The following is a 56977-nucleotide window of genomic DNA, read 5'->3' as shown; positions in this document are numbered from 1 at the left end:
TCTCGAGGATCGGGAAATAGCGGTCGACGACCTGATCCATCAGCGCATAGAACACGAACGCCGACCCTTCCTGCAGCAGATGCGGCTCGCGCTCGCAGCGCTTGCGCACGTCGCGGAAGTCCTGCTCGGTATGGTTGCGGATCGACAGCACGTAGTTCGGGCCGACGAACACGTTCAGCTCGCCGACCTTGAATTCGCCGTCGTCGTCGAGCTCGACCATATGCAGCACCGCGAACAGCGAATCGCCGTACTCCTCGATCTTCGGCCGCTGATGCCCCTTGCGGGCATCCTCGAGCGCGAGCTCGTGCAGCCCGAATTCCTCGCCCATCAGGTCGATCTCGTCCGGCGTCGGATCCTTCAGCGCGACCCACACGAAACACTCGGGCTTCGACACGTAGTCGCTGATGGCGTCGATATCGATTTCCGCCAGCTTGCGGCCGTCCTGGTATGCAGCACAGTTGATCAGCATGTTGTCCGTCATGTTGCAGTTTTCGCATCAGTTTACCGGTTTGACGCGCGGGCGGCCCGGCTTGCGCGACACGCCGATATTGGTCATGATCGGACTGCGTGCGACGCGGCACGCGCACGACATCGCTTCGACAGACGCGCGGCACGGCCGTGCGGCCCAACCGTCAAGGAGACAAACCCATGTGGTATTTCTCGTGGATACTCGGCATCGGCGTGGCGCTCGGCTTCGGCATCATCAACGCGATGTGGCTGGAGGCGGAAGTCTTCCCGCGCGGCGACAAGCGCAGCGACGCGTCGCGCGGTGATCCGGGGGGCCGGTATTCGTGACGCACCTGGTTTTCTTCTGCGGTCATGCCGGCACCGGCAAGACCACGCTCGCGAAGCGGCTGATCGGGCCGCTGATGCGCGCGACCGGCGAAGCCTTCTGCCTGCTCGACAAGGACACGCTCTACGGCCGCTACAGTTCGGCCGCGATGGGCGCCCTCACCTCCGATCCGAACGATCGCGACAGCCCGCTCTACCTGAAGCACCTGCGCGATCCCGAATACCAGGGCCTGCTCGACACGGCCCGCGAGAACCTCGCGCTCGGCATCGGCGTGCTCGTGGTCGGCCCGCTGTCGCGCGAAGTGCGTGATCGGCGCATCCTCGACCGCACGTGGCTCGGCATCGGGCCGGACGTCGTGCTGACGGTCGTGTGGGTCCATACCGCGGAAGACGTCGCGCACCAGCGGATCGTCGCGCGCGGCAATCCGAACGACGCATACAAGCTCGCGCATTGGGACGAATACCGGCAACGCCGCTTCGTGCCGACCGGCCACGAATGCGACGGCATCGTGATGTTCGACAACACCGCGCCGTCCGACGCGGACATCGATGCGCTGCTGTACCGCATCGCGCCGCCGGCGCCGCAGGCAACGATCGTCCCGCCGCTGCCCGCCTGAACGGCGCGCACCGCCCTGCTCTTCCCCGCCGCGACGCGCTAAAAAAACAACGCCGGAAGCGCTGTTGCGCTCCCGGCGTCGCACGGTCCTCGTGCCGGAGACCGATCGTCAGGCGACTTCGTGCACGCGCTCCATCGTGCCGCCTTCGTACAGTTTGCCGAAGCGGTTCGCGAGGAACGCCTTCAGCGACACCTTTTCCTGCGGGATGAAACCGCTCTGCGGCAGCTTCTTTTCGCGGAACAGATCCAGCACCGCGCACATCGCGCCGGCCGTCGTGATCTGGATCGCGCTCATGTGCATCCCGCACACGTCCTTCGCGAAAATCTTGCGCGTGAATACGTCCTGCACGAGCTGGCCGTCCTTCACGCCCGTCACCGTGACGAACACGAGCACGACGTCCTGCTTCGTCGACGGCACCGCGCGGCGCATGATCGACTTCAGCGTGTCGCGGTCGCTCGACAGGCGCAGGTCCTCGAGCAGGAACTGCACGAGTTCGCGGTGGCCCGGATAGCGCACCGACTTGTAGTCGAGCGTCTCGACCTTGCCCGACAGCGTTTCGCACAGCGTGCCCAGGCCGCCCGACGTGTTGAACGCTTCGTATTCGGTGCCGTCGAGCGAGAAGTGCTCGAGGCCTTCGAGCGGCTGCACCCACTGCTTGCGGCCGTCGCGGATCGCTTCGCACGGCTGGCAGTATTCGTTGATCAGGCCGTCGACGCTCCACGTCAGGTTGTACTTCAGCGCGTTGGTCGGATACTCGGGCAGCGCGCCGACGCGCATCTTCACGTCGCGCACTTCGCTGAAGCCGTTCACGAGCTCGTGTGCGGCGATGCCGATGAAGCCCGGCGCGAGGCCGCACTGCGGCATGAACGCGCGGTCCGAACCGTCCGCCAGTTCGCGGATCGCGTGGGTCGCACGCACGTCTTCGGTCAGATCGAAGTAATGGACGCCGGCAGCCTTGGCCGCCGCGGCGACGTTGACCGCGAGGTAATACGGCAGCGCGTTGACGAGCGCATCGAAGCCCTTCACGGCTTCACGGATCGCATTGGCGTCGGCCGAATCGACACGTTGCGTCGCGATGCCTTCACGCGACAGCTTGGCGAGCGCATCCGCGTCGCGGTCGAACGCGACCACTTCGTAGTCGCCCGTTTCACGCAGCATGTGAGCAATGGTGTGGCCGATCAGACCTGCGCCGACGATGGCGATTTTCATGCGCTTATCTCCTGAGGATGAGTTTGGTGTTGGTGTACGGCGTCGAGCCATGAACACAGTTTAGGGACGCGCAAAATCAGTTCCAAGACGAAGAATGATGCGAAACGACCGTTTAATTCGACGATATGACGACGCATTTCGTCACAACGACCAAATCGTCTAAAAATCGCGTATATGACGCGCCGCAAACGGGCCGCGATGGCGCGTTTGGACGGGCACGAAGGAACATGCAAGGTGGAAGATGCGCGAGGCAACGCCCTGCCCCGCGGCGCGCGCCGTCGGCGGGTATCAGGAGAAGGGAAAGGAGGAAAAACCGGCGCGACGAATCAAATCGCGCCGCGATGTCACACGCGATACGTCATCCGCCAATCGTGCCGCGATCGATCTTGCGCGACAGGATGATCGACGTCGTCGTGCGCTCGACGCCTTCGAGCGTGCCGATCTGGTCGAGCAGATCGTTGAGCCGCTCCGGCGAATCCGCACGCAGCCATGCGACATAGTCGTATTCGCCGCTCACCGCGCACAACAGCTGCACCTCGGGCATCCGGTCGAGCTTGCGCAGCACGTCCTTGCCGAACTTCGGCGTGAGGATGATGCCGACGTACGCATAAATGCTCGCATCGAGCACGTCCTGACCGAGCCGCACGCTGTATCCGGCGATCACGTTGGTGCGCTCGAGCCGCGCGATGCGCGCGACGACCGTCGTGCGTGCGACGTCGAGCTGTCGCGCGAGATCGGCGACGCTTGCGCGCGCATCCGCTTGCAGCAGCGCGACGAGTTGCCGGTCGAGGTCGTCGAGTTGGTCGAGGCGAGGTGGACGCATGAGGCTGGGCCGGCGTGCAACGCGCCGGCGAAATGGAACGTGACGCGATGATAGCGCCGAACGCCGGTGCGCCCAAACGGCATCGCACGCGGTCACGGGCTCGCGCGTTTGCATCGCCCGCCTCGTTCGCGTGCGGCGTCCGACGTGTCGATCGAACGCCGTTGATCGTCGCCCGCCCGCTATGTCCCTTTCAATTTCGATTCGTATCGGATGTAAGCAAGTGTCGCTTTCGCTGTCGCGTTTCAGGCGACGTGCTACTAATAACGGGTGACAAGAGTTCGGTGCTCGCGGCATCGGCCGCCGCGCCCGCTCGCACGACACCACCCCGGAGAGCCAACCATGAAGAAAATCTCGCTCACCCTCGCCACGCTCGCCGTTGCGGCCAGCGCATTCGCGCAAACGCCGCCGCAACCGCAAACGCCGGCTCCGTCGACGGCGACGGCCGCATCGGCCCCGAGCGCCGAACAGCGCGCGGCGCGCCACGAAGCGCGCATCGAGCAGCGCATCAAGTACCTGCACGATCAGCTGAAGATCACGTCGGCGCAGGAGCCGCAATGGAAGACGTTCGCCGAGACGATGCGTGAAAACGGCGACACGATGGGCCGCCTCTATCGCACGCGGATGGAAAGCCAGAACGTGTCCGCGGTCGACGACATGAAGCAGTACGCGGAACTCGCGCAGGCGAACGCGGACGGCGCGAAGAAGCTCGCCGACGCATTTGCGCCGCTCTACGAGAGCTTCCCGGCCGACCAGAAGGCCCTCGCCGACACGACGTTCCGCAGCTGGCTGCATCACGGCGGCGAACATCGCGGCAAGGGCAAGGCGGGGAACAAGGAAGGCAAGGCGGCCGCCGCGCCGGCCGCAAGCGCGCCCGCACAACCCTGACGTCCGCCCGCCGGCGTCGCGCTGCCCGCCCGGGCCGAACGGCGTCGCGCATCCCGCAGGAATCCGGTGCGTCACACGGCGCGCCGGATTCGGGATAAGCTGCCGGCTTTTCCCGCACTTCCCCCCGCCATGCTCGAACTCAAGCACATCGATCTGCGTACCGACCCGCAGGCCCGTCGCGTCGTGAAGGACGAAACCGTCACGGTCGCATTCGCGGAGGCCGACGGCGAACTGATGAGCCTCGAAGGCCCGAACCGCTATGTCGCCGGCGACGCGCTGATCACCGGCTCGACCGGCGACCGCTGGGTCGTGTCGCGCGCACGCTTCGACGCGAAATACCTGCCCGCCGATCCGGCACTCGCGCACGGTGCGCCGGGCGCCTATCGGAACCGGCCAGCCGTCGTGCTTGCCCGCCGGATGGACGAGCCGTTCACGATCGCCCGCTCGGAAAACGGCGACACGCTGCGCGGCGTCGCCGGCGACTGGGTGATGCAGTATGCGCCCGGCGACTACGGCGTCGTCCAGGCGCAGCGTTTCGCGCAGGTCTACCGCGACGCGTAATGCGTCGCGCGCGACGCCGGCATCGCGCCGGCGCGCGCGTTCACGTCAACGTTCAGGCAAAGTCTTCGTCGAGTTCGAGTTCCGCGTCGCGCTCGACGGCCTCGCCGGCCGCGTGCCGCTCCTCGAGCGAGCCCAGCATCGCTTCCGTGTACGCATGCAGCACCGCATGGCTGCGGGCGCGCTGCATCGGCCTGAGCGCCAGATAGCGCGCCAGCGCGGCCGGCACGATGCGGATGTCGAGCGTCATCCGTTTCGGCGTCGAACCGAAACGCATCGCGAGCCACTGCACGGACAGGAAACGCCCGCGCGCGTCGCTGCTTTCGGCAAAGCGCGTCTGCTCCGGAAAGAGATCGCAGATCACGCGCGCGAGCGCGTCGAATTCGGCGCTCTGGCATTCGATCAGATAGTCGTCCATTCCGCCTCTCCCGTCAGGCCGCCGCACGCGGCGACCGGCACGTCTTCACCAGCACGGCGACCAGGATCGCGGCCAGCACGAAATACACGGCCTCGAGCGATCCGGCCGGCAGCACGCGCACCTGATACAGCAGCGCCGGCGCGACCGCCAGCGCATGCAGCACGATCGCGAGCGGCAGCACGCCCGCGCGGCCGGCGCGCACGCCGCGCCAGACCAGCACCGACAGCGCGAGTTGCACCACGAACGCCGAGCAGCGCTCGAGCAGCAACAGCAGCATCGACTGTGCCGACAAGGTCGCCAGCATCACGTGCAGCCGCACGACGGTATCGCCCGGGAGGTCCGCGAGCTGCGTCTCGAGCTGGCCGCGGCTCGCGAGCCACGCGAGATACGACCACTGGCCCCATACGAGCACGCCGACGAACCACGTTTCGGCGCCGGCATGGCCGATCCCGTAGCCGATGCCGCGCCCGTCGCCGGCCGACGCGCCGTAGCGCCGGCTGAGGAACCGGATCCCGAGATAGCGGCCGACCTCTTCGAACACAGCGGTCGCGAGCGCGCTGTACGCGACGAATGCGAGCGGCTGCGTGAGCCAGCCTCCGGCGGGCGTCTGGCTCAGCACGAGGCCATGGAATGCGCGTTCGACGATCATCGCGAACAGCGTGAAGACGGCGACACCGACGATCGTGTCGCGGCGGTCGAGCGAAAGCGGCTTGCGCAGGAGACGGAAGAGAACGAACGGCAGTAGCGCGATGATCAGCGTGGCGGCGATCAGCACCGCCAGCGTGACGGGAGCGACAGTCATGAATTTCCTTGTTCGGGGCAGCGCACCTGACGCGCCGCGTGCCCCGAATGATACTCAGCTTGCGGTCGACGCGCGCGCAATCAACTCGCCCGGCAGCAACGCGACGCGCACGTCGCCGGCCGCGCCGTCGATGCGCTCGTGCACGAATTCGACGGCCTTGTAGCCGATCTCGTAGGTCGGCTGACGAATGGTCGTGATGCCGATCAGTTCGGCCCACTCCGGATCGTCGATCGACAGCAGCGCGGCCTTTTCCTGCCACGCCGCGCCGAAACGCGCGCGCAGATGGCGCGCGATCGCGAGCGCGACCGGCGCGTTGGCGGCGAACAGCGCCGCACGCACGCCGCGCCGCGCCGCGTCGTCGATGCGCGCGTCGACGTCGGCAAGCGCCGCCGCGGCCGCGGCGGGCTCGTTCAGGTCGAGCACGATCGTCGGCGGCACCGGCAGTCCGCGCGCGTCGAGCGCCGCGCGAAACGCGGCCTCGCGCAGGCGCCGCGAGCTGACGCGCTCGAACGGCTGCACGACGAAATGGATCGCATCGAAGCCGCGCGCGACCAGGTGCGCGATCGCCGTCTCGATCGCCTCGGTATTGTCGAGCCCGATCAGGTCGGCCTCGAAGCCCTCGACCGTCCGGTCGACGAGCACGGCCGGAATGCCGGCGCCGCGCAGCGGGCGCAGCACGTCTTCCTCGGCGCCGAGCGCGTTGACGATCAGCCCTTCGACCCGGTAGGTCGTGAGCAGCTGCAGGAAGCGCCGCTCCATCTCGACCTCGTTGGCCGCGTGACAGATGAGCGGCATGTAGCCGAGCGCGTGGCACGCGGCCTCGACGCCCTGCAGCACTTCGACGGTATACGGATTGGTCAGGTCGGCCGCGAGCATGCCGAGCAGCCGGTTGCGGCCGCGCTTCAGCCCGCGCGCCATCTGGTTCGGCCGGTAGTTGAGGCGCGCGATCGCCGCCTCGATCCGCTGGCGCAGATCGGCGGACAGCACGTGCGTCTCGCCGTTCAGATAGCGCGAAACGCTGGTCTTGCCCGTGCCGGCTTCGCGTGCGACGTCGCTGATCGTCGCCGGACGCTGCGTGGAAGGTTGCGAATCGCTCAAGTCGTGCCTCGCGACGTACGATCCGCGCCGCTTCGTGTGCGAACGGACCTTTGTTGTTGGATACGAAAGCCACCCGGCGGACGCCGCCGTCCCCCTGCTTCGCGGTCGATCGAAGCCGGCGCGTTCGCGCCCGCTCCGGTCGCCTGAAACGCACGGCGATCGGCCGCACCGGACCTGGCACGGATGCCCGTCGCCGAACGCCGCCGGCCGCCTGGCCGGGTCGTCGATGCGACGAGCGGGCGATCATAACGCAGCCTGCCCTCCCGTACCAAGACCATCGCCTCTAACCCCGCCGGCTGACCGCCCCCGCTCAGACGCGCGCGAGCGCGTCGGGATTGACGAGGTTCGTGCGCAGCGTGCCGGCCAGCGCACCGACCAGGTTTTCCGCGGCGCAGCGCGCCATCGCATGGCGCGTCTCGTGCGTCGCCGAGCCGATATGCGGCAGCGCGACGACATTGCTCATCCGCAGCAGCGGCGAATCCGCCGGCAACGGCTCCTTCTCGAACACGTCGAGCCCCGCGCCGCGAATCGTGCCCGCGCGCAGCGCGTCGACCAGCGCGGCCTCGTCGACCACCGGCCCGCGCGACGCGTTGATCAGGATCGCGCCGCGCTTCATCTTCGCGAATTCGGCCGCGCCGATCAGGTGACGCGTTTCCGGCGACAGCGGCACCTGCAGGCACACGAAGTCCGACTGCGCGAGCAATTCGTCGAGCGTCACGCGACGGGCGCCGTACTGCGTCTCGGCTTCGGCATGCGCGGAACGATTCGTGTACAGCACCGGCATCCGGAAGCCGAGGGCCGCGCGGCGCGCGACCGCGCCGCCGATCCGCCCGAGCCCGACGATGCCGAGCGTCTTGCCCTGCACGTCGGTGCCGTACAGATCGGGACCGATGCTGCGATGCCAGTGGCCGGCCTTCACCCACTCCGCCATTTCGACCACACGCCGCGCGGACGCAAGGATCAGCGAGAACACGGTATCGGCGGTCGATTCCGTCAGCACGTCGGGCGTATGCGCGAGCACGATGCCGCGCCGCGTGAGATCCGCGACGTCGAAGTTGTCGTAGCCGACCGAGATCGTCGACCAGGCCTTCAGCCGCGGGGCGCGATCGAGCATCTGCGGCGTGACCTTCAGGCTCGCGCCGATCGCGCCGTCCGCGTCGCCGAGGGCATCGGCGAGCGCATCGGCGCCGTCGGCCTGCACGACTTCCGCATGCTCGCGCAGATACGCGAGCACGTCATCGGGCAGCGGCTTGTACGCGACGATACGAGGCTTCATTGTTTTCATTTTCCTTGCAGCGGCGTCGCGAGCGGGTGCGCATCGCGCGCCTGGGGTTTGACGGACAGCGTGAGGATCACCGCGGCCACGAGCGCGGCGCTCATGAACGCATACGATGCGACGGGCGACCCGGTCGCCCCGTTCAGATAGCCGACGAAGTACGAGCCGACGAACGAGCCGAGCGCGCCCATGCTGTTGATCAGCGCCATCGCGCCGCCGGCGACGTTCTTCGGCAGCAGTTCCGGAACGATCGCGAAGAACGGGCCGTACGGCGCGTACATCGCGGCGCCCGCGACGACCAGCAGCGCGTACGAGATCCAGAAATGCGACGAGCCGAGCGCATACGATGCGGCGAACGCAGCCGCGCCGACGAGCAGGAACGGCCACACGAAGCCGCGGCGCGACCCGACCTTGTCGGACGCCCACGACGCGACCAGCATCGCGATCGTCGCCGCGAGGTACGGCAGCGCCGACAGCCAGCCCGTCGCGACCATGCCGAGCTCGGAGCCGTTCTTGACGATCGACGGCAGCCACAGCACGAAGCCGTACACGCCGATGCTCCAGCAGAAGTATTGCGCGCACAGCTTGATCACCGCCGGCGACCGGAACGCCTCGCCGTAGTTGCGCACGGGCTTGATCGCCGCCTGTTCGGCCGCGAGCGCGGCATCGAGGTCGCTCTTTTCCTGCGCGGTGAGCCACGGCGAATCGGCCGGCTTGTCCTGTACGAGGAACCACCAGCACACGGCCCAGATGATGGCCGGCACGCCTTCGGCGATGAACATGTGGCGCCAGCCGAATTCGTGCACGAGATAGCCCGACACGATCGACATCCACAGCACGGTGACCGGGTTGCCGAGGATCAGGAACGTGTTCGCGCGCGAGCGCTCGTTCTTCGTGAACCAGTTGCTGATGTAGATGAGCATCGCCGGCATCACGGCCGCTTCGACCACGCCGAGCATGAAGCGGATCGCCATCAGCGACGGGATGTTGGTGACGACGCCCGTGAGCGCCGCGCAAGCGCCCCACAGCACGAGGCTGGCGAACACGAGCTTCTTGACGCTGCGGCGCTCCGCATAGATCGCGCCCGGAATCTGGAAGAAGAAGTAGCCGAGGAAGAACAGCGCGCCGATCAGCGACGACAGGCCCTTGCTGATCCCGAGGTCCTGGTTGATGCCGGCCGCTGCCGCGAACCCGTAGTTCGCGCGGTCGAGGTAAGCGAGGCTGTACGTGATGAAGACGATCGGCATGATCGTCCACCAGCGTCGTGCTGCGAGATTGGCTGCCATCAGAGTGTCTCCTGGGTGGACCGGAGCGGGCGCTCGAGCGCTTGCTCCCGTCCCGTCCTTTCGGGAATCGACCGGCGTCGGCGCATCGGCGCCTGCTCCGGCCTCATGCAAAACCGTGCACGAAGCACGAAATGGGTCCGCGGATTGTGCCGTGTCCGGCCTCTCATTGCGCGGTGACGCTTTCCTCTAAGCGATCGGCTCGATTGCTGACGTTTTCGAGCCGATCGAGTGCCTCGCGGGTCGGCAGGCCTTCCGAATCGCCGATCACCTGGATCGCGAGCGCCCCGATGCGGTTGCCGCGCGCGACCGCCTGCTCGACGGACCGGCCTTCCAGCAGCGCGCTGACCACGCCGACCGCGAAGCCGTCGCCGGCGCCGACCGTGTCGACCACGTTCGCGACGCGCTCGCCCGCGACCGTGCCCTCGCGGCCGTCGGCCGTGCGGAAGTACGCGCCCTCGGCGCCGAGCTTGATCACCACGCCGCGCGCGCCCTGTGCCAGATAGAAACCCGCGATGTCGGCGGGCGTGTCGTGCCCGGTGAGCTGCTGCCCTTCGGCGAGGCCCGGCAGCACCCAGTCGGCGAGCGTCGCGAGCGCGTTCAGCGTCTTCGCCATCACGTCGGCGGACGGCCACAGCGTCGGGCGCAGGTTCGGGTCGAACGAGATCGTCTTGCCCGCCGCGCGCATCTCGCGCGCCAGCTGGAACGCGAGTTCGCACGACGTCGCCGAGATCGCCGGCGCGACGCCCGTCAAGTGCAGGTGACGCGCGCCGAGCACGTAGTCGGCCACGTAGTCGTCGCACGACAGGTGGCTCGCGGCCGAGCCCTTGCGGAAATATTCGACGGTCGGGTCGCTGCCGTCGTCGTTACGCGACTTCAGCTGGAACCCGGTCGGATAGCGCGGGTCGACGGTCACGCACGACGCGTCGATGCCTTCGCGCGCGAGCGTGTCGAGCACGTAACCGCCGAACGAATCGCGGCCCACCCGGCTCATCCAGCCGACCCGGAAGCCGAGCCGCGACAGGCCGATCGCGACGTTCAGGTCCGCGCCCGCGATCCGTTTCGTGAATTGCGACGCGTGCGCGAGGTGGCCGGGCTCGGCGGCGACGAACATCGCCATCGCTTCGCCGTAGGTCACGACATCGAGTGCTGCCTTCATCAGTGAATTCCTCCGTATCCTTCCTGCGTCACGCTGCGGCGAGCCACGCCACGCGCCGGCCGGCATCGCCCGCCAGGTCTGCGGCATCGAACGGGAATTCGATGCCGCGCGGCGCTGCTTTCGGCAGGGCCGCGAGCACGCCTGTGACGAGCGTGTCGCCCGGCGCCGGCGCCACCGCGAAACGGCGGGCGCCCTCACCCTCGACTGCCTTGCAATGAATGTATTCCACATGCGGCGCGAGCGCGTGCGCGCACGCGAGCGGCGCTTCGCCCGGCCACTGCCAGTTGCCGATGTCGAACGTCATGCCGAGCGCATCGGGCACGCCCGCGTCGGTCAACGCGGCGAACAGCCCGCTGAATTGAGCGAGTGCGCCACCCACCGGCAGTTGGCCGTTCTCGACCACCACGCGGGCACGCGCGCCGCGCGACAGCGCGACGATCCCGGACGCATGCGCGTCGCCGGCGAAGCCGCCGAGCTGAAACTTGACGAAGCGCGCGCCGAGCGCGTCGGCTTCCACGAGCGTGTCGCGCAACGCGTCGGCATCGAGCGCGCCGGTTTCCGTGTACAACGTGGCCGGCGTCGAATAGACCGACCACAGGCCGTGCGCGGTGAGTGCCGCGCCAAGCTCGGCCAGCGCGCCGGGCGTCGCGTCGTCGTCCGATGGGAACAGCTCGCGCCGCACCTCGAAACCGGTCGCGCCGGATGCGGCCGCGGTCGCGATGAATGCACGGTGGCCCTCCTGACGCACGCGGTCCATCCCGAATGCGCTCGCCACGATCACGATGTCTGCCATTTCTGCCCTTTTTTCACCGGAATGGAACCGGTTCCATTTGCTTGAGACGGATGGTGCGCTTCGCATCCGGTGCACGCCATAGAGGAAATCCCTAGGCCGGGCCGCCGCGCGCCCGCGCACGTGCGTCCGGCATTCCACCACCCGGGTCGGCGCCTATTCGTCGTCGTGCGTGATGCACATGTCGAGGAACTGGGCCGCCACGCGCGACGGCGCGGCGCCGTGCGGCACGAGGATCGAGAAATGGCGCGTGAGCGGCGCCGGGGCCAGCGAGCGCGGCACGAGCGCCGCATCCTCGTGCCGCAGCGACATCGCGGACACGAAACCGACGCCCATCCCCGCGCGCACGGCCTCCTTCACGGCCTCGACGCCCGCGATCTCGAACGCGACGCGCATCGGCGCGCCGCCATGCGCGAACGCGCGTTCGACGAGCTGGCGCACGCCGGAACCCTCCTCGCGCAGCACGAGCGGATGCGCGGCGAGTGCGTCGAGCGTGACGCCGGTTTCGTATTCCGGCGCGGCGAGAGGATGTCCGGCCGGCACGACCGCGACGATCTCGTCCTCGTGCCACGCATGCACGGCAGTGCCGGGCGGCAGCGCCTCGCCGGGCGGCCCTTCGATCATCGCGATGTCGAGCGACGCCAGCGCGGCAACCACGTCGGCCGTATTGCCGCTCATCGTGTGGATCGCCACCCGCGGCACGCGCGGCTGAAATGCGGCGATCAGGTACGGCAGCAGGTAGCTGGCGGGCGTCGTGCTCGCGCCGATCCGCAGCGTGCCGGCGTCGAGCCCACGCACGGCGTCGCGAAACGCGCGCGCCTGCGCGAACGTGTCGCGCTGCGCCTTCGCGTACTGCGCGAGCTGCTCGCCGACCGGCGTCAGGCGGATGCCGCGGCCCTCGCGCTGGTACAGCGGCTCGCCGAACTCGTCCTGCAGCAGGCGCAGCTGGCCCGACACGGCCGGCTGCGACAGATGCAGCGCGACGGCAGCGCGGCTGATGTTCAGATGTTCGGCGACGGCCGCGAACGTTATCAGTTGATCCGGGGTCATGAGCGTGAATTATCGGATTTCCGGATAGTTTACGTCACAAATCACAATTTTTCATATCGATATAACCAAACTAGGATTAAGCCATCGCAACCCGTTTCATCACGGTGCTCCATGTCCACTGCTCCGACTCCCCATCTCAATCACGCCGCCCCGTCAATGCGCGGCCAGTTGAACGGCGTGCTGTTCGTCGCGCTGTTCGCCGCCGCCGTCACCAGTCTGTCGCAACTTCCGGCGATCGCCGGGCTCGGCCTGTCGCCGCTGATCGTCGGCATCGTCGCGGGCGCGCTGTACGGCAACGCGCTGCGCGACGGCATGCCCGCGAGTTGGGCCGCCGGCGTCAACTTTTCCGCGCGCAAGCTGCTGCGCATCGCGGTCGCGTTCTTCGGCCTGCGCGTGAGCCTGCAGGAAATCGCGCAGGTCGGCCTGCCGGGCCTGACGGTGTCGGTGCTGGTCGTCGTCAGCACGCTCGCGATCGGCACCTGGGTCGGCATGAAGGTGATGAAGCTCGATCGCGACGCGGCGCTCTTGACCGCCGCCGGCAGCGCGATCTGCGGCGCGGCCGCCGTGCTCGCGTTCGAATCGACGCTGCAGTCGAAGCCGCATCAGAGCGCGATGGCCGTGGGCAGCGTGGTGCTGTTCGGCACGCTGTCGATGTTCCTCTACCCGCTCGCGTATCACGCCGGCCTGCTCAATCTCGACCCGGCCGGCCTCGGCCTGTTCTTCGGCGGCACGATCCACGAGGTCGCGCAGGTGGTCGGCGCGGCGAGCGACATCAGCCCGCAGGTCGCGCACGTCGCGACGATCGTGAAGATGACCCGCGTGATGCTGCTGGTGCCGGTGCTGCTCACGCTCGGCTGGTGGCTCGCCCGCTCCGCACGCCCGGCCGGTGCGAGCGCCGACGGCGCGCACGGCAAGCGCAAGGTGGCGGTGCCGTGGTTCGCGCTCGGCTTCCTCGGCTTCGTGATCGTCAATTCGCTGAACGTGCTGCCCGCCGACGTCACGCACACACTGAATGTGCTCGACACCTTCGCGCTGACGATGGCAATGACCGCGCTCGGCATCGAGACCCGCGTGTCGCAGATCCGCGAGGCCGGCCCGCGGGCCCTGACCACCGGCCTGATCCTGTACGTCTGGCTGATCGCCGGCGGCTACGGGATCACCTGGGCCGTGCAGCGCTGGCTTGGCTGAGCCGCGCACCACGCCGCGACACGCGCCGCGCCCGACGGGAAGGTCCCGCGGGCGCGGCGCAGTGCTATGCTTCGCGTCGTTTTCCTTCGCCCACTTCACCATCCTCTTTCAGCCGTGCTCTCGTTCCTGCTGAAACTGCGCACTCGCGCCCAGACGCTGTTCCGCCTGTCGGACGCTCATACGATGCTGATCTGGTCGGCCATCGTCGGCGTCGGCGGCGCCTTCGCCACCATGGCGTTTCGCGAAGGCATCGACCTGATGCAGCGCCTGATCTCCGGACACAGCGGGAGCTTCGTGCAGATGGCGCGAAGCCTGCCGTGGTACGTGCGGTTCTGGATGCCGGCCGCGGGCGGTTTCCTCGCCGGCTGCGTGCTGCTGCTCGCGACGCGCGGCGTCCGGAAATCCGGCAACACCGACTACATGGAAGCCGTCGCGCTCGGCGACGGCGTCGTGCCGGTACGGCAGAGCCTGTGGCGCAGCGTGTCGTCGCTGCTGACGATCGGCAGCGGCGGCTCGATCGGCCGCGAAGGCCCGATGGTGCAGCTCGCCGCGCTCGCCGCATCGCTGGTCGGCCGCTTCGTGCACTTCGACCCGCCGCGCCTGCGCCTGCTCGTCGCGTGCGGCGCGGCGGCCGGCATCACGTCCGCCTACAATGCGCCGATCGCCGGCGCGTTCTTCGTGTCCGAAATCGTGCTCGGCACGATCGCGATGGAGAGCTTCGGGCCGATGGTCGTCGCGTCCGTCGTCGCGAACATCGTGATGCGGGAATTCGCCGGCTACCGGCCGCCATACGAGATGCCGGTGTTCCCGGCCGTGACGGGCCCCGAGGTGCTGCTGTTCGTCGTACTCGGCGCGCTGTGCGGCGTGCTCGCGCCGCAGTTCCTGCACCTGCTCGATGCGTCGAAGAACCAGTTCAAGCGGCTGCCCGTGCCGCTGCCGGTGCGGCTCGCGCTCGGCGGCCTCGTGGTCGGCGTGATCTCGGTGTGGATTCCGGACGTGTGGGGCAACGGCTACAGCGTCGTGAACCACATCCTGCATTCGCCGTGGACCTGGCAGGCGCTCGTCGCGGTGCTGGTGTTCAAGGTGATCGCGACCGCCGCGACCGCCGGCTCGGGCGCGGTCGGCGGCGTGTTTACGCCGACACTGTTCGTCGGGGCCGTGTTCGGCTCGCTGTTCGGGCTCGCGATGAACGCGCTGTGGCCCGGCCACACGTCCGCGTATTTCGCGTATGCGATGGTCGGGATGGGTGCGTTCATGGCCGGCGCCACGCAGGCGCCGCTGATGGCCATCCTGATGATCTTCGAGATGACGCTCAGTTACCAGGTCGTGCTGCCGCTGCTGGTGTCGTGCGTGTTCGCGTATTTCGTCGCGCGCGCGACGGGCACGACGTCGATGTACGAGATCACGCTGCGCCACCACCAGGACGCGCAGGAACGGCTGCGGCTGCGCACCACCCAGATGCGCGAGCTGATCCAGCCCGCGCAGACGGTCGTGCCGCTCACCGCGAGCGTCGCCGACATGACGCGCGTGTTTCTCGAATATCCGGTGAAGTATCTGTACGTGACCGACGACGCCGGGCGCTTCCGCGGCGCGGTCGCGTTGAAGGACATCACGTCCGACCTGCTCGACAAGCGCGACACCACCGACAAGACGGCAGCGCACTACGCGCATACGCCGTTTCCGCTGCTCACGCCCGACATGCCGCTCGCGACCGCGCTCGAGCGCTTCATGGCGTTCCAGGGCGAACGGCTGCCGGTGATCGAAAGCGAGGCCGAGCCGACGCTCGCGGGCGTCGTCTACAAGACGTCGCTGCTCGACGCGTACCGGCGGATGACCGGCGAGCGCTGACCTGTACGGGGCGCGGCGCGCGATACGGCGCCGCCGCATCCTCGCTCGCGGCGCCGTCCGCGCCGACCGACCGCCGGCGCGCTCAGTCCGGCGCGCGCCCCAGCACGACCCGCGCGAAGAACCCCGCCAGCACCGATTCGGCCACGTCGGCCGAAACATGCTGCGGATCGGCCGTGTAGTACGACTGAACGCCGTCGCACAGGCACATCAGCCCGAACGCGAGCGTCTCGGCCGGCAGCAACAGCGGCGTGCCCGCGCGCTCGGCGAAGCGCTGGATGAATTCGGCCATCTGCAGCCGCTTGCCGTGCAGGAACTGGTTGAAGCGCACGCGAAACTTCGCGTCGCGCGCCGCCTGCAGCTTCGCCTCGCCCCACAGCAGCGAATATTCGTCGTCGCGAAACAGCGTCCGGTAGTACGCGAGCGCCATCGACTCCATCTGCTCGCGCGGCCCACCCACCTCGAAGATCGCCTCGAAATCGGCCCGCACCGAATCATGGTCGCGCTCGAGCAGTTCGAGCAGCAGTTCCGACTTGCTGCGGAAATTCGAATAAAACGCGCCGCGCGTATAGCCGGCCGCCGCCGCGATGTCCTCGACGCTCGCGGCGACATAGCCTTTCTTCAGAAAAATCCGGTGCGCGGCATTCAGCAGACGTTCGCGCGTCTGGTCCCTGCTCTGCTCGCGAGTTAAGCGCTGTGGTTTCATGGCGCGCAGTCTAGCACCAACTCCCTTTCGGATTCATCTTTGCATTCAGATACAGGTGTGTATTAGAATCCGCCACAGTTTTCGAACGACCTCGTTCGACTGTGTTCGTGCGCGCCGGGCCGGCGCCACTCGGGGCAAGCGCCCGCCGCGCTTGCCGGCTTCGCTCCGTTCTCACCTCATCTGGGGGTTTCGTGAATCGCTCCGGTTCCCGCGCCGTGCTGCTGATCGGCACCGCGCTCGTCCTCGCCGCCTGCCACCCGAAGGAAGCCGCGCCGCCCGCGCCGCGCCCGGTCGTCGCGCTGCCCGCGCACGCCGACGGCGCCGCGGCGGCCGCCACGCTGCCCGGCGAGATCCAGCCGCGTTACGCGACGCCGCTGTCGTTCCGCATTGCTGGCAAGATCGTCGAACGCAAGGTGCGGCTCGGCGACACCGTCAAGGCCGGCCAGGTCGTCGCGCTGCTCGATCCGTCCGACGTCGAGAAGAACGCCGCGAGCGCGCAGGCGCAGCTCGATGCCGCATCGCACGGCCTCGCGTTCGCGAAGCAGCAGCTCGACCGCGATCGCGCGCAGGCGCGCGAGAACCTGATCGCGACCGCGCAGCTCGAACAGACCGAGAACAGCTACACGTCCGCGCTCGCGCAGCGCGACCAGGCGCAGCAGCAGCTCGCGCTCGCGAAGAACCAGCTCCGCTATGCGACGCTCGTCGCGGACCACGCGGGCACCATCACCGCCGAACAGGCCGACACCGGCCAGAACGTATCGGCCGGCCAGGCCGTCTACCAGCTTGCGTGGTCGGGCGACGTCGATGTCGTCAGCGACGTGCCTGAGGCAGCGCTCGCGTCGCTCGCGCCCGGGCACACGGCGAGCGTCACGTTGCCGTCGCTGCCGGGCCGCCGGTTCGACGCGAAGGTGCGCGAAATCGCGCCGGCCGCCGATCCGCAAAGCCGCACCTACCGCGTGAAGCTCACGCTCGCCGCGCCCGATCCGGCCGTGCGCCTCGGGATGACCGCGACCGTCGCGTTCGACGGCGCGCCGATTGCCGGCAACGCGCCGAGCATCACGCTGCCCGCGACCGCGCTGTTCCACGACGGCCCGCATCCGGCCGTGTGGGTCGTGCGCACGAAGGACGACACGCTCGAACTGCGCCGCGTCGACGTCGCGCGCTTCAACGAACGCACCGTCACCGTGTCGAGCGGGCTGCAGCCTGGCGAGCGCGTCGTGCTGCAAGGCGTGCACACGGTCAGCGCGGGCGAGAAGGTGCGGCCGATCGCACCGCTGCATGCGGAGGACTTCGCGTCATGAGCGGCCCCCGCGAAGAAGGCCGGTTCAATCTGTCCGCATGGGCGCTGCGCCATCAGGCGCTCGTCGTCTACCTGATCGCGCTCGCGACGCTCGCGGGCATCCTCGCGTACACGCGGCTCGCGCAATCCGAAGACCCGCCGTTCACGTTCCGCGTGATGGTGATCCGCACGTTCTGGCCCGGCGCGAGCGCGCGGCAGGTGCAGGAGCAGGTGACCGACCGGATCGGCCGCAAGCTGCAGGAAACGCCGGCCATCGACTTCCTGCGCAGCTATTCGCGGCCCGGCGAATCGTTGATCTTCTTCACGATGAAGGATTCGGCGCCCGTGAAGGACGTGCCCGAGACCTGGTACCAGATCCGCAAGAAGGTCGGCGACATCGGCTACACGCTGCCGCCCGGCGTACAGGGCCCGTTCTTCAACGACGAGTTCGGCGACGTCTACACCAACATCTGGACGCTCGAAGGCGACGGCTTCACGCCCGCGCAACTCCACGACTACGCGGACCAGCTGCGTACGGTGCTGCTGCGCGTGCCCGGCGTCGGCAAGGTCGACTACTTCGGCGACCCCGACCAGCGGATCTTCATCGAGGCCGACAACACGCAGCTCACGCGTCTCGGCATCTCGCCGCAGCAGCTCGGGCAGGCGATCAACGCGCAGAACGACATCTCGTCGGCCGGCGTGCTCACGACCGCCGACGATCGCGTATTCGTGCGACCGAGCGGCCAGTTCGACAACGTCGCCGCGATCGCCGACACGCTGATCCGCATCAACGGCCGCACGTTCCGGCTCGGCGATCTCGCCACCGTGAAGCGCGGTTACGACGATCCGCCCGTCACGCAAATGCGCACTCAAGGCCATGCCGTGCTCGGCATCGGCGTGACGATGCAGCCGGGCGGTGACGTGATCCGGCTTGGCAAGGCGCTCGACGCCGAATCGAAGGACCTGCAGGCGCAGTTGCCGGCCGGCCTCAAGCTGACGCTGGTGTCGAGCATGCCGCATGCGGTATCGCATTCGGTCGACGACTTCCTCGAAGCCGTCGCCGAAGCGGTCGCGATCGTGCTGGTCGTGAGCCTCGTGTCGCTCGGCCTGCGCACCGGGATGGTCGTCGTGATCTCGATTCCGGTCGTGCTCGCCGTCACGGCCCTGTTCATGTACCTGTTCGACATCGGGCTGCACAAGGTGTCGCTCGGCACGCTGGTGCTCGCGCTCGGGCTGCTCGTCGACGACGCGATCATCGCGGTCGAGATGATGGCCGTGAAGCTCGAACAGGGCTACAGCCGCGCACGCGCCGCCGCGTTCGCGTACACGAGCACCGCGTTCCCGATGCTGACGGGCACGCTCGTCACGGTGTCGGGTTTCCTGCCGATCGCGCTCGCGAAATCGAGCACCGGCGAGTACACGCGCTCGATCTTCGAGGTGTCGGCGATCGCGCTGATCGCGTCGTGGTTCGCGGCCGTCGTGCTGATTCCGCTGCTCGGCTACCACCTGCTGCCCGAGCGCAAGAAGCACGCGCACGAAGCGCACCTGCCGGACGATCACGAGCACGACATCTACGACACGCGCTTCTACACGCGCCTGCGCGGCTGGATCGACTGGTGCATCGAGCGCCGCTTCGTCGTGCTGCTGATCACCGGCGCCCTCTTCGTCGTCGCGCTGATGGGTTTCTCGCTCGTGCCGCAGCAGTTCTTCCCGAGCTCCGATCGCCCCGAGCTGCTGGTCGACCTGCGGCTGCCCGAAGGTGCGTCGTTCGCGGCGACGCTGCGCGAGACCGAACGCCTCGAGAAGGTGCTCGACAAGCGGCCCGAGATCGACCATTCGGTGAATTTCGTCGGCAGCGGCGCGCCGCGCTTCTACCTGCCGCTCGACCAGCAACTGCAATTGCCGAACTTCGCGCAGTTCGTCGTCACCGCGAAATCCGTCGAGGATCGCGAGAAGCTCGCGACGTGGCTCGAGACCACGCTGCGCGACCGCTTCCCGGCCGTGCGCTGGCGCCTGTCGCGGCTCGAGAACGGGCCGCCCGTCGGCTACCCCGTGCAGTTCCGCGTGAGCGGCGACGACATCGCGACGGTGCGCTCGATCGCCGAGAAGGTCGCGGCGACGATGCGCGGCGACGCACGCACGATGAACGTGCAGTTCGACTGGGATGAGCCGGCCGAGCGCTCGGTGCGCTTCGAGCTCGATCAGAAGAAGGCGCGCGCGCTGAACGTCACGTCGCAGGACGTGTCGAGCTTCCTCGCGATGACGCTGTCCGGCACGACCGTCACGCAGTATCGCGAACGCGACAAGCTGATCGCGGTCGACCTGCGTGCGCCGCGCCCCGATCGCGTCGATCCCGCGAAGCTCGCGGGCCTGGCGATGCCGACGCCGAACGGCCCCGTGCCGCTCGGCTCGCTCGGCCGCTTCACGCCGGCGCTCGAATACGGCGTGGTGTGGGAGCGCGATCGCCAGCCGACCATCACCGTGCAGTCCGACGTGCGCGCCGGCGCGCAGGGCATCGATGTCACGCATGCGATCGACGGCAAGCTGAATGCGTTGCGCGCGCAACTGCCGGTCGGCTACCAGATCAACATCGGCGGGTCGGTCGAGGAAAGCGCGAAGGCGCAGACGTCGATCAACGCGCAGATGCCGCTGATGGCGATCGCCGTGTTCACGCTGCTGATGATCCAGCTGCAGAGCTTCTCGCGCGTGCTGATGGTCGTGCTGACCGCACCGCTCGGGCTGATCGGCGTGGTCGGCACGCTGCTGCTGTTCGGGCAGCCGTTCGGCTTCGTCGCGATGCTCGGCGTGATCGCGATGTTCGGGATCATCATGCGCAACTCGGTGATCCTCGTCGACCAGATCGAGCAGGACATCGCGGCCGGCCACGGCCGCTTCGACGCGATCGTCGGCGCGACCGTGCGGCGCTTCCGCCCGATCACGCTGACGGCCGCGGCCGCCGTGCTCGCGCTGATCCCGCTGTTGCGCTCGAACTTCTTCGGGCCGATGGCGACCGCGCTGATGGGCGGGATCACGAGCGCGACCGTGCTGACGCTGTTCTACCTGCCCGCGCTGTACGCCGCGTGGTTCCGCGTGAAGCGCGACGAACGCGACCCGCGCGACGGCCCGCCTGCCGCCCCGTCGGGAGCCTGATCATGGAACTGTCGATGAACCTGAAAACGAAGGCCGCGCGGGCGCTCGCGGCCGCGAGCCTCGCCGGCCCGCTCGCCGGCTGCGCATGGTTCGCGCCGAGCGGCGAGCCGCCCGCGATGCCGTCGCCCGCGCATTACGGCGCCGCCCCGCAAGTGCAGCAGACCGTCGCCGCGCAAGGCGTCGCGCAGCAGTTCGAGGTCGGCGCGCAGCCCGTGCCCGACTGGTGGACGCAGTACCGCTCCGATGCGCTGAACGCGCTCGTCGACGAAGGGCTGCGCAACAGCCCGACGCTCAGCGCGGCTTCGCATTCGCTTGATGCCGCGCGCGAACAGTTGCGCGGGCAGATCGGCAGCTCGATGCTGCCGTCGATCGGCGCTGGCGCCCAGGCCACGCGCCAGCGCGCACTCGGCGTGCCGATCCCCGCGCTCGGCGCGCCGACGCTGCTGTACGACACGTTCGTCGGGCAACTGCAGGCGAGCTACACGATCGACCTGTTCGGCGTGTCGCGTTTCGCGAACCGCGCGCTCGCGAAACGCGTCGACGTCAGCGCGTTCCAGCTCGAATCGGCGCGTCGGGCACTCGCCGCGAACATCGTCACCGCGTCGATCACGGTGTCGGTGCTCAACGCGCAGATCGAGACGACCGAACGGCTCGTCGCGCTCGCGAACGACCAGGCGCACGACGCGCAACGCCGCTACGCGCTCGGCTCGGCGTCGCACAGCGACGCGCTGAGCGCACGGCAAAGCGCCGACACCTTCGCCGCGAGCCTGCCCGCGCTGCGCCAGCAGCGCGACTCGGCGCGCCATGCGCTGGCGGTGCTGGTCGGCCGCACGCCCGACCGGCCGCCCGCCGACCTCACGCTCGCCGACCTGCACCTGCCCACGCAGGTGCCCGTGGTCGTGCCGTCCGACCTGCTGCAAAGCCGCCCCGACATCCAGGCCGCCGACGCGGGGCTGAAGGCGGCCGCCGCCGAAGTCGGCGTCGCGACCGCGCAGTTGTTCCCGCAGCTGTCGCTGTCGGCAGCCATGGGCAAAGGCGGCTTCAGCTGGCCGACGATGCTGTCGGGCGCCGGCGCGATCTGGAACGTCGGGGCGTCGCTGAGCCAGCCGCTGTTCCACGGCGGCGCGCTGCTCGCGCAGCGGCGTGCGGCGAAGGCCACGTACGAAGCCGCGGTCGACCAGTACAGGCAGACCGTGCTGAGCGCGTTCCAGAACGTCGCCGATTCGCTCGCCGCGCTCGAGCACGACGCGGAGGCGCTCGATGCGTCGTCGCGGGCCGCGCTGTCCGCGCGCGGCGCGTACGACGACGCGGCCGCCCGCGTGCGGCTCGGCGCGTTGCCGCCGTCGGCGGCGCGCGCGAGCGAGCTGCAGTACCGCAACGCACGGCTCGACGAGATTCGCGCGACCGGCGCACGCTTCGCGGATACCGCGCGGCTCTATCAGGCGATGGGCACGCCGCCGGTCGAGCCGATCGGCAACGCAGCGACGGCCGGGAACGGCGGCACGGCAGGCCACGCCGGCAACGCGGATCAAGGCGCTCCCGCCGCCCAGGCACGCGCGGCCACGCCCGACGCGCCGCCGTCACCGCAATAACGCGCCCTTGCCCCGGACGCATGGCGCGCGGAACCACCCCGCGCGCCGATCCGCGATCTTCCACTTGACCCTCACGTAGCGTAACGTTCGAGACTCCAGTGTGCGCACCGAACGGAGGACACCATGCGGCTGAAAGTGGGAGAACTGGCGAAACGCAGCGGCCTGACCGTCCGCACGCTTCATCACTATCACGCGATCGGCCTCCTGACGCCTTCGGCGCGCGCCGACAATGGCTACCGGCTGTACGACCGCGACGACATCGCCCGGCTCCACCAGATCCAGGCCCTGCGTCGCTTCGGACTGTCGCTTGCCGAAATCGGCGACTACCTGAACCAGCCCGGCACCCCGCTCGTCGAGCTCGTCGCGAAGCAGATCGCGTCGCTCGATCACCAGCTCGCGCAGGCCGCGCAGCTGCGCGAGCGGCTCGTGCACCTGCACGCGCAACTCGCCGCGGGCACCGAGCCGGAACTGGCCGATTGGCTCACCACACTGGAGTTGATGACCGTGTACGACAAATATTTTTCCGAGGAAGAACTCGCGCGTCTGCCGATGTACCGCAAGAGCCAGGCGGGCGACGCCGAATGGATCGCGCTCGTCGCCGACGTGCGTGCGCTGCACGACGCGGGCGTGCCGCCCGAGGACGAGCGCGTGCGTGCGCTCGCCGGCCGCTGGATGGCGCTGCTCGTGCGCGACACGAACAACGATCCGCGGCTGCTCGCCAAGCTGAACCTGATGCACGAGCGCGAACCGGCGATGCAGTCGAAACTCGGCATCTCGACCGTGCTGCGCGACTATGTGCTGCGCGCGTCCTCGGAAACGAAGATGCGGATCTTCGAGAAGTATCTCGACCCGGACGAGATCCGCTTCATGCGCGCGCACTTCGGCGAACACGCGATGGAATGGCCGCAACTGATGGGCGACGTGCGCGATGCGATCGATACGGGCGCACGGCCCGATTCGCCGGAAGGCCGCGCCCTCGCGCAACGCTGGCTCGACCTGTTCCGCAGCTATGCGGGCAACGACCCGGCCACGCACGCGAAATTCCGGCATGCGATGATGACCGAGCCGGCGCTGACGAAGGATTCGTGGGTCGACGACACGCTGCTCGGTTTCATCCGCGAGGCGATGGCGCAGCTTGCGCCGGCGCGTTGACGGCGTAGCCCCCGCGGGCTGTGCGTGGTGGTTTCACGCGCCGCCCGCGCGAGCGCTCCGGCTTCCGCTCACCGCTCGCGCACGCCGAGCCCGAGCGCCTTCATCCGCCGGTACAGCGTGCGCTCGCTCAACCCGACGTGCCCGGCCAGCTGCTTGCGCGTACCGTCGAAGGTGCCGGCAATCCGCACGAGTTCCGCGTCCGACACGCCACGCGTGTCCGCCGCATGCGCGTGCGACGCGGCCGACGCCGCGACCAGCTCGGCCGGCAGATGCTCGACGCGGATCGTCCCGTCGTCCGCGAACAGGCACGCACGTTCGAGCACGTTGCGCAGCTCGCGGATGTTGCCCGGCCATGCATATGCGTCGAGGCACGCACGCGCATGCTCGGTCAGCACGAACGGTCGCGCGCTCGCATCGCCCGCGCCGGCACGCGCGTTCGCGATGCGCCGCAGGATCGATTCGGCCAGCAGCGCGACGTCGCCGCGCCGCTCGCGCAGCGGCGGCAGCGGAATCGGAAACGCGTTGATCCGGTAGTAGAGATCCTGCCGGAACCGGCCGTCGTCGATCATCTCGCGCAGCGGCTTGTGCGTCGCCGCGACGAGCCGGAAATCCGCGCGCAGCGCCTCGACGCCGCCGACGCGCCGGAACGTCCCCGACTCGATCAGCCGCAGCAGCTTCACCTGCATCGGCAGCGGCACGTCGCCGATCTCGTCGAGAAACAGCGTGCCGCCCTGCGCGGTCTCGACGAGGCCCGGCTTGCGCTGGTTCGCGCCGGTAAACGCCCCCTTCTCGTAGCCGAACAGTTCGCTCTCGAACAGCGTCTCGGCGATGCCCGAACAGTCGACGACCACGAACGGCCCCATCGCGCGCGCGCTCGCCTCGTGCAGCGCCCGCGCAAACAGTTCCTTGCCGGTGCCCGATTCGCCGAGCAGCAGCACCGGCAGCATCGACGGCGCGACGCGCTGCAGCGCGCCGAGCGCCGCATTGAACGCGTCGGCGCCGCCGACGAGCCCTTCCGCGCTCGGCTGCGCGGACGCGCTGCGCACGGTCGTCAGCCGCTCGACGTACGCGATCACGTCGCCGCGCGCATCGAAGATGGGCCGCAACTCCACATCGACGTGCTCGGGGCCGCGCGGCGTATGGTGGATGTGCAGCACGCGGTTCAGGCCGCGCGACTCGAGCGCCTGCTTCATCGGGCAATGCTCGCCGGCCTGATCGCACGGCACGTCGTAGTGATGCGAGACCTGGAAGCAGCGCCGGCCGACGTGCTCGACACCCGCCACGCCGAACTGGCGCCGGTACGCATCGTTCGCCGCGAGGATGCGGTAGTCGGGATCGACGACGATCATCGGCTGCGGATCCTGCTCCAGATACGCGACAAGCGCGCGCACGTCGGGCATGACGTCGCGCGCCGGCGCGGGAACGATCGGAATGGTGTCGTGCGGATTCATGAGGCGGCTCGGGAATGGATGGACAGTCGGACTGCCAGACCGACTGCCAATTCTGCCACAGCACTGCCATACATGGCAGTCGACTTCGACGATGCCCCATCGGCCGCGCCCGCGGCGCACCGCGATCGGGCCAGAAATCCGAGCCGAATCAAGTACCTGCCACATCGCCCGGCGTCGCGACGCGGATTGGCATGCTTCTTGAACATGGAATCGCCGATTGCAGATGCAGAACCCGATCGAGGACAACCCGTGAGCCATGCCCCCATGCTGTCGGTCGAAGGCTTTTTCGACCCGGCGACCCATACCGTCAGCTACCTGTTGCTCGACACCGCGAGCCGCGCGTGCGCGCTGATCGACAGCGTGCTCGACTACGACCCGAAATCGGGCCGCACGCGCACCGCCAGCGCCGACCGGTTGATCGCGCGCGTCGCCGAACTCGGTGCGACCGTGCACTGGCTGCTGGAAACGCACGTGCACGCCGACCATCTGTCGGCCGCGCCGTACCTGAAGGCGCGTGTCGGCGGGCAGATCGCGATCGGCTCGCACGTGCGCCGCGTGCAGCACGTATTCGGCACGCTGTTCAACGCCGGCCCGGGCTTCGCGCAGGACGGCAGCCAGTTCGATCGGCTGCTCGACGACGGCGACACGCTTGCGCTCGGCGCGCTCACGATTCGCGCGCTGCACACGCCGGGCCATACGCCCGCGTGCCTGACCTACTGCGTCGACGACGCGACGCAGCGTGCCGCATTCGTCGGCGACACACTGTTCATGCCCGACTACGGCACCGCCCGCTGCGACTTCCCGGGCGGCGACGCACGCACGCTGTACCGCTCGATCGCGCGCGTGCTCGCCCTGCCGCCCGACACGCGCCTGTACCTGTGCCACGACTACCAGCCGGGCGGCCGCGACGTGCAGTTCGTGACGACCGTGGCGGAGCAGCGCCGCGCGAACGTGCATGTGAAGGACGGTGTGACCGAGGACGATTTCGTCGCCATGCGCACCGCGCGCGACGCGACGCTCGACATGCCCGTGCTGATGCTGCCGTCCGTGCAGGTCAACATGCGTGCCGGCCACCTGCCCGAGCCCGAAAACAATGGCGTGCGTTACCTGAAGATCCCGCTCGACGCGATCTGAGCCGCCGCCCCGACCGGAGAACCCCCGACATGACCATCCGCCCGCTGACCGACCTGCTGTCGGTCTCGCCCCAGATCGCCGCGACCGACCTGCCCGCGCTCCACGCGGCCGGCATCCGCACGATCGTCTGCAACCGCCCGGACGGCGAAGGCGCCGACCAGCCGACCGTCGCCGAAATTCGCGCCGCCGCCGCGCCGCTCGGCATCGCCGTCCATTACCTGCCCGTCGACACCGGCAAGGTCACCGACGATCAGGCCCGGCAGTTCGACGCGCTCGTCGCGTCGCTCGCGGGCCCGGTACTCGCATACTGCCGCAGCGGCACGCGCTCGGCGACGCTGTGGGCGCTGTCTCAGGCCGACAGGCGTCCGGCCGGCGACATCGTCGCGATCGCCGCCGCGGCCGGCTATGATCTCGCCGCGCTCGCGCCGCGTCTCGCACGAGGCTCCGCGCAAGGACTCGCGCAGGACGGCCGCCAGGCCGCGCCGGCCGTCGACGCGCGGCACGACATCGTGATCGTCGGCGCGGGCGCGGCCGGCGTCGCGGTCGCGTCGAGCCTGCTTGCGCGCGACGCATCGCTCGATATCGCGGTGATCGACCCGGCCGAGACGCACTACTACCAGCCCGGCTGGACGATGGTCGGCGCGGGCGTGTTCCGGCCCGACACGACCGCGCGCCGGATCGTCGACCTGCTTCCGCGCGGCGTGAAATGGATCCAGGCCGCCGTCGCCGGCTTCGAGCCCGACGCGCACACGGTGGTGCTCGACGGCTGCCGGCGCATCGGCTACCGCAAGCTGATCGTGTGTCCGGGGCTCAAGCTCGACTGGCACGCGATCGACGGCCTCGCGGAAACGCTCGGCCGCAACGGCGTCACGTCGAACTATCGCTACGACCTCGCGCCGTACACGTGGGAACTGGTGCAGGCGTTCCGCGGCGGCAACGCGCTGTTCACGCAGCCGCCGATGCCGATCAAGTGCGCGGGCGCACCGCAGAAGGCGATGTACCTGTCGTGCGACCACTGGCGGCGCACGGGCCGCCTCGGCGCCGCGAACGTCGAGTTCCTGAATGCGGGCGCCGCGCTGTTCGGGGTCGCCGACTACGTGCCCGCGCTGATGGAGTACGTGAAACGCTACGACATCGCGCTGTCGTTCGGCCACAACCTCGTCGCGATCGACGGGCCCGCCCGGCGCGCGACGTTCCGGCGCGCGTTGCTCGACGGCGGCACGGAAACCGTCGAGCGCACGTTCGACATGATCCACGTCGTGCCGCCGCAGAAGGCGCCCGATTTCGTGCGCGCGAGCCCGCTCGCCGATGCGGCCGGCTGGATCGACGTCGATCCGGCGACGCTGCGGCACAAGCAGTTCGCGGACATCTTCGCGCTCGGCGACGTCACCAACACGACCAACGCGAAAACCGCCGCGGCCGCGCGCAAGCAGGCGCCCGTCGTCGCGCACAACGTGCTCGCGTCGCTGGGCCGCGCGCACGGCGACGCCGCGTACGACGGCTACGGGTCGTGCCCGCTCACCGTCGAGCGCGGCAAGATCGTGCTCGCCGAATTCCTCTACGGCGGCAAGGTCGCGCCGACCTTCCCCGCGTGGCTGATCGACGGCCGGCGTCCGTCCCGGCTCGCGTGGCTGCTCAAGGAGCGCCTGCTGCCGCCGCTCTACTGGAAGGCAATGCTCAAGGGCCGCGAATGGCTCGCGAAGCCCGCGATCGCACGTTGACCGGAACCCGATGACACCATGCTGATTTCCCTCGTACTCGGCAGCCTCGTCGGCGCCGTACTCGGCCTCACCGGCGCGGGCGGCGGCATTCTCGCGGTACCCGCGCTCGTCGTCGGGATGGGCTGGCCGATGCAGCAGGCCACGCCCGTCGCGCTCGTCGCGGTCGCGGGCAGCGCCGCGCTCGGCGCGCTCGAAGGGTTTCGTCGCGGGCTCGTGCGCTATCGCGCGGCACTGTTGATGGCCGTGGCGGGCGTGCCGCTCACGACGCTCGGCGTGAAGCTCGCGCACGTGCTGCCGCAACGCGTGCTGCTGGCGCTGTTCGCGCTGACGATGCTGGTCGTCGCGAGCCGCCTGCTGCGGCAGGCACTGCGCCACGCCTCCGGCGACGCGGACGAATCGCGGTTGTGCGTCGGCCGCGTGAATCCCGATACGGGCCGCCTCGTGTGGTCCTGGCCGGTCGGGCTCGCGCTCGCGTCGACCGGCGCGGTGACGGGGCTGATGACGGGCTTGCTCGGCGTCGGCGGCGGCTTCGTGATCGTGCCGATGCTGCGCAAGTTCACGAACGTGTCGATGCACGGCGTGGTCGCGACGTCGCTGATGGTGATCGCGCTGGTCGGCACCGGCGGCGTGCTCGCGACGCTCGTGTCGGGCACGCGCGCGCCGCTCGACATGACGCTGTGGTTCACGGTCGCGACCGCAATTGGCATGGCGATCGGACGCAATGCGTCCCGGCACCTGTCCGCGCGGCACGTGCAGGCCGGCTTCGCTGCCGTGCTCGTCTGCGTCGCGCTCGGGTTGCTGGCGAAGGCGGCGTTCGGCGCGTGAACCGGGACGCGGGGATCGCCCCGCGTCCTGCGCCGGAGCCGCCCCCGCCGTCGCAAAACCGCCGCAAGCCGCATGCTAGACTCCCCGCGCGCCGTTGCCCGGCGCGTCGACACCAACAAGAACCCTGGAGTCCGGTCATGCACATCGGTAAACGAGGAAGCGCGGCACTTGCCGCACTGCTGTTGACGCCACTCACCGCGCTAGCCGCATCCGCCTATACGGCGACGCTGACGCTCGCCAGTCTCTCCCCGTCGGTCGGCGGAACCGACAAGGCAACGCTCAAGCTCGCCAACACCGGCACCGCGCCTGCTGCCGCCGGGCTCTTCATCGGCATGCCATCCGGTTTCAGCGCGAGCGGCCTCACCAGCACGTGTGGCGGCACGCTCACCGACGACGGCACGTCGCGCATCGCGTTGTCGGGCATGACGGTGCCGGCGGGCGGCACCTGCACGCTCGGCTTCACGCTCGGTGTGCCGCCGGTCGCGGCGCTGCCGCCGGCAGGCGCGCGCAGCTTCACGATCACGGCCGATACGGCCGCAGGGCTCGCGACGCTGACGGCCGCCACCGCGCCGACGCTGTCCGGTTTCCTCGGCTCGACGCCGGGGCTTTACAGCGACACGTGGTTCCCGTCGACGGTACGCAGCGTCGGCACGCTCGACCTGTTCATCACGCCGGCAACGGACCCGGGCCCGAACTCGAATGTCTTCTGGTCGAACCAGATCGGTTCGCTCAATGGCTACACCGGCCTGCAGTCGACCGAGCTGGTGTCGGCCAGCGAAGGCGTCGGCAAGCAGTTCCTGTTCAGCCTGTGGGGCGCGACCGCCGCCAAACCCGGCACGCCCGCGAGCGCGGGCATCGGCGCGGGAAGCTATTGCACGGTCAGCGGCTCGGCGACGGATGGCAGCGCGGGCGCGCAATGCCGCTATCGCTACGAGTGGCACGCGGGCCACACGTACCGGTTCCGCATCACGCCGGACACGAGCCAGGGCCCCGGCTGGTTCAAGAGCAACGTGACCGACGTGACGAACGGTACAACCGGCGACAGCTTCGATATCGGCAGCATCTACGTCGGCACCACGCAGACGCAGGTGCCCGTCGGCTGGATCAGCCAGTGGGTCGAATATTTCGACTGGAACTCGAGCCGCACGAGCTGCGCGTCGATCGCGCACACGGACGCGCAGTTCAGCATTCGCGCGTATGACGCGATCGGCAACGCGGTGTCGGTCCCGGCACCCTCGGTCACGGTCAACAAGTCGTGTCCGGCGAGCTATGCGAACGCGTCGCAAGCGAATGGCGTCGCCACGCTGATCGGCGGGCCGCAGCAATCGGCCGCCGGCCTCGTGAAAAGCGGCGGCGCGTGCCTGACGGCGTCGGGCGGCCTGACCGACGGCAGCGTCGCAACGCTCGGCGCATGCCCGACGCTCGCGTCGGTGCGCGCATCCGGCGGCACGCACTTCAATCCGCAACTGTGGGTCGTGGCCGGCGACGGCACGCTGCAGACCAAGTACAGCTACTGCCTCACCGCGCAGGCGCCCGGCTCGGCCAACGGCGCGCTGCTGCGCACCTGCGTGCCCGGCACGGCGAGCCAGCAGTGGCAGGTGAAGGCCGGCACGCTGCCGGGCACAGCGCAACTCGTGTCGCAGGCTACCGGCCGCTGCCTCGCGCCGGCCGGCAGCGCCGTGACGCTGCAGGCTTGCACTATGGCCACGGCAGTGTGGAAGACGCCCGGCAAGAGCTTCGCATACTGAGCGCCTCGGCGCGGCACATAAGGAAAACGCCCGGTCCGACTCGACGTCGGCACCGGGCGTTTTTCATGACGACGGCCGTGCGCGCGTCAGGTCGCGAACGACATCATCCGCTTGCGCTCCTGACGCAGCATCACGAAGTTCGCGATCACCACGCCCGCCGTCACCGCGACGATGAACAGCGTCGCGAGCGCGTTCATCTCCGGGTTCAGGCCGAGGCGCACGCGCGAGAACACGACGAGCGGCAACGTCGTCGAGCCGGGGCCCGACAGGAACGCCGACAGCACGAGGTCGTCGATCGACAGCGTAAACGACAGCAGCCAGCCCGCGATCAGCGCCTGCGAGATCAGCGGCAGCGTGATCGTGAAGAACACCTTCAACGGCGTCGCGCCCAGATCGAGCGCGGCTTCCTCGAGCGACGGGTTCAGTTCGCGCACGCGCGACTGCACGATGATCGCGACGTAGGAGATGCACAGCATCACGTGGCCCAGCCAGATCGTGAACACGCCGCGCTCGGCCGGCCAGCCGATCCACTTCGCCAGCTCGATGAACAGCAGCAGCAGCGAGATCCCCTGGATTACCTCGGGAATCACCAGCGGTGCGTTGATCATCCCGCTGAACAGCGCGAAGCCGCGAAAGCGGCCCATCCGCGCGAGCACGAAGCCGGCCCACGTGCCGATGAACACCGACGCGAACGCGGTCAGCACGCCGATCTTCAGCGACAGCCATGCGGCCGTCAGCAGTTCGTCGTCCTCCACGAGCGCCGAGTACCAGCGGAACGAGAAGCCCGACCACACGGTGACGAGCTTCGACTCGTTGAACGAATAGACGATCAGGCTGATGATCGGGATGTACAGGAACGCGAAACCGGCGAACAGCGCCGCGAACTGCAGGTAACGATTCGGCTTCATCGACGGCGGCCCTCCTGCTCCTTCGCCTGGAAGTGCTGGAACATCGCCATCGGCACGAGCAGCAGCAGCACCATCGCGCAGGTCACGGCCGACGCCATCGGCCAGTCTGCGTTGTTGAAGAACTCATTCCACATCACGCGGCCGATCATCAGCGTGTTCGCGCCGCCGAGCAGTTCCGGAATCACGTACTCGCCGACCGCCGGAATGAACACCAGCAGGCAGCCCGCGATGATCCCGTTCTTCGACAGCGGCAGCGTGATCTGCACGAACGCCCTCCACGGCCTGGCTCCCAGGTCGTACGCGGCTTCGAGCAGGCGCAGGTCCATCTTCACGAGGTGCGCGTACAGCGGCATCACGAGGAACGGCAGGTACGAATACACCATCCCGATGTACACCGCGTAGTTCGTGCGGTACAGCTCGATCGGCGTGTGGGTCAGGCCGATCCACATCAGGAAGTTGTTCAGGAGACCGTTGTTCTTCAGGATCCCGATCCACGCATACACGCGGATCAGGAACGACGTCCAGAACGGCAGCATCACGCCCATCATCAGCAGGTTGCGGGTCGCCGGGTTCGAACGCGCGATGTAATACGCCATCGGATAGCCGATCAGCAGGCACAGCAGCGTCGTGATCGCCGCGACCACCACCGAATTCACGTAGGTCGCGAAATACAGGCTGTCGGTGAGCAGGAACGCATAGTGCGACAGGTTCAGCGCGATGTGCACCACGCCGTCCGCGTATGACGCGAGTTCCGTATACGGCGGAATGCCGAGCTGCAGCTCCGCGAAGCTGATCTTCACGACCAGCACGAACGGCACGAGGAAGAACAGCACGAGCCACGTATACGGCCCCGCGACGACCGCCGAGCCGCCGGTCAGGTTGAAGCGCCGCACGGGCCATGCGAGCAGGGACTTGAGCGTGCTCATGACGTCAGCACCACGCCCGCGGTCGCGCTCCAGCGCACGTAGATCTCGTCGCCGAGCGACGGGGTGTCGAGCTCGGAGATCGCGAGGCTCGACACGTTCGCGATCACCGTCTTGCCCGCATCGAGCTTCACGTGATACAGCGAATAGCCGCCCATGTACGCGACGTTGGTGATCTTGCCGCGCGCCCAGTTGAACGCGCCTTCGGGCGGCTTGCGCGTGAGCGCGATCCGCTCGGGGCGCACCGACACCGTGACCGGCATTCCGAGCGGGCCCGTGATCCCGTGGCTCACGTACAGGCGGCTCGGCAGCTCCGGCGATTCAATGTACACGTGATCGGGTTCGTCCTCGACGGTGACGCCTTCGAACAGGTTGGTCGAGCCGATGAACTCGGCCGAGAAGCGGCTGTTCGGATATTCGTAGACTTCGTTCGGCGAGCCGATCTGCACGATCTGCCCTTCGCTCATCACGGCGAGCCGGTTCGCCATCGTCATCGCCTCTTCCTGGTCGTGCGTGACCATGATGCAGGTGACGCCGACCTTGTTCAGGATGTTGACGAGCTCGATCTGCGTGCGCTGGCGGATCTGCTTGTCGAGCGCCGACATCGGCTCGTCGAGCAGCAGCACCTTCGGGCGCTTGACGAGCGAACGCGCGAGCGCGACGCGCTGCTGCTGGCCGCCCGACAGCTGGTGCGGCTTGCGCTTCGCGTACTTGCTCATCTGCACGAGCTCGAGCGCCGCCGCGACGCGCTCCTTCAGCTCCGCCTTCGGCGTGCCTTCCTGTTTGAGGCCGTATGCGACGTTCGATTCGACCGACATGTGCGGGAACAGCGCATACGACTGGAACATCATGTTCACGGGCCGCTTGTACGGCGGCGTCTGCGCGAGGTCCTCGCCGTCGATCAGGATCTTGCCCGACGTGACCGTCTCGAGACCCGCGAGCATGCGCAGCAGCGTCGACTTGCCGGAACCCGAGCTGCCGAGCAGCGCGAACAGCTCGCCCTGGCGCACCGTCAGGTTCACGTTGCGTACCACTTCGGTCTCGCCGAATTTCTTGACGACGTCGACAATCTGGACAAAGTTCTCGGCGCGCGCATCGGCGCCGGACGAAGGAACGAAGGACGGCGCGCCCGCGACCGGCGCCCCCGACTGGCTATTCATGATGTGCTGCTTCTCTCCTGCGTTTGACGAACAAAGCCCCCGGGGACACCAGGGGCTTCATGACTGCTGGCCTGCTCCGGCTCGCTTCAGCGGCCCGATTTCAGCTCGGTCCACAGACGCGTCTGCAGACGCTGGATTTCAGGCGGCAGCGGCTTGAGCAGGAACAGCGTCTTCACGACGTCGGCCGGCGGGTAGACGGCCGGGTCGTTCGCGACGTCCGGCCGCACGTACTTGCGTGCCTCGGCGTTCGCGCTCGGGTAGTACACGGCGTTCGTGATCGCCGCGTGCACCTTCGGATCCTCGATGTAGTTGATCCACTGCAGCGCGGCGTCCTTGTTCTTCGCGTCCTTCGGGATCGCCATCACGTCGAACCAGACCGGCGCGCCGCCCTTCGGAATGTAGTACTCGACCTTGTACGGCTTCTTCGCCTCGATCGCGCGATGCTTCGCGATCACGACGTCGCCCGACCAGCCGAACGCGAAGCAGATGTCGCCGCCGACCAGGTCGTTGATGTAGCCCGACGAGTTGAACTGCGTGATGTACGGGCGGATCTTCTTCAGCACTTCCATCGCGGCCTTGTAGTCGGCCGGGTTCGTGCTCATCGGATCCTTGCCGATGTAGTGCAGCGCCGCCGCGAACATCTGGTCAGGCGCGTCTAGCACCGACACGCCGCAGGTCTTCAGCTTCGAGATGTTTTCCGGCTTGAACAGGATGTCCCAGTTGTCGAGCGGAACCTTGCCGAGCGCCTGCTGCGCCTTCGTCAGGTTGTACGCGAGACCGGTCGTGCCGTACGCCCAGGGCACCGAATACTTGTTGCCCGGGTCCGCGCCGGCGACGAGCGCCATCAGTTGCGGATCGAGGTACTTGAGGTTCGGCAGCTTCGACTTGTCGAGCGGCGTGAAGATGCCGGCCGCGATCTGCTTGCCCGCGTAGTTGCTGGTCGGCACGACGATGTCGTAGCCCGAGCTGCCGGTCAGCAGCTTCGCCTGCAGCGTGTCGTCGCTGTCGTAGTTGTCGTAGCGAACCTTGACGCCCGCCTGCTTCTCGAAGTTCGGGATCGTGTCCTTCGCAATGTAATCGGACCAGTTATAGACATTGAGCTGCGTATCCTTCGCCGCCGCCGCCGATGCACCCACGCACAGCGCAAGCGCTGCGAACCGGCCCACTACCTTTGCTTTCATCCCGTTCTCCCTCCGGCCGAACCCGTGTCCGGCTGCCGTCTGCCTCGTCATGGCGGCGCATCCCGGCACGCCGCCCCTCGAAAACCCCGAACGCTACCACCATTCGCGCTCCGTCACAAAAAAATCATGCCGGTGTCGCGCAAACGGAACAGATTGCCGCGGCCGGCCGCTCGGGCGGCCCGCGCAGCGGGGCGTTCCGGAGGAATTCTATCGGGTAATCGGCGTCTGTCCATCAGGAAAAGAAGGCGGCCGCGACACCGTCCGGACGGGTGGCCGTCGCGCCGCCGGGATCGCGGCCGGGGCGCGTCGTCGCGATGCATTAAAATGACGCCCTGACGATTCAACGCGCGAACCCTTCCGATGGCCTCCAACCTCCACGACCTGCCCGACAGCCCCTGCATCGGCGTGTGCTCGACCCTCTTCGACGAAGTCTGCAAGGGCTGCGGCCGCACGGCCGGCGAAGTGTCGAACTGGGTTTTCCTGAGCGACGACGAGAAACGCGCGGTGTGGGAGCGCATCACGCGCGAAGGCACCGCGATGCGCTTTCAGTACGACAAGCTGTAAATCCGCCGCACAAAAAAAGAGCGGCATGCCGACTGCCATGCCGCCAACCCCAACTCTGTTCTTTTTCGCTCGCGTCTAGAACTTCATCCCGACGCCCACGCCGACGATCAACGGATCGATGTGCAGCGTGCCGATGCCCTTGTCGCCGAGCGTCGCATCGGTGCTCATCCAGATCTTCTTCACGTCGACGTTCATGAACACCTTCTTCGTCAACTGCACGTCGACGCCGAACTGCAGCGCGGGACCGAAGCTGCTCTTGTTGATCGACACGCCTTCCCCGCCGACGTTGAGCCCGTTGTTGTAGAAGTACGTGTAGTTCAGGCCCGCGCCGACGTACGGACGCACCTTGCCGGCATGGTTGAAGTGGTACTGCAGCAGCAGCGTCGGCGGCAGCACGCCCACGCCGCCGAGATTGCCGAGGCTCGACGTCATCTGGTGCCGCGACGTGCCCAGAATCAGCTCCACGCCCAGGTAGTCGCGGATCATGTACGTGAAGTCGAGTTCCGGCACGATCGCGTTGTTCACGCCGGTATTGATCGCGCCGAGCGTGTCGCTCGCGCGCTCGTTCGGCTGGATGCTGATCGCGCGCAGCCGGACCAGGACGTCACCCTGGTTGATCCCGTCTCCCGCCGACGCCGCGTGCGACAGCGAGGGCATCGTGACGAGGCTCGCCGCCACGGCGGCAGCGGTGATGCATGTTCGAATCGTTTTGTGCATGGTACGGACCCCTTGTAGAATTTATTCCATTCTCCACGTAGGGTCTTTGCGTCGTCTTGATATCCGTCAAGCCAGCGTAAACATTGGACGGTTTGTCGCAGGCTCCGTCGCACGGCCCGTCAGCAGCAGGTCAAGCAGATCGCGCACGCTGCGGATCGCGTTGCCGAACGGCAGCGCTTCGCGGCCGCGGAAGAACAGGCCGTTCGCGACGTCGCCGCGCAACGCGGCCGAGAGCCGCGTGTCGATGCAGAAATGGCCGAACTTTTCGATACCGTCGCGCAGTCCGCAGACGCTCAGGCACTCGAGCGCGGTCGGGCAGCGCTGCTTGAACGCGCCGAGCTTGTCGCGAATGCGCGTTTCGTTGCGCAGGTAGCGATCGAGCCACGGGGTCTTCACCGCGCGCGCCGGCAGCCCCGTCACGCTGACGAATTCGACGATGTCCTCGGGCAGCGCATCGGCCAGCACGCGCTTGAAGTTCGGATGCGCATCGCCCTCTTCCGTCACCGCGAACGGCGTTCCTACCTGGACGCCGTTCGCGCCGGCCGCGAGCGCCGCACGCACCGTGTCGTGACTGTTGATCCCGCCCGCGACGATCAGCGGGATCGCGTCGCGTGCGAGACCGAGCGACGCCATCACCTGCGCGGTCTCGTCGAGCACGCGCGCGAAATCGAAGCGCGCATCGTGCATGTCGTCGATCTGCGTGACGCCGAGGTGGCCGCCCGCATGCGCGGGATGCTCGATCACGATCGCGTCGGGCAGCCGCCCCTTCTTCATCCACTTCTTCAGCACCAGCGCGATCCCGCGGCTGTCCGACAGGATCGGAATCAGCGCGATGTCATGACCCTGCGTGAGATCGGGCAGATCGAGCGGCAGGCCTGCGCCCATCACGATCGCGTCCGCGCCTTCGTCGCATGCGACGCGCACGTAGTCCGCATGCGCGCTCACCGCCTTCATCACGTTGACCGCGATCATCCCGCGTCCTTCGCTGTAGGTCTTCGCGAGGCGAATCTCGCGCGCGAGCGCCTCGAGGTTCGCGGCCTCCAGCGTCGCGCGATCGGGATTCGCGCGACAGCGTGCGAGCAAGTCCGCATGGTGGTGACGCAGGTCGATGCTCGCGATCGTGCCGAGCGCGCCTTCGCGCGCGACGCTGCCCGCGAGGCGGTGCGCGGAGATGCCGACGCCCATGCCGCCCTGCACCACGGGCAGCAAGGTGCGGCCGCGAATCGTGAGCGGCGGGAAGGAAGTGCGTGCGGTCATCTGAACCTCGTCGAAACATCGGAAATCGGAAACGCGATGATCGACGGATCCACCGGCGCGCACCTTGACGGCGGTCAATAAAAAAACGGCACGCGAGCGTGCCGTTCCGGGTCATGCGGCGTGAAACGCTCAGGCCGGATTCACCGGCTTGAGCTGCATCGACTTGTATTCGAGATACTCTTCGAGCCCGTACACACCGTTTTCGCGGCCGTGTCCCGACTGCTTGTAGCCGCCGAACGGCGCGGCGCCGTTCCACGTGCCGCCGTTGATGTCGACCTGCCCCGTGCGGATGCGGCGCGCGACGCGCATCGCGCGTTCGTCGCTGCCCGCCCATACCGCGCCGCCGAGCCCGTACGGCGAATCGTTCGCGATGCGCACGGCTTCGTCTTCGTCGCGATACGTGATGATCGACAGCACCGGCCCGAAGATCTCTTCCTGCGCGATCGTCGATTTCGGATCGACGCGGCCGAACACCGTCGGCTTCACGAAGAAGCCCTTCGCGAGCCCTTCCGGCAGGCCCGTGCCGCCGGTCACGAGTTCCGCGCCGTCGTCGATTCCGCGCTGGATGTACGCCTGCACGCGCTGCTGCTGCACGGCCGATGCGAGTGCGCCGAGGCGCGTCGTTTCCTGACGCGGGTCGCCCGCGACATACGCTTCGGCTGCCGCCTTCGCGATCGCGCGCGCCTCGTCGTAGCGCGCCTCCGGCACCAGCATCCGCGTGTGCGCCGAACAGGTCTGGCCCGCGTTCAGGTAGCACGCGTTGACCGTGCCCTTCACCGCCGCCGCGAAATCGGCGTCATCGAGAATCACCGACGCCGATTTGCCGCCCAGTTCGAGCGCGACGCGCTTCACGCCCGCCGCCGCGAGTTCGGCCACGCGCTTGCCGGCGCGCGTCGAACCCGTGAACGACACCATGTCGACGTCCGGATCGGTCGCCAGCACCTCGCCGACGACCGGGCCATAACCGCACACGAGGTTGAACACCCCCGCCGGCAGGCCCGCTTCGTGAATCGCCTCGGCGAGCATGAACGCGTTGAGCGGCGCGACTTCGGACGGCTTCAGGACGACCGTGCAGCCGGCCGCCAGCGCCGGCGCGACCTTCAGCGTGATCTGGTTGAGCGGGTAGTTCCACGGCGTGATCGCCGCGACGACGCCGACCGGCTCGCGCACCACCAACGAGTTGCCGACCTTCGCCTCGAATTCGAACGATTCGGCGAGCTTCGCGTATGCCTTCCAGTTGTAGATCGGACCGCCGACCTGGATCGCGCGCGACAGCTTGATCGGCATCCCGACTTCGCCGGTGATCGACTGCGCGAGTTCCTCGCTGCGCGCCTGCAGACGCTCGACGATCTTGCGCAGATAGGCCGCGCGCGTCGCGGCCGGCGTCGCGGCCCATGCGTCGAATGCCGCGCGCGCCGCGCGGATCGCGTCCTGCGCGTCCGACGCCACGCCCTCGGGAATCCGGCCGATCACGGCCTCGGTGCCCGAGTCGATCACGTCGATCGTGCCCGTTCCGGCCGGTTTGCGCCATGCGCCGTCGATATAGAACTGATCGTAGATTTTCATCGCTTCCTGTCTCCCGGAAAACGGCCATTCTAATGAGTGCGGCGCGGCTCCGCGACGACGCCGAGCGTGACTTCGAGCGTCGTCGAACGGCCCGCGCGGACGCCTGGGACCGGGCGCCGGACGCCCGCTTCCCGCCACCGCGGCATCCGCGCCGCGCCGGCGCGTCACGAGGTCGCACCTCGGGCCCCGCATCGTGCTATGTTTTTAGTATCGGCGCCGGCTGCTGCAGGCCGCGCCACCCGGAATCGATGCTTTCGTGAGCGCTGCCATGACCGACGCACCCCATATCCTCGGCTCGCAAGATCGCCTGGAGCTGCTGTGCTGGCTCACCTGCGGCAATCTCGGCGCGTTTTACCTGAATGAATCCTGGCCGGACGCGTCGTTCCAGGTGCAGGCCGCACACCGCTGGCTCGACCGCCACCACCGGCAGTCCGACTGGCTCGCGATCGCGAAGCTGGCCGCGCTGGCGCAGGACATCGCAAAGCGGCACGCCGATTTCGTCGACGCGTCGTGGGCGCGCGACGCGGTCGAGGAAATCGTCGATACCGACGATCTCGACTACCGGGCGAAACTCGTGCAATGGGTGTACGAAGACTGCTGCAAGGCGCTCGCCGACAAGCGGCTCGCGGATTGACGCGCCGGGCGGCGCGCGAGGTGGTGCAAGCGGCTGCCTTCGGGAAACGGCGCCGCCGCGTCGAATCGCGATCGCGGGCGCAACGCCCGACCTGACATTTTCCCTTCATCGGGACGCCGGGCTGGCGCGGCACGCGCTCACCTGGTCGGCCTGGATACGAAAAAACCCGCCAGGCTTCCACCTGGCGGGCTTCCGGTACATCAGATCGGGCATGGCTGCCCGAGCAATTACTCCTGCCCCTGGCTCGTGAGGAACTCCTCGTAATTCCCGCCGAAGTCGAACAGCGTGCCGTCCGTGCGCACTTCGATGATCCGGTTCGCCAGCCCGCTCACGAATTCGCGGTCGTGGGACACGAAGATCAGCGTGCCTTCGAACTGCTCGAGCGCGATCTGCAGCGACTCGATCGACTCCATGTCCATGTGATTGGTCGGCTCGTCCATCAGCAGCACATTGTGGCGGCCGAGCATCAGCTTGCCCCAGATCATGCGGCCCTTCTCGCCGCCCGACAGCACCTTCACCGACTTCTTGATGTCGTCCGACGAGAACAGCAGGCGGCCCAGCGTGCCGCGCACCATGGTTTCGTCGTCGCCGTCCTTGCGGTACTGGTCGATCCAGTCCATCAGCGTGATGTCGTTCGGGAACTCCTCGTACGTGTCCTGCGGCATGTAGCCGACATTCGCGTTCTCGGACCACTTCACCGTGCCGTGATCGAGTTGCAGCGCGCCCAGCAGCGAACGCAGCAGCGTCGTCTTGCCCGCGCCGTTCTCGCCGATGATCGCGATGCGCTCGCCCGGCTGCACCGACAGGTTGAAGTTCTGGAAGATCGTGCGCTCGTACTTCTTCGTGATGTCTTCGGCGACCACCGCGACGTTGTGCAGCTTCTTCTCGAACTCAAAGCGAATGAACGGGTTCTGACGCGACGACGGCTTGAATTCCTCGATCTTGATCTTGTCAATCTGCTTCGCGCGGCTCGTTGCCTGGCGGGCCTTCGACTTGTTCGCCGAGAAGCGGCGCACGAAGTCCTGCAGCTCGGCCACGCGCTCCTTCGCGCGCGCGTTCGCCGCGGCCTGGCGCTCGCGCGCCTGTGCCGATGCGAGCATGTAGTCGTCGTAGTTGCCCGGCCAGACCTTCAGCGTGCCGAAGTCCATGTCGGCCATGTGCGTGCACACCGAGTTCAGGAAGTGACGATCGTGCGAGATGATGATCATCGTCGAGTTGTACTCGTTGAGCGTGTGCTCGAGCCAACGGATCGAGTTGATGTCCAGGTTGTTGGTCGGTTCGTCGAGCAGCAGCACGTCCGGCTTCGAGAACAGCGCCTGCGCGAGCAGCACGCGCAGCTTCCAGCCCGGCGCGACGTCGGCCATCGTGCCGTTGTGGAACTTCTCCTCGATGCCGATGCCGAGCAGCAGCGCGCCCGCGCGCGCCTCGGCGTCGTAGCCACCGTATTCGGCGAACTTGCCCTCGAGCTCGGCCGCGTGCATGTAGTCGTCGTCGGTGGCATCCGGGTTCGCGTAGATCGCGTCGCGCTCGGTCATCGCGGCCCACATCTCGGTGTGGCCCATCATCACGACGTCGAGCACGCGCACGTCTTCATACGCGAACTGGTCCTGGCGCAGCTTGCCCAGGCGCACGTTCGGCTCCAGCGCGACGTTGCCGGCGCTCGGCTCGAGGTCGCCGCCGAGGATCTTCATGAAGGTCGACTTGCCGCAGCCGTTCGCGCCGATCAGACCATAGCGGTTGCCCTCGCCGAATTTGACCGAGATATTCTCGAACAAGGGCTTCGGCCCGAATTGCATCGTGATGTTGGCAGTAGAAAGCACGGCAGGTCCCGTAAGAGAGAAATCGACGGAAAACCGTGTATTTTAGCAGGTGTCGGAGAAACTGCCGACCGCCCTGTTCCGGCCCCGCCAGCAGGGCCGCCGCGCGCGGCGCCGGCCCTGCCCCGGACATCCTCACTTGCCGGCCTTCAGCGCCTCCTTCTGCGCCGCCTTCGCCTTCATCTGCCCGAACAGCTCCGAGCACGGCACGTCGCGGTTATTGCTCGGCGCGATTAGCGGAATCAGCGCCGCGAACGGGTTGATCAGGCCCAGCCCGACCATTGCGCCCGCGCGCAGCGCGAGCGCGCCGGCGTCGACGCCGACCTTCGGGTTCTTGAACGTACCCTTCGCGTACAACGGCGAACGCAACGAGAAGACCCGGAAACCCTTCGTATGCGGATGGATCTTCAGGTCGATCGATTCATCGCGCAGGTTGACCGGCCCGTCGACGTTGATCAGCGCGTCGTCCGTATCGAGCGCGAACACCTTCGGGTCGAGCATGCCGTCGTTCGCGACGAAGTCGATCGCCGCGCAATTGATGTTCACGTCGCGGGTGCCGAACAGCTTCTCGTAGACGACGTTCGCGACGTTCAGCCCCGCCGCCTCCATCAGCAGCAGGCTGATGCGGCCATCCGTGATGAGCGCCTTCACTTCGCCGGTCGACGTCGCCGCGAGCGCGGCCGGCGAGTTGCCGGTCGCCGACAGCGACGCGTCGCCGTTGATTTCGCCGAGCGCGGTCTGCATCACCTTCTGTGTCGGGAACAGTTGCTTCAGCCTCAAGTGACGCGCGGCCAGCGTAAAGCGGCCCTTGAGCGGCGTGCGGCTGCCGTCGAGATGCGCGTTGGTCGCGAGCGTGCCGCCCGCGACGCCGAACTGCAGCGGTTCGAGCGACAGCACGCCGTCCTGCAGCAGGATGTGCGTGTAGAGGTCGGTGATCGGCAGTTGCGGGCTCTTGATCAGCTTGCGCCCGGTGAACTTCACGTCCGCGTCGATCGCGCTCCAGCGCTCGGTGCGGAACGTCGCGACCGGCAGCACGCGGTCCGGCGGCTGGCGCGTCGTGTCGCCGCGCTTCGCCTTGCTCGCGGCGGAGTCGGCGCCGATCACCGGCGCGAGGTCGGAGAACTGCAGCAGGTTCGACACGAGCTCGCCCGACAGCTTCGGCCGCGGCTCGCGCTGCGCCCAGGTGAGCGTGCCACGGAGATCGCTGCCGCCGACGCGGCCGTTGAAATTCTCGTAACGGAACGTGCTCGCGTGCTGCTTGATGTTGCCGATCAGGCGCCCCTCGGTCGCATACGGCGGCGTGTCCGGCAGCGTGATGCCGGTGATCTGGTAGAGGTGCGACATCGAAGTGCCTTGCAGCCACAGACGCAGGTCGAGTGCCGCGAGATGCATCGGGTCGGTCAGCGTGCCGACGATCGCCAGCCGCGTGTCGCCGGCCTTCACGTCGGCCTGCAGCGGGAACGGCTGCGTCGCGTTCTCGATCGCCAGCACGCCGCCCACCTTGCCGGTGCCGCTGATCGGCACGTTCTTGTAGCGGCCGTCGACCTTGAGCCCGAACGCATACGTCGGGCCGGCCGGCTTCGCGGGCGCAGCGGCACCCGACGCAGCGGACGCACCGCTCGCGCCGGATGCCGGCACGGCCGTGGATGCGGAGGAAACCGAAGTAGCCGGCGCGGCAGCGGAGGCACCCGACGCCGTTGCGGCGGGCACCCCGCTCGCGCCTTGCGCCGCCGACGTACCCGACGCGGCCTCGGCACTCGCCTTCGCGCTCAGTCGGGCGGCTCCGCTCTTGCCGACACGCTGCGCCGACGCCGCGCGCGACGTTTGCTCCTGCTCCTTCAGCACGTCGCCGAGCGGAATCGGCTGGCCGAGCGTATCGATCGCGACCGTGAGATCGGCCTTCGTGATCGCATCGCGATACGTGACGATGCCCTTCGCGAAACCGAAGCTGTCGAGCCGCACCTTCCACGGCGACGGCTGCGACGATTGCTTGAACTGGAAGGTCCACGTATTGCGGCCGTCGGCGAGCCGCTCGAGGTCGACCGCGGGATTGACGACATCGATCGACGGAATGACGATTTCGTGCGCGAGGAGCGGAAGAATCGCGAGATCGAAATGCGCGGCATCGAGCGTGACGAACTTGGGCCCCTTCGCCCAGTCCGGGTTGCCGATCTCGAGTTGCGTGGCGGAGAAGCTCGGCCAAGGCACCCATGCGCGCCAGCCGGTCTCGCCGTCTGGGCGGCGCCAGCCGACCTTGAGATCGCCGTTGATCGCGAACGGGCGGCCAAGTGCGGTACTCACATGTTCGTTGACCCACGGTTTCGCGTGGTTCCAGTCGAACGTGAAAATGAAGATGCCGGCCGCCGCGAGGATCAGTGCGACGATACCGACGATCCATGCAGCCGATTTGCCGATGGCTCGTGCTAGCGTCATGGCGGTTCCGTTGTTGTTCTGCAGAGTTTGCGCGCCATGTCGGGCCACTTGCGTGAGTGAACGGAGCACGACACCGGCGGCTTTTCAATAGGTATTATGGCGCACGCTGCAGTAACGCTTCGGCGCCATTAACGCTTTTTTTCATTTGTGACATGACAGCCCCCTCCGGTCTCATCGATGCGCAGCACATCACGCGCCGCGACGCCAGCAGCGGCAAGACGCTGCTGGCGCCGACCGATTTCAGCCTCGCCGCGGGATCGCGAATTGCTATCACGGGACCGTCGGGCTCCGGCAAGAGCGTGCTGCTGCGCGCGCTCGCGTTGCTCGACCCGCTCGACGGCGGGCATATCCTCTGGCGCGGCAAGCGGATCAGGCGCGGCGCGATTCCGCGCTACCGGCGCAGCGTCGCCTACGTGCGCCAGCGGCCCGCGCAAATGGACGGGACCGTCGAAGCGCAGTTGCGCTATCCGTATTCACTCGCGATCTATCGCGACGTGACGTTCGACCGTGCCCGCGCCGAAGCGCTCGCCGCACGCGCCGGTCGCGGCGCCGATTTTCTCGACAAGCGGGCGAGCGAACTGTCGGGCGGCGAAGCGCAGATCGCCGCGCTCCTGCGCGTGCTGCAGCTCGACCCCGACGTGCTGTTGCTCGACGAACCGACGTCCGCGCTCGACCCCGACTCGACGCGCGCGATCGAAGCGCTCGTCGGCGCCTGGTTCGACGCGGCCCCCGGTGCACGCGCCTACATGTGGATCTCGCACGATCCGGCCCAAGCCGCCCGCATCGGCACGATGCGGCTCGTGATGCAGGCCGGCGTGCTGCACGCCGCGAACGCGATGGAGGCGCAGCCATGAGCCCCGCTCTGCAGGATCTGAGTCTCGTCGACGTCGGCATCGCCGCCGCGCTCGTCGCGATCAACGGTGCGATCTCGGCCGCGCTGTCGCTCGGCCTCGGGCGCAAGCTCGCGCTCGCCGCCGTGCGCACCGTCGTGCAGCTGCTGGCGATCGGCTACGTGCTCGGCTGGGTGTTCGGTCATCCGCACTGGACCGTCGTGCTGCCGCTCACCGCGTTGATGACGCTGATTGCAGGCTTCGCGGGCGCCGGCCGCGGCAAGCGTACGTATCGCGGACAGCGCGTCGACAGCATTGCGTCGATCTGGTTCAGCAGCTGGTTCGTCGCGGCCGTCGGCCTGTTCGTCGTGATCCGCATTCATCCGTGGTACACGCCGCAATATGCGATCCCGATCCTCGGGATGATCCTCGGCAATACGCTCACGGGCGTGTCGCTCGGCGTCGAACGGATGATGGAGGAACTGACCGCGCGACGCGACCGCGTCGAGACGGCACTGGCGCTCGGTGCGACGCGCTGGGAAGCCGCGCAGGACGCCGCGCGCCAGGCCGTGCGCGCCGGCATGCTGCCGACGCTCAACCAGATGGCGGTCGTCGGCGTCGTGAGCCTGCCGGGGATGATGACGGGCCAGGTGCTGGCCGGACAGTCGCCGCTGCAGGCCGTGCGCTACCAGATCGTGATCATGTTCCTGATCGCCGCGGCGTCCGCGCTCGGCACCGTTGGCGCAGTGCTGATGACGTATCGCCGGTTGTTCTCGGCCGATCACCGCTTTCTTGCAACTCGGCTCGAGGAACGCGCGCATTGACCCGCGGCGCCGCAGCGCACGCGGCATCCGCGTGGCGTGCGGTCAGCGGGCGGCGCGGCGTTTGCCGATGGCCTGGCGCAACGCGGCCGCGACGTCGGCGTCGGGCGCGAGCCCGTCGACCGACGCGACGAGCCGCACCGCGCGCGGCGTCGTCACATAGGCCTGCGCACCGACGTAACCGCCGCTGCCGGCCGAGCGCGTCGTGACGACGAGCGCCTGCGGCGCACGCGCGCCGAGGTCGGCCGTGAAGGCATCGGCGACGGTGCCGTCACGTGCATGCAGCACGCCAGTCACGTAGTCGTCCGTATCGAAGCCGGGGGCGGCATGCGCGGTCGAATACACGCGCACCGCGTAGCTGCCGGTCGAGCACGGTTCGAGCGCGCCGCTCGACACGACGGCGATCTGCTGTCGCGTCGGCAGCTCGACCTTCTTCACGAAGCTGCAATCGTCGGCCGCCTGCGCATGGGCAGCAACGAACGCAGCAGCCGACAGCAGCACGCGCATGTAATGTTTCATCGGAATGTCGTTCGGGGAAGATGGAGGATGCCGCAAGGATAGCGTGACATCCGCAGGACGTCACGCAGGCCGCCTGCGCAAATGACCGCGCCACCGTCGTGCGCCGGGCGTGACGAAGTCAAACATCGCTCAATGGAAAGGCCCGAAGCCGCGCGCCACGAAACCGTCACGCGCGACCCTGCCCGAATCGCCCTGATGCGCATCGCGATGGTTGCGCGCGCACCGGACGCCTTGCCGGCCCGCGCGCCCCGCTCAGCGCTTGATCGACACCGTCACCTTCGTGCCGTCGCTCATCGTGACGGACTTCGACCCGCCATTGGTCGAAATCGACACCCACTTGACCTGGCTCACTGACACGACGTCCGGGCACTGCAGCGACTTGCCGCCCGCGCTCACGTTGCGCGTGCCTTTCGGCGCGGCGGCCTGGAAGCTCATCTGCACGTTCGCGATCCCCTTCGCGTCGACCGACGGCGCGAGCCGCACCTGGGTCTGGCGCACCATCGCGCCGTTCGCGTCGCGCGGCAGGTTGTCGGCGTTCGGGCAACCGTCGGGCATCGCGACCGCGCCGCCCGGCGGCACGGACTTCCAGTTGAAGTCGTCCGTTTCGCCCGAGCGGATCTTGCGCGTCTCCTGCGTATTGCCGAAGGTCTTCGAGTCGACCTTGACGGTGTATTCGAGCTGCCCCGTCCCGCCGCCCTTCAGGCTGCCCTTGACCGGCGGCGCCGCGAATACGCTCGCGCTGACGCACGCCGCCGCGAACACGGCAGACCACGATGCGGCGACTGACAAGCTGCGTTGGCTCATGCTGACCTCCTTGTAATGCGGCGGCACGCGCGTGCCGCGCGGTTTTCGATGCATGATGCGTTGCCAGTCTACCGCCAAGCGGCATGCAATGCGCCGCAAACGCATCGGGTGTTACCCCGCTTGCGTTCGCGACGCCGTATCCCGTACGGGCGATGCCGCCTCTCGAGAAAACGCCGGGCCACCTCGGGTTTTTCGCCCCGACCTCGAGGTCAGAATCCGCTCAGCACCAGCTTGCCGATCGCGCGCCCGGCCTCGAGCAGTTGGTGCGCGCGCCGCAGGTTCGCGGCGTTGATGGTGCCGAGCTGCTCGCCGAGCGTCGTGCGCAGCGTGCCGCCGTCGACGAGCCTCGCCACCTCGCTCAGGATCTTGTGCTGTTCGACCATGTCCGGCGTCTCGAACATCGCGCGCGTGAACATGAACTCCCAGTGAAACGCCGCGCTTTTCGCCTTCAGCAGCTCGACCGGAATCGGCTTCTCGTTCTCGACGATCGTGCAAATGCCGCCCTGTGGCCGGATGACTTCCGCCGCGGCAGGGAAATGACGATCCGTGTCGTTGAAGATCAGTACATAGTCGACGTTCGCATGACCGATCTCGCGCAGTTGCGCGGGCAAGTCGCCAAAATGGTCGACCACGTCGTCCGCGCCGAGCGAGCGCACCCATTCGGCCGACGCCGGCCGCGACGCGGTCGCGATCACGTGCAGCTTGCCGAGCGTCTTCGCCAGCTGGATCGCGATCGAACCCACCCCGCCCGCGCCGCCGACGATCAGCACCGACTTGCCCGCGTCCGCACCCTGCGGCGACACGCGCAGCCGGTCGAACAGCGCCTCCCACGCGGTCAGCGCGGTGAGCGGCAACGCAGCCGACGCCGCGAAATCGAGCGAGCGCGGCTTGATCGCCGCGATCCGCTCGTCGACCGTGTGAAATTCGCTGTTCGCGCCGGGGCGCGTGATGCTGCCCGCGTAGAACACCTCGTCGCCCGGCCGGAACATCGTCACCTCGGCGCCGACCGCGACGACCGTGCCGGCCGCATCCCAGCCGAGCACGCGCGGGGTCTCCTCGACCTGCGGCTTCGGCGCGCGCACCTTGGTGTCGACCGGGTTCACGGAGATCGCCTCGACCTTCACGAGCAGGTCGCGCGGGCCCGGCACCGGTTGCGGCAGCTCCACGTCGACGAGCGACTGCGGGTCGTCGATCGGCAGATAACGGGTCAGTCCAACGGCTTTCATCACGAAACTCCTTCAGGGAAATCGGGCGGGCCGCGGCGCAGCCCCATGCCTGCCATCGTAGGCGGCCCGATCCTTCGAGAAAACCGCTATATTTCCTGAAACATTTTCAGGAATTTCAGAATAATGGCATCCGATCCGATTCCGGCCCCCGACAAGCCGCTCGACCTGCTCGACGTCGGCCTGTTCGTGCGCGCGGCGCTGCTCGCGAACGTGAGCGCGGCCGGACGCGAGTTCGGCGTGTCGGCCGCGGTCGCAAGCGCGCGCATCGCGCAGTTGGAACGCCAGCTCGGTGCGCGCTTGCTGCATCGCACCACGCGCCGCATCAGCCTCACGCAGGACGGTGAAATCTTCATGGCCCGCGCTGAGGCGCTGCTGTCGGCCGCCGACGCCGCGCGCGCGTCGGTCGGCCACGGCCGCAGCGAGCCGTATGGCCGGCTGAAGGTGTCGATGTCGTCGTCGTTCGGCCGCCAGCACGTCGCGCCCGTGATCCCCGCATTCCTGCGCCGCTACCCGTCCGTGTCGCTCGACCTGCGGCTATCCGACGAGATCGTCGACCTCGTCGACGACGGCTACGACGTCGCGATCCGCCTCGGCGCGCTGAAGGACTCGACGCTGGTCGCGCGCAAGCTCGCCGCCAACCGGCGCGTGCTGTGCTGCTCGCCCGCGTATCTCGCCGAACACGGGACGCCGCGCCATCCCGCCGATCTCGCACAGCACGAATGCGTGATTCTCGGCGACCAGCGCGACTGGTCGTTCGTCACGCCGCAAGGCCCGCTCACCGTGCGCGTCGGCGGCCGGCTCGTCGCGAGCAACGGCGAGGCGATCCGCGAAGCGCTCGTCGACGGCTTCGGCATCGCGATCAAGTCGACCTGGGACGTCGGCCCGCTGCTCGCGAGCGGCGCGCTCGTCACCGTGCTTGACGATTACCCGTTCGCGAACGACGTCGCGATCTGGGCCGTCTATCCGAGCCGCGCGCACGTGCCGCTCAAGACGCTCGCGTTCATCGCGTTCCTGGCCGAACACTTCGGCGATCCGCCTTACTGGGACGGCGCGGGTGAACGATAGGCGCCGTCCCCTGAGCGGAGCTTGCGGCGGCGCCGGCCGGGCATCCGCGGCGATCCGGTCGCGCCCTGACACCAACCGGCTACAATGGCGCGTTCGCGACGCGACGGCCCGACGCCGGACGGGGCCCGCGTTCGCAGGCGGCCGCATGCCGGCCGCGCACGCGTTTCATTCGCTTCCAATCATTCCGTCATGACCCACAACCTCGTCATCCAGAGTCTCGCGCCGTTGTCGGACGCGCATCACAAACCGCTGCTCGCGCTGTCGCGCGGCACCCGCATCGTGCAGACCGACGATCACGCGCTGCGTATCGAAAACGCAAACCCCGCGCAGCGGCTCGACATCGACGCGTACTGCGGCACGCACGCGCTCGACTTCGGCTTCGTCGAAGCCGGCCGTACGCTCGGCGAGTTCGGGCTCGTCGTGATGGACATGGATTCGACGCTGATCACAATCGAATGCATCGACGAAATCGCCGATTTCTGCGGGCTGAAGACGCAGGTCGCGGAGATCACCGAGGCATCGATGCGCGGCGAGATCCGCGACTTCAACGAAAGCCTCACGCGTCGCGTCGCACTGCTCGCGGGGCTCGACGCGCAGGCGCTCGAGCGCGTGTACGAGGAACGGCTGCAATTGTCGCCGGGCGCGGAGACGATGCTCGCCGGCGTGAAGGCCGCGGGACTGAAGACGCTGCTCGTGTCGGGCGGCTTCACGTTCTTCACCGAGCGCCTGAAGGCGCGCCTCGGCCTCGACTACGCGCACGCGAACACGCTCGAGATCGTCGACGGCAAGCTGACCGGCAAGGTGCTCGGCGAAATCGTCAACGCGGACGTGAAGGCGCGCATGCTGCGCGATACCTGCGCATCGCTCGGCCTCGAGCCGAGCCGCGCGATCGCGATGGGCGACGGGTCGAACGATCTGAAGATGATGGCCGAAGCCGGGCTGTCGGTCGCGTTCCACGCCAAGCCCGTCGTGCGCGATGCGGCCACCGTCGCATTCGACCACGTGGGCCTCGACGGGCTGCTGCGGCTGTTCTGATTTCCGGTCTGCGCACGCCGTCCATGAAAAAACGCCCGCGCGATATTGCATCGCGCGGGCGTTTCGTTTTTCCGCTTCGGTTCCGTTATCGGCCGAGCGTAGCCTGCAGCGCGCGCTCGATGTCCGCACGCAGGTCGGCTTCGTCTTCGAGACCGACGTAAAAGCGCACCAGCGTGCCGCGATGCGGCCACTCCGCACGCATCGACGCCACGTCGTAAGGCATCGCGAGGCTGCATGCACCGCCCCAGCTCCAGCCGATCGCGAACAGCTCGAGCGCCTCGACGAAACGATCGATCTGCTCGCTGCTGTAGCGTTCGTCGAACACCACCGAGAACAGCCCGCCCGCGCCGGTGAAGTCGCGCACGAACGACGCGTGCCCCGGACAGTCCGGCAGTTGCGGATGCAGCACGGCGGCGATCTCCGGCCGCGCCTTCAGCCATTTCGCGAGCGCGAGCGCGCTCTTGCTGTGCGCGTCGAAGCGCACCTGCATGTTCGGCAGGCTGCGCAGCACGAGCGAGCAATCGTCGACCGACACGCCGATCCCGCAGCGCATCCGCGCGAGCTTCAGTTGCGCGTGCAGCTCCGCGTTCGCGGTAATCGTCGCGCCCATCAGCACGTCGCTGCCGCCCGATTGATACTTGGTCAGCGCCTGCACCGAGATGTCGACGCCATGCTCGAACGGCTTGAACGCGAGACCGGCCGAATACGTGTTGTCGATCGCGGTGACGATGCCGCGCGCCTGCGCGACCGTCGTGATCGCGCGCACGTCGGGCACTTCCATCGTCACCGAGCCCGGCGCCTCGATCCAGATCAGCCGCGTGTTCGGCTGGATCAGGTCGGCGATGCCCGCGCCGACGAGCGGATCGTAGAAGCGCGCGGTGATGCCGAAATCCTTCGCGAGCCAGTTGCCGAAATCGGCGTTCGGCCCGTAGATGTTGTGCGGGATCAGCACGTCGTCGCCCGCCTTCACGATCCCGAAATAGACGTTCATGATCGCCGCGAGGCCCGACGGCTGCAGCAGCGCATGCGTGCCGCCCTCGATCTCGGCGAGCCGCTGCGCGAGCGCGAGCGACGTCGGCGTCGCGTGCAGCCCGTAGCGCCACTGGTTGTCGTTGTGCCAGACCAGCGCGCGCATCGTCGCGAGATCGGGGAACACGACCGTCGATGCCCGCGCGACCGGCGGGACGAACGAGCGGAAGCCTTCCGGAATGATGTCGTCGGGTTGAACGATGCGGGTCTGGAGTGCGCGCTTCGGAGTGGATGCAGTCATGGCAGGAGGCCGGGGGAAAGGCCGTTCGGTTGCGGAATGTGTCGCTAGATTAGCCAAAATCGGCGCGCTTGGCCCGGTACAATGCGCGCCGCGCGCACCGAGCCAGCGCGCGCTCAGTCGTCGGTGCGCAGGTTGACGATGCCGCCGACCGTCTCGATTTCCCGTATCCGGCCGTCGCGCACCTGCAGCGCCGCGCGCTTGCCCGGCGCCAGGCGCAGCACGACGGGTTGCGGATCCGATTCGTCCGAGTTCATCCGGTCGGCCTTCAGGTCGCCCGTCGCGTCGAAGCGGCCGATCCACACACCCGTGATGTTCGTGCCGTCGTTCGATTCCTCGATTTCGAGCGTGTCGCCGTCGCGGTCGCCGGCGAGCAGCACGACCTCACCCGTGTCCGCGAACTGGTATTCGCCGTGCACGCCTTCCTCGTCCGTCTTCGGCCCGAGATGCACGACGATCGGCCGGTCGCCGAGCGTGCCTTCGTAGCGCGGCAGGCGGGCGAATTCCGGATTCGGCCGCAGCGGCCGCGCGGGTGTCGCTTCATCCTGCTGCACGCCCGGCGCGGCGGCCTGCGCCGCGACCACGCCCGGCATCGCGAGGCCCGCCGCCAGCGCACCGGCGATCACCAGCGCCCGTTGCCATTCCGAATATCGACCCACCTTGTGTTGCTCCTTGCTTCAGATTCGCTCGAAAAAACACGGCGGCATGCTGCCTGCCGCCGATGGTCGTCGTCACGCGCGCGTAACGATCGCGCGTGCGAAAACGCCGATCGCGGTACGCACGCCGCTGGCCACCTTCGCGTTGCATGTCGCCCGTCATCCAGGGATTGCGGATGCGTGCGTCACGCGCGCGAGGTCACACCGGCATGCGTGATCCGCGTCAGCCCTGCATCAGGCGTTCCACCGCCTCGCGGCGCGGAATCGGCGCGACCGCGCCGTAACCCGTCGTCGACAGCGCCGCGGCCGCGTTCGCATAACGCGCCGCCGCAAACGGATCGTCGCCCGCGACGATCCGCGCCACGAACGCGCCGCCGAAGCAGTCGCCCGCGCCCGTCGCGTCGACGGCCTCGACCGCGAAGCCCGGCACCACTCGCCGTTCGTTCGGGGTCGCCACGTACGCGCCTTCCTTGCCGAGCTTCAGCGCGACGACCCGCGGCCCGTGTTCGAGCATCGCATCGACGATCGCGTCGCGATCGTTCGCGCCCGTGAGCGCCGTGACGTCGTCCCAGCTCGGCAGGCAGATGTCCGTCTGGCGCAGCGCCTCGCGCATCACCGCGCGGGCGCGCGGCAGCGGCCACAGCTTCAGGCGCAGGTTCGTATCGAAGCTGACCTGCGCGCCGTTGCCGCGCGCGTGGTCGATCGCCGCGAACGCGGCGTCGCATGCGGCCGTGCTGATCGCGAGGCTGATGCCCGACAGGTGCACGGCCTTCGCCGCGGCCAGCGCATCGAGCGGCAGGTCGGCGACCGCGTAGCGGCTCGCCGCGGAGCCCGCGCGCAGATAGTCGAACTGGTGGCCGTCCGCGCCGTGCGTGACGAAATACACGCCGGTCGGCGCCGAGCGGTCGATCCGCACGTACGTCGTGTCGACGCCTTCCGTCGCCCACATGTCAGCCAGCAAGCAGCCGAACGGATCGTCGCCGATCGCCGACACGAAGCCCGTCGACGCGCCCTGACGCGCCGCGGCGATGCAGAAGTTCGACGTGTCGCCGCCGAAGCCCTGCAGGAACTCCGTGCGCCCCGGCTGCGACTGGTTGAATTCGATCATCGCCTCGCCGAGCGCGAGGATCTGCGGAAACGCTGCGGTCATCGCTTAGACCTCGCCCCACAGGTCGTGGCCGTCCGCGCCGGCGATCTTCACCGACACGAAATCGCCGACCTTGTAGCGCTTCGACGCCTTCGTCGCCGGTTCGATGTAGACGACGCCGTCGATCTCCGGTGCATCCGCCGCCGTGCGGCCAATGCCGCCTTCCTCGCTGACTTCGTCGATCAGCACCTTGAGGGTCTTGCCGACCTTGCGCTGGATGCGCCGCGCCGACACTTCCTCGGCGACTTCCATGAAGCGCGCGCGGCGTTCTTCGCGAACGTCGTCCGGCAGTGCGCCGTCCAGGTCGTTCGCGGTCGCGCCTTCGACCGGCGAATAGGCAAAGCAGCCGACCCGATCGAGTTCCGCCTCGCGGATGAAGTCGAGCAGCGTTTCGAACTGCTCTTCCGTCTCGCCGGGGAAGCCGGCGATGAACGTGCTGCGGATCGTCAGGTCCGGGCAGATCTCGCGCCACTTCTGCACGCGCTCGAGCACCTTCTCGGCGTTCGCCGGGCGCTTCATGCGCTTCAGCACTTCCGGATGCGCGTGCTGGAACGGCACGTCGAGATACGGCAGCACGTGGCCCTTGAACGGGCCTTCGGCCATCAGCGGAATGACTTCGTCGACGCTCGGATACGGATACACGTAGTGCAGGCGCACCCATGCGCCGAACTGCGCGGCGAGTTCGCCGAGCGCGGCGACCAGGTCGGTCATGCGCGTCTTGATCGGCTTGCCGTTCCAGAAGCCCGTGCGGTACTTCACGTCGACGCCGTACGCGCTCGTGTCCTGCGAGATCACGAGCAGTTCCTTCACGCCCGACTTGAACAGGTTCTCCGCCTCGAGCATCACTTCCGCGACCGGACGCGACACGAGATCGCCGCGCATCGACGGGATGATGCAGAACGTGCAGCGGTGGTTGCAGCCTTCGGAGATCTTCAGGTACGCATAGTGGCGCGGCGTGAGCTTGATGCCGGCGGCCGGCACGAGGTCGACGAACGGATCGTGCGGCTTCGGCAGGTGCGAGTGCACGGCCTGCATCACTTCGCCCACCGCGTGCGGGCCGGTGACGGCGAGCACCTTCGGGTGGACTTCCTCGATCAGGTTCGAGCCGCTGGCGCTCGACTTCGCGCCGAGGCAGCCGGTGACGATCACCTTGCCGTTCTCGGTCAGCGCTTCGCCGATCGCGTCGAGACTTTCCTGCACGGCTTCGTCGATGAAGCCGCAGGTGTTGACGACGACGAGGTCGGCACCGTCGTAGGTGCCGGAGATTTCATAACCTTCGGCGCGCAGTTGGGTGATGATTTGTTCGGAGTCGACGAGCGCCTTCGGGCACCCGAGCGACACGAAGCCTACTTTGGGGGACTGGGACATCTGGAATGTGGGGGCGTGGCGGCAAAAGCGTGAGTTTACAGCTATTTATGGGTCAGGGAGGCAAAACTGGCGCTCAAGACGCCGTGGATGGCGCCCTCAATACCCAGCACGCGCCGGCGGAACCGGCAGCTGATCCAGCCTTTCGGACCGGCGACGATGAAACGATGAATGCGATCACCGCCCGTCATGCACGACAATCGCCCCCGGGCCTCACCCCGCCCCTATGCGAAAATCGCAACATCCGCTCTCTTCACTTACCCAACGGGCTTCGCATGACCACCCACATCACGATCGAATTCACCGAGCACGCCGCCGAGACCATCGGCGAGCAGACCAGCACCAGCTTTTCCTATGATCAGGGCGCCCACGTGCCGCAGCCGGGCGACTTCGTCGAACTCGAGAATTCGCGGCAGACGTTTCTTGTGATCGGCCGGGTGTTTTCGCTGAAGGCGAACTACTGCGCGGTGAAGCTCGTGCTCGACCTTCCTCCCGCGGACGATCACCAGGATTTCGATCCGGCACTTTGAGCCAAGCCGGCGGACGCGCAGGCTTTGCCGCTGCGCGTTGTGACGCGGCCCGACGCAACGGCGATCGGCCGCACTGGCACAAACTCACGCCGTGCGGCGCGACACGCCCGTGTGTCGAGTTGCTGATGACTCTCTGGAATTAGACAAAAGCGACCGGACCACGAGCGCACCGCCCCCACGCGAGGGCACGGGCATTCGGTGCCGACGATCAGGAACGACCGTCGGCGACATCTTGCGCCGGCGGCCAGCGGCCATCGTCGTGCCCGAGCACACGATCGGCCGCATCGCACCGCCGCGCATCGCGGCGCCAAGCCAGGCGGCGGGCGGCGGGCGGCGGGTGCCGCCGCGACCGGCCTGCCGCGCAAGCGTTACTTCTTCTCCGGCTCCGGCGCGCCCGGTTGCTTGAACGGGAACGTGCTGAACATCGACTTCGCCTGGTTCTGCATCTGCTCCTGCATCTGCACGAACATGTTCTTCGACTGCTCGATGTAGCTCGTCATCATCCCTTGCATCATCGGCGCCTGCATGTTCATGAACTGCGACCAGACTTCCGGATTCATCGCGTTACCTTCGTAAAGGTTCTTCGATTGATCCGCGAGCTTGTTCTGGATGTCGATGAACGCCTGGATATTCTTTTCCAGGTACGTGCCCATCATGCCCTGCATCGCATGACCGTAGAAACGGATGATCTGCGACAGCATCGACGACGAGAACATCGGCACGCCGCCGCTCTCTTCCTCGAGGATGATCTGCAGCAGGATGCTGCGCGTCAGGTCTTCGTTGGATTTCGCGTCGACGACCTTGAAGTCCTCCTGTTCCAGCACGAGCTGCTTGACGTCGGTCAGCGTGATGTACGTGCTCGTCTCGGTATCGTAGAGCCGGCGGTTCGGGTACTTCTTGATGAGCCGCTCGGCCGTTTTCTTTGTAGTAGTCATGTAACGCCTTTGGGTGCAGCGTAGCGCAAGTGACAAATCCCCGCCCCCCGGATCCGGGAGGCGGGGGCCTTCGGAAACGCCGGGCCGCGCGGCCGAAGCGGCCCGCGCAGCCGGACGTTCAGCCCATATGCAGGCCGCCGTTCAGCGAGAAGTCGGCGCCCGTCGCGAAGCCGGAGTCGTTCGACGCGAGCCACGCGACGATCGAACCGATTTCCTCCGGCGCGCCGAGACGACGCACCGGGATCGTCGCGACGATCTTCTCGAGCACGTCCGGACGAATCGCCTTCACCATGTCGGTGCCGATGTAGCCGGGCGACACGGTGTTGACCGTCACGCCCTTCGTTGCGACTTCCTGCGCGAGCGACATCGTGAAACCGTGGATGCCGGCCTTCGCGGTCGAGTAGTTCGTCTGGCCGAATTGCCCCTTCTGGCCGTTCACCGACGAAATGTTGATGATCCGGCCCCAGCCGCGCTCGACCATCCCGTCGATCACCTGCTTCGTCACGTTGAACAGGCTCGTCAGGTTGGTGTCGATCACGGCCGTCCAGTCTTCATGCGTCATCTTGCGGAACACGACGTCGCGCGTGATGCCCGCGTTGTTGACCAGCACGTCGATCTCGCCGACTTCGGCCTTGACCTTGTCGAACGCTGCCTTGGTCGAGTCCCAGTCGCCCACGTTGCCTTCCGATGCGATGAAATCGTAGCCGAGCGCCTTCTGGTCCTCGAGCCATTTCACCCGGCGCGGCGAGTTCGGGCCGCAACCCGCGACCACCTTGAAGCCGTCTTTCGACAGACGCTGGCAGATGCTGGTGCCGATGCCGCCCATCCCGCCCGTTACGTACGCAATTCGCTGAGACATAAATCTCACTCCATTTTTTGGTTTCGAGAGCCGCCGGAGGCCCCCTCTGACTTCACGTAACGCCGACCGAAGCCGCAATCGGCCGGCGCCCGGATTGGTTTGGCCGTGACGGACGACCGGTTACGGACGCTCGACCGCAAGCGCGACGCCCATCCCGCCGCCGATGCACAGCGACGCCAGCCCGCGCTTCGCATCGCGCTTGACCAT

Annotated in this window: 52 protein-coding genes (1 of these 52 cut by a window edge); 21 read left to right on the top strand and 31 right to left on the bottom strand. The window is 67.9% G+C overall.

What is annotated here, in order from left to right:
* On the bottom strand, positions 1-469 hold the start of the coding sequence (corA, locus tag WS45_RS19415) for a magnesium/cobalt transporter CorA (protein WP_059701493.1). Its footprint begins 509 nt before the window's first position; the window shows 469 of its 978 coding nt (coding positions 1-469); its start codon is at positions 467-469; its stop codon lies beyond the left edge, outside the window.
* 179 nt (positions 470-648) lie between these two features.
* Between corA and cydX the strand changes: the two genes are divergently transcribed.
* Both cydX and WS45_RS19410 read left to right on the top strand, forming a co-directional pair.
* Positions 649-795: a cytochrome bd-I oxidase subunit CydX gene (gene cydX / locus WS45_RS32730; protein WP_063888607.1), complete on the top strand. Its 147-nt coding sequence runs from the start codon at positions 649-651 to the stop codon at positions 793-795.
* Positions 792-1409 (top strand): AAA family ATPase, encoded by a 618-nt coding sequence (locus tag WS45_RS19410; RefSeq protein ID WP_059524280.1) that lies wholly within the window; start codon positions 792-794, stop codon positions 1407-1409. The genes cydX and WS45_RS19410 overlap by 4 nt, the downstream gene beginning before the upstream one ends.
* A 108-nt stretch (positions 1410-1517) precedes the next feature.
* Here WS45_RS19410 and WS45_RS19405 read toward each other — a convergent pair whose 3' ends face one another.
* Together WS45_RS19405 and WS45_RS19400 are read right to left on the bottom strand one after the other, a co-directional pair.
* A complete protein-coding gene (locus WS45_RS19405; protein ID WP_040144221.1) occupies positions 1518-2618 on the bottom strand; it encodes a saccharopine dehydrogenase family protein in 1101 nt (366 codons plus the stop codon).
* Between the two features lie 358 nt (positions 2619-2976).
* Entirely contained in the window at positions 2977-3441 is a 465-nt protein-coding gene (locus WS45_RS19400) for an Lrp/AsnC family transcriptional regulator (RefSeq protein ID WP_006481526.1), read from the bottom strand.
* Between the two features lie 339 nt (positions 3442-3780).
* On the opposite strand from WS45_RS19400, the gene WS45_RS19395 reads away from it, so the two are divergent.
* Positions 3781-4326 carry a Spy/CpxP family protein refolding chaperone gene (locus WS45_RS19395; RefSeq protein WP_059701139.1) on the top strand — a complete coding sequence of 182 codons (546 nt, stop codon included), beginning with the start codon at positions 3781-3783 and terminating at the stop codon, positions 4324-4326.
* Positions 4327-4455: 129 nt separating this feature from the next.
* The gene (locus WS45_RS19390; RefSeq protein WP_059524276.1) at positions 4456-4887 is read left to right on the top strand and encodes a PGDYG domain-containing protein; all 432 of its coding nucleotides are present in this window, start codon (positions 4456-4458) and stop codon (positions 4885-4887) included.
* A 52-nt stretch (positions 4888-4939) separates the two neighbouring features.
* Here WS45_RS19390 and WS45_RS19385 read toward each other — a convergent pair whose 3' ends face one another.
* From WS45_RS19385 to WS45_RS19350, 8 genes are all read right to left on the bottom strand, one after another.
* Positions 4940-5302: a DUF3022 domain-containing protein gene (locus tag WS45_RS19385; protein WP_059691676.1), complete on the bottom strand. Its 363-nt coding sequence runs from the start codon at positions 5300-5302 to the stop codon at positions 4940-4942.
* Between the two features lie 13 nt (positions 5303-5315).
* Complete coding sequence (locus tag WS45_RS19380) at positions 5316-6104, bottom strand: YhfC family intramembrane metalloprotease (RefSeq protein WP_059701137.1); 789 nt, start codon at positions 6102-6104, stop codon at positions 5316-5318.
* A gap of 54 nt (positions 6105-6158) precedes the next feature.
* A complete protein-coding gene (locus WS45_RS19375) occupies positions 6159-7202 on the bottom strand; it encodes a LacI family DNA-binding transcriptional regulator (protein ID WP_059691674.1) in 1044 nt (347 codons plus the stop codon).
* A gap of 310 nt (positions 7203-7512) precedes the next feature.
* A complete protein-coding gene (locus WS45_RS19370; RefSeq protein ID WP_059701135.1) occupies positions 7513-8478 on the bottom strand; it encodes an NAD(P)-dependent oxidoreductase in 966 nt (321 codons plus the stop codon).
* Positions 8479-8483: 5 nt separating this feature from the next.
* Positions 8484-9764, bottom strand: a complete 1281-nt coding sequence (locus WS45_RS19365) for an MFS transporter (protein ID WP_059701133.1) — start codon at positions 9762-9764, stop codon at positions 8484-8486.
* A 163-nt stretch (positions 9765-9927) separates the two neighbouring features.
* Entirely contained in the window at positions 9928-10920 is a 993-nt protein-coding gene (locus WS45_RS19360; RefSeq protein WP_059524266.1) for a sugar kinase, read from the bottom strand.
* A gap of 28 nt (positions 10921-10948) precedes the next feature.
* A complete protein-coding gene (locus WS45_RS19355) occupies positions 10949-11713 on the bottom strand; it encodes a TIM barrel protein (protein WP_059701131.1) in 765 nt (254 codons plus the stop codon).
* 153 nt (positions 11714-11866) lie between these two features.
* The gene (locus tag WS45_RS19350) at positions 11867-12760 is read right to left on the bottom strand and encodes a LysR family transcriptional regulator (protein WP_059701128.1); all 894 of its coding nucleotides are present in this window, start codon (positions 12758-12760) and stop codon (positions 11867-11869) included.
* 111 nt (positions 12761-12871) lie between these two features.
* Between WS45_RS19350 and WS45_RS19345 the strand changes: the two genes are divergently transcribed.
* Together WS45_RS19345 and WS45_RS19340 are read left to right on the top strand one after the other, a co-directional pair.
* Complete coding sequence (locus tag WS45_RS19345) at positions 12872-13948, top strand: YeiH family protein (protein WP_059524260.1); 1077 nt, start codon at positions 12872-12874, stop codon at positions 13946-13948.
* Between the two features lie 114 nt (positions 13949-14062).
* Entirely contained in the window at positions 14063-15796 is a 1734-nt protein-coding gene (locus tag WS45_RS19340; RefSeq protein ID WP_218921638.1) for a ClcB-like voltage-gated chloride channel protein, read from the top strand.
* 82 nt (positions 15797-15878) lie between these two features.
* Here the strand turns inward: WS45_RS19340 and WS45_RS19335 are convergent, their stop codons facing one another.
* Positions 15879-16499 (bottom strand): TetR/AcrR family transcriptional regulator, encoded by a 621-nt coding sequence (locus tag WS45_RS19335; RefSeq protein ID WP_059524255.1) that lies wholly within the window; start codon positions 16497-16499, stop codon positions 15879-15881.
* Positions 16500-16690: 191 nt separating this feature from the next.
* On the opposite strand from WS45_RS19335, the gene WS45_RS19330 reads away from it, so the two are divergent.
* From WS45_RS19330 to WS45_RS19315, 4 genes are all read left to right on the top strand, one after another.
* Positions 16691-17800, top strand: a complete 1110-nt coding sequence (locus WS45_RS19330; protein ID WP_059701125.1) for an efflux RND transporter periplasmic adaptor subunit — start codon at positions 16691-16693, stop codon at positions 17798-17800.
* Positions 17797-20928, top strand: coding sequence for an efflux RND transporter permease subunit (locus WS45_RS19325; protein WP_059701123.1), 3132 nt, complete (start codon positions 17797-17799; stop codon positions 20926-20928). Before WS45_RS19330 ends, WS45_RS19325 begins: the two co-directional genes overlap by 4 nt.
* A gap of 2 nt (positions 20929-20930) precedes the next feature.
* Positions 20931-22520, top strand: a complete 1590-nt coding sequence (locus WS45_RS19320; RefSeq protein WP_059701122.1) for an efflux transporter outer membrane subunit — start codon at positions 20931-20933, stop codon at positions 22518-22520.
* A 123-nt stretch (positions 22521-22643) separates the two neighbouring features.
* Entirely contained in the window at positions 22644-23672 is a 1029-nt protein-coding gene (locus WS45_RS19315) for a MerR family transcriptional regulator (protein WP_059701121.1), read from the top strand.
* Positions 23673-23740: 68 nt separating this feature from the next.
* Here the strand turns inward: WS45_RS19315 and WS45_RS19310 are convergent, their stop codons facing one another.
* On the bottom strand, positions 23741-25123 hold the full coding sequence (locus WS45_RS19310) for a sigma-54 interaction domain-containing protein (RefSeq protein WP_059701120.1): 1383 nt from the start codon (positions 25121-25123) through the stop codon (positions 23741-23743).
* A gap of 264 nt (positions 25124-25387) precedes the next feature.
* Here WS45_RS19310 and WS45_RS19305 point away from each other — a divergent pair, with 264 nt between their 5' ends.
* From WS45_RS19305 to WS45_RS19290, 4 genes are all read left to right on the top strand, one after another.
* Complete coding sequence (locus WS45_RS19305) at positions 25388-26257, top strand: MBL fold metallo-hydrolase (RefSeq protein WP_373558368.1); 870 nt, start codon at positions 25388-25390, stop codon at positions 26255-26257.
* Between the two features lie 29 nt (positions 26258-26286).
* The gene (locus WS45_RS19300; protein ID WP_059701119.1) at positions 26287-27978 is read left to right on the top strand and encodes a bifunctional protein tyrosine phosphatase family protein/NAD(P)/FAD-dependent oxidoreductase; all 1692 of its coding nucleotides are present in this window, start codon (positions 26287-26289) and stop codon (positions 27976-27978) included.
* A gap of 18 nt (positions 27979-27996) precedes the next feature.
* Complete coding sequence (locus tag WS45_RS19295) at positions 27997-28803, top strand: sulfite exporter TauE/SafE family protein (RefSeq protein WP_059701118.1); 807 nt, start codon at positions 27997-27999, stop codon at positions 28801-28803.
* Positions 28804-28940: 137 nt separating this feature from the next.
* Positions 28941-30551, top strand: coding sequence for an RICIN domain-containing protein (locus WS45_RS19290; protein ID WP_082721983.1), 1611 nt, complete (start codon positions 28941-28943; stop codon positions 30549-30551).
* Between the two features lie 86 nt (positions 30552-30637).
* On the opposite strand, the gene WS45_RS19285 is transcribed toward WS45_RS19290, so the two are convergent.
* The 4 genes from WS45_RS19285 to WS45_RS19270 all read right to left on the bottom strand — a co-directional run bounded on the left by WS45_RS19285 (position 30638) and on the right by WS45_RS19270 (position 34723).
* Complete coding sequence (locus WS45_RS19285; RefSeq protein WP_059524235.1) at positions 30638-31459, bottom strand: ABC transporter permease subunit; 822 nt, start codon at positions 31457-31459, stop codon at positions 30638-30640.
* Positions 31456-32385, bottom strand: coding sequence for an ABC transporter permease subunit (locus WS45_RS19280; protein ID WP_059691659.1), 930 nt, complete (start codon positions 32383-32385; stop codon positions 31456-31458). The genes WS45_RS19285 and WS45_RS19280 overlap by 4 nt, the downstream gene beginning before the upstream one ends.
* Positions 32382-33542 carry an ABC transporter ATP-binding protein gene (locus WS45_RS19275; RefSeq protein WP_059701117.1) on the bottom strand — a complete coding sequence of 387 codons (1161 nt, stop codon included), beginning with the start codon at positions 33540-33542 and terminating at the stop codon, positions 32382-32384. The genes WS45_RS19280 and WS45_RS19275 overlap by 4 nt, the downstream gene beginning before the upstream one ends.
* An 86-nt stretch (positions 33543-33628) precedes the next feature.
* Positions 33629-34723, bottom strand: a complete 1095-nt coding sequence (locus tag WS45_RS19270) for a polyamine ABC transporter substrate-binding protein (protein WP_059524232.1) — start codon at positions 34721-34723, stop codon at positions 33629-33631.
* Between the two features lie 360 nt (positions 34724-35083).
* Between WS45_RS19270 and WS45_RS19265 the strand changes: the two genes are divergently transcribed.
* Positions 35084-35287, top strand: a complete 204-nt coding sequence (locus tag WS45_RS19265; RefSeq protein ID WP_027784516.1) for a DUF1289 domain-containing protein — start codon at positions 35084-35086, stop codon at positions 35285-35287.
* Between the two features lie 75 nt (positions 35288-35362).
* Here WS45_RS19265 and WS45_RS19260 read toward each other — a convergent pair whose 3' ends face one another.
* The 3 genes from WS45_RS19260 to WS45_RS19250 all read right to left on the bottom strand — a co-directional run bounded on the left by WS45_RS19260 (position 35363) and on the right by WS45_RS19250 (position 38827).
* The gene (locus tag WS45_RS19260; RefSeq protein WP_059691658.1) at positions 35363-36004 is read right to left on the bottom strand and encodes an OmpW/AlkL family protein; all 642 of its coding nucleotides are present in this window, start codon (positions 36002-36004) and stop codon (positions 35363-35365) included.
* A gap of 66 nt (positions 36005-36070) precedes the next feature.
* A complete protein-coding gene (locus WS45_RS19255) occupies positions 36071-37261 on the bottom strand; it encodes an NAD(P)H-dependent flavin oxidoreductase (protein ID WP_059701116.1) in 1191 nt (396 codons plus the stop codon).
* Between the two features lie 129 nt (positions 37262-37390).
* Positions 37391-38827: an aldehyde dehydrogenase family protein gene (locus tag WS45_RS19250; RefSeq protein WP_059524229.1), complete on the bottom strand. Its 1437-nt coding sequence runs from the start codon at positions 38825-38827 to the stop codon at positions 37391-37393.
* A 268-nt stretch (positions 38828-39095) separates the two neighbouring features.
* Here WS45_RS19250 and WS45_RS19245 point away from each other — a divergent pair, with 268 nt between their 5' ends.
* Positions 39096-39461: a hypothetical protein gene (locus WS45_RS19245; protein ID WP_059467440.1), complete on the top strand. Its 366-nt coding sequence runs from the start codon at positions 39096-39098 to the stop codon at positions 39459-39461.
* Between the two features lie 227 nt (positions 39462-39688).
* Here WS45_RS19245 and WS45_RS19240 read toward each other — a convergent pair whose 3' ends face one another.
* Both WS45_RS19240 and WS45_RS19235 read right to left on the bottom strand, forming a co-directional pair.
* On the bottom strand, positions 39689-41281 hold the full coding sequence (locus WS45_RS19240) for an ABC-F family ATPase (RefSeq protein WP_059524228.1): 1593 nt from the start codon (positions 41279-41281) through the stop codon (positions 39689-39691).
* A 132-nt stretch (positions 41282-41413) separates the two neighbouring features.
* Positions 41414-43711 carry an AsmA family protein gene (locus WS45_RS19235; RefSeq protein ID WP_059701114.1) on the bottom strand — a complete coding sequence of 766 codons (2298 nt, stop codon included), beginning with the start codon at positions 43709-43711 and terminating at the stop codon, positions 41414-41416.
* A 152-nt stretch (positions 43712-43863) separates the two neighbouring features.
* Here WS45_RS19235 and WS45_RS19230 point away from each other — a divergent pair, with 152 nt between their 5' ends.
* Complete coding sequence (locus WS45_RS19230) at positions 43864-44565, top strand: ABC transporter ATP-binding protein (RefSeq protein WP_059701113.1); 702 nt, start codon at positions 43864-43866, stop codon at positions 44563-44565.
* Positions 44562-45365 carry an ABC transporter permease gene (locus tag WS45_RS19225; RefSeq protein ID WP_059691654.1) on the top strand — a complete coding sequence of 268 codons (804 nt, stop codon included), beginning with the start codon at positions 44562-44564 and terminating at the stop codon, positions 45363-45365. The genes WS45_RS19230 and WS45_RS19225 overlap by 4 nt, the downstream gene beginning before the upstream one ends.
* A 42-nt stretch (positions 45366-45407) precedes the next feature.
* On the opposite strand, the gene WS45_RS19220 is transcribed toward WS45_RS19225, so the two are convergent.
* The 3 genes from WS45_RS19220 to WS45_RS19210 all read right to left on the bottom strand — a co-directional run bounded on the left by WS45_RS19220 (position 45408) and on the right by WS45_RS19210 (position 47911).
* Positions 45408-45881, bottom strand: a complete 474-nt coding sequence (locus WS45_RS19220) for a PliI family lysozyme inhibitor of I-type lysozyme (RefSeq protein ID WP_059524220.1) — start codon at positions 45879-45881, stop codon at positions 45408-45410.
* Positions 45882-46133: 252 nt separating this feature from the next.
* A complete protein-coding gene (locus WS45_RS19215) occupies positions 46134-46685 on the bottom strand; it encodes a DUF6013 family protein (protein ID WP_059691830.1) in 552 nt (183 codons plus the stop codon).
* Between the two features lie 209 nt (positions 46686-46894).
* Complete coding sequence (locus tag WS45_RS19210) at positions 46895-47911, bottom strand: zinc-binding alcohol dehydrogenase family protein (protein WP_059701112.1); 1017 nt, start codon at positions 47909-47911, stop codon at positions 46895-46897.
* Positions 47912-48034: 123 nt separating this feature from the next.
* On the opposite strand from WS45_RS19210, the gene WS45_RS19205 reads away from it, so the two are divergent.
* Positions 48035-48976 carry a LysR family transcriptional regulator gene (locus tag WS45_RS19205; RefSeq protein WP_059524215.1) on the top strand — a complete coding sequence of 314 codons (942 nt, stop codon included), beginning with the start codon at positions 48035-48037 and terminating at the stop codon, positions 48974-48976.
* 189 nt (positions 48977-49165) lie between these two features.
* Positions 49166-50011, top strand: coding sequence for a phosphoserine phosphatase SerB (serB, locus tag WS45_RS19200; protein WP_059524213.1), 846 nt, complete (start codon positions 49166-49168; stop codon positions 50009-50011).
* 85 nt (positions 50012-50096) lie between these two features.
* On the opposite strand, the gene WS45_RS19195 is transcribed toward serB, so the two are convergent.
* The 4 genes from WS45_RS19195 to rimO all read right to left on the bottom strand — a co-directional run bounded on the left by WS45_RS19195 (position 50097) and on the right by rimO (position 54449).
* Positions 50097-51281 (bottom strand): cystathionine beta-lyase, encoded by a 1185-nt coding sequence (locus WS45_RS19195; RefSeq protein ID WP_059691650.1) that lies wholly within the window; start codon positions 51279-51281, stop codon positions 50097-50099.
* Between the two features lie 113 nt (positions 51282-51394).
* On the bottom strand, positions 51395-51937 hold the full coding sequence (locus tag WS45_RS19190) for a hypothetical protein (RefSeq protein ID WP_059524210.1): 543 nt from the start codon (positions 51935-51937) through the stop codon (positions 51395-51397).
* Between the two features lie 220 nt (positions 51938-52157).
* Entirely contained in the window at positions 52158-53084 is a 927-nt protein-coding gene (locus WS45_RS19185) for a sugar kinase (protein WP_059691649.1), read from the bottom strand.
* A 3-nt stretch (positions 53085-53087) separates the two neighbouring features.
* Positions 53088-54449: a 30S ribosomal protein S12 methylthiotransferase RimO gene (gene rimO, locus WS45_RS19180; RefSeq protein WP_059691648.1), complete on the bottom strand. Its 1362-nt coding sequence runs from the start codon at positions 54447-54449 to the stop codon at positions 53088-53090.
* A gap of 272 nt (positions 54450-54721) precedes the next feature.
* Here rimO and WS45_RS19175 point away from each other — a divergent pair, with 272 nt between their 5' ends.
* On the top strand, positions 54722-54976 hold the full coding sequence (locus WS45_RS19175) for a hypothetical protein (RefSeq protein ID WP_059537455.1): 255 nt from the start codon (positions 54722-54724) through the stop codon (positions 54974-54976).
* Positions 54977-55344: 368 nt separating this feature from the next.
* Here WS45_RS19175 and phaR read toward each other — a convergent pair whose 3' ends face one another.
* Both phaR and WS45_RS19165 read right to left on the bottom strand, forming a co-directional pair.
* Positions 55345-55911: a polyhydroxyalkanoate synthesis repressor PhaR gene (gene phaR / locus WS45_RS19170; protein WP_011549704.1), complete on the bottom strand. Its 567-nt coding sequence runs from the start codon at positions 55909-55911 to the stop codon at positions 55345-55347.
* A gap of 118 nt (positions 55912-56029) precedes the next feature.
* Positions 56030-56770: a 3-ketoacyl-ACP reductase gene (locus tag WS45_RS19165; RefSeq protein ID WP_059537451.1), complete on the bottom strand. Its 741-nt coding sequence runs from the start codon at positions 56768-56770 to the stop codon at positions 56030-56032.
* Between the last annotated feature and the right edge of the window lie 207 nt (positions 56771-56977).

The sequence above is a fragment of the Burkholderia sp. RF2-non_BP3 genome (assembly GCF_001522185.1).
GTDB lineage: Bacteria > Pseudomonadota > Gammaproteobacteria > Burkholderiales > Burkholderiaceae > Burkholderia > Burkholderia diffusa.
This window is presented reverse-complemented; position numbering and strand designations above follow the sequence as displayed.

Coding starts and splice junctions, on each gene's coding strand:
- WS45_RS19315 (WP_059701121.1), top strand. CDS start 22,644: ATGCGGCTGAAAGTGGGAGAACTGGCGAAACGCAGCGGCCTGACCGTC.
- cydX (WP_063888607.1), top strand. CDS start 649: ATGTGGTATTTCTCGTGGATACTCGGCATCGGCGTGGCGCTCGGCTTC.
- phaR (WP_011549704.1), bottom strand. CDS start 55,911: ATGACTACTACAAAGAAAACGGCCGAGCGGCTCATCAAGAAGTACCCG.
- WS45_RS19305 (WP_373558368.1), top strand. CDS start 25,388: ATGCTGTCGGTCGAAGGCTTTTTCGACCCGGCGACCCATACCGTCAGC.
- WS45_RS19350 (WP_059701128.1), bottom strand. CDS start 12,760: ATGACCCCGGATCAACTGATAACGTTCGCGGCCGTCGCCGAACATCTG.
- WS45_RS19320 (WP_059701122.1), top strand. CDS start 20,931: ATGGAACTGTCGATGAACCTGAAAACGAAGGCCGCGCGGGCGCTCGCG.
- WS45_RS19255 (WP_059701116.1), bottom strand. CDS start 37,261: ATGACCGCACGCACTTCCTTCCCGCCGCTCACGATTCGCGGCCGCACC.
- WS45_RS19405 (WP_040144221.1), bottom strand. CDS start 2,618: ATGAAAATCGCCATCGTCGGCGCAGGTCTGATCGGCCACACCATTGCT.
- WS45_RS19245 (WP_059467440.1), top strand. CDS start 39,096: ATGACCGACGCACCCCATATCCTCGGCTCGCAAGATCGCCTGGAGCTG.
- WS45_RS19260 (WP_059691658.1), bottom strand. CDS start 36,004: ATGCACAAAACGATTCGAACATGCATCACCGCTGCCGCCGTGGCGGCG.
- WS45_RS19230 (WP_059701113.1), top strand. CDS start 43,864: ATGACAGCCCCCTCCGGTCTCATCGATGCGCAGCACATCACGCGCCGC.
- WS45_RS19275 (WP_059701117.1), bottom strand. CDS start 33,542: ATGAATAGCCAGTCGGGGGCGCCGGTCGCGGGCGCGCCGTCCTTCGTT.
- WS45_RS19225 (WP_059691654.1), top strand. CDS start 44,562: ATGAGCCCCGCTCTGCAGGATCTGAGTCTCGTCGACGTCGGCATCGCC.
- rimO (WP_059691648.1), bottom strand. CDS start 54,449: ATGTCCCAGTCCCCCAAAGTAGGCTTCGTGTCGCTCGGGTGCCCGAAG.
- WS45_RS19365 (WP_059701133.1), bottom strand. CDS start 9,764: ATGGCAGCCAATCTCGCAGCACGACGCTGGTGGACGATCATGCCGATC.
- WS45_RS19380 (WP_059701137.1), bottom strand. CDS start 6,104: ATGACTGTCGCTCCCGTCACGCTGGCGGTGCTGATCGCCGCCACGCTG.
- WS45_RS19295 (WP_059701118.1), top strand. CDS start 27,997: ATGCTGATTTCCCTCGTACTCGGCAGCCTCGTCGGCGCCGTACTCGGC.
- WS45_RS19400 (WP_006481526.1), bottom strand. CDS start 3,441: ATGCGTCCACCTCGCCTCGACCAACTCGACGACCTCGACCGGCAACTC.
- WS45_RS19220 (WP_059524220.1), bottom strand. CDS start 45,881: ATGAAACATTACATGCGCGTGCTGCTGTCGGCTGCTGCGTTCGTTGCT.
- WS45_RS19175 (WP_059537455.1), top strand. CDS start 54,722: ATGACCACCCACATCACGATCGAATTCACCGAGCACGCCGCCGAGACC.
- WS45_RS19250 (WP_059524229.1), bottom strand. CDS start 38,827: ATGAAAATCTACGATCAGTTCTATATCGACGGCGCATGGCGCAAACCG.
- WS45_RS19210 (WP_059701112.1), bottom strand. CDS start 47,911: ATGAAAGCCGTTGGACTGACCCGTTATCTGCCGATCGACGACCCGCAG.
- WS45_RS19215 (WP_059691830.1), bottom strand. CDS start 46,685: ATGAGCCAACGCAGCTTGTCAGTCGCCGCATCGTGGTCTGCCGTGTTC.
- WS45_RS19235 (WP_059701114.1), bottom strand. CDS start 43,711: ATGACGCTAGCACGAGCCATCGGCAAATCGGCTGCATGGATCGTCGGT.
- WS45_RS19385 (WP_059691676.1), bottom strand. CDS start 5,302: ATGGACGACTATCTGATCGAATGCCAGAGCGCCGAATTCGACGCGCTC.
- WS45_RS19300 (WP_059701119.1), top strand. CDS start 26,287: ATGACCATCCGCCCGCTGACCGACCTGCTGTCGGTCTCGCCCCAGATC.
- WS45_RS19390 (WP_059524276.1), top strand. CDS start 4,456: ATGCTCGAACTCAAGCACATCGATCTGCGTACCGACCCGCAGGCCCGT.
- WS45_RS19205 (WP_059524215.1), top strand. CDS start 48,035: ATGGCATCCGATCCGATTCCGGCCCCCGACAAGCCGCTCGACCTGCTC.
- WS45_RS19195 (WP_059691650.1), bottom strand. CDS start 51,281: ATGACTGCATCCACTCCGAAGCGCGCACTCCAGACCCGCATCGTTCAA.
- WS45_RS19325 (WP_059701123.1), top strand. CDS start 17,797: ATGAGCGGCCCCCGCGAAGAAGGCCGGTTCAATCTGTCCGCATGGGCG.
- WS45_RS19270 (WP_059524232.1), bottom strand. CDS start 34,723: ATGAAAGCAAAGGTAGTGGGCCGGTTCGCAGCGCTTGCGCTGTGCGTG.
- WS45_RS19355 (WP_059701131.1), bottom strand. CDS start 11,713: ATGGCAGACATCGTGATCGTGGCGAGCGCATTCGGGATGGACCGCGTG.
- WS45_RS19265 (WP_027784516.1), top strand. CDS start 35,084: ATGGCCTCCAACCTCCACGACCTGCCCGACAGCCCCTGCATCGGCGTG.
- WS45_RS19285 (WP_059524235.1), bottom strand. CDS start 31,459: ATGAAGCCGAATCGTTACCTGCAGTTCGCGGCGCTGTTCGCCGGTTTC.
- WS45_RS19335 (WP_059524255.1), bottom strand. CDS start 16,499: ATGAAACCACAGCGCTTAACTCGCGAGCAGAGCAGGGACCAGACGCGC.
- WS45_RS19280 (WP_059691659.1), bottom strand. CDS start 32,385: ATGAGCACGCTCAAGTCCCTGCTCGCATGGCCCGTGCGGCGCTTCAAC.
- WS45_RS19395 (WP_059701139.1), top strand. CDS start 3,781: ATGAAGAAAATCTCGCTCACCCTCGCCACGCTCGCCGTTGCGGCCAGC.
- WS45_RS19310 (WP_059701120.1), bottom strand. CDS start 25,123: ATGAATCCGCACGACACCATTCCGATCGTTCCCGCGCCGGCGCGCGAC.
- WS45_RS19185 (WP_059691649.1), bottom strand. CDS start 53,084: ATGACCGCAGCGTTTCCGCAGATCCTCGCGCTCGGCGAGGCGATGATC.
- WS45_RS19165 (WP_059537451.1), bottom strand. CDS start 56,770: ATGTCTCAGCGAATTGCGTACGTAACGGGCGGGATGGGCGGCATCGGC.
- WS45_RS19370 (WP_059701135.1), bottom strand. CDS start 8,478: ATGAAGCCTCGTATCGTCGCGTACAAGCCGCTGCCCGATGACGTGCTC.
- serB (WP_059524213.1), top strand. CDS start 49,166: ATGACCCACAACCTCGTCATCCAGAGTCTCGCGCCGTTGTCGGACGCG.
- WS45_RS19345 (WP_059524260.1), top strand. CDS start 12,872: ATGTCCACTGCTCCGACTCCCCATCTCAATCACGCCGCCCCGTCAATG.
- WS45_RS19360 (WP_059524266.1), bottom strand. CDS start 10,920: ATGAAGGCAGCACTCGATGTCGTGACCTACGGCGAAGCGATGGCGATG.
- WS45_RS19290 (WP_082721983.1), top strand. CDS start 28,941: ATGCACATCGGTAAACGAGGAAGCGCGGCACTTGCCGCACTGCTGTTG.